The 53998-nt window shown below is 68.0% G+C and carries 63 protein-coding genes and 1 tRNA gene (2 of these 64 cut by a window edge); 44 read left to right on the top strand and 20 right to left on the bottom strand.

Annotated features, from left to right (window positions below; genetic code table 11):
* The 3 genes in view from ACSQ1L_RS01475 to ACSQ1L_RS01465 are tightly spaced (at most 9 nt apart) and all read left to right on the top strand, a layout consistent with a single transcriptional unit that may run on beyond the window.
* On the top strand, positions 1-600 hold the 3' portion of the coding sequence (locus ACSQ1L_RS01475) for a hypothetical protein (RefSeq protein ID WP_435991255.1). 207 nt of this gene lie to the left of the window's left edge; 600 of the gene's 807 nt are visible here — the last part of the coding sequence; its start codon lies off the left edge, out of view; its stop codon occupies positions 598-600.
* Positions 601-609: 9 nt separating this feature from the next.
* Positions 610-945, top strand: a complete 336-nt coding sequence (locus ACSQ1L_RS01470) for a hypothetical protein (protein WP_435991254.1) — start codon at positions 610-612, stop codon at positions 943-945.
* A complete protein-coding gene (locus tag ACSQ1L_RS01465) occupies positions 945-1232 on the top strand; it encodes a hypothetical protein (RefSeq protein WP_435991252.1) in 288 nt (95 codons plus the stop codon). The genes ACSQ1L_RS01470 and ACSQ1L_RS01465 overlap by 1 nt, the downstream gene beginning before the upstream one ends.
* Positions 1233-1372: 140 nt before the next feature.
* On the opposite strand, the gene ACSQ1L_RS01460 is transcribed toward ACSQ1L_RS01465, so the two are convergent.
* Together ACSQ1L_RS01460 and ACSQ1L_RS01455 are read right to left on the bottom strand one after the other, a co-directional pair.
* The gene (locus ACSQ1L_RS01460; RefSeq protein ID WP_435991250.1) at positions 1373-1585 is read right to left on the bottom strand and encodes a YegP family protein; all 213 of its coding nucleotides are present in this window, start codon (positions 1583-1585) and stop codon (positions 1373-1375) included.
* A 143-nt stretch (positions 1586-1728) separates the two neighbouring features.
* On the bottom strand, positions 1729-2001 hold the full coding sequence (locus ACSQ1L_RS01455) for a hypothetical protein (protein WP_435991249.1): 273 nt from the start codon (positions 1999-2001) through the stop codon (positions 1729-1731).
* 50 nt (positions 2002-2051) lie between these two features.
* Between ACSQ1L_RS01455 and ACSQ1L_RS01450 the strand changes: the two genes are divergently transcribed.
* From ACSQ1L_RS01450 to ACSQ1L_RS01305, 30 genes are all read left to right on the top strand, one after another.
* Positions 2052-2513 (top strand): hypothetical protein, encoded by a 462-nt coding sequence (locus ACSQ1L_RS01450; protein WP_435991247.1) that lies wholly within the window; start codon positions 2052-2054, stop codon positions 2511-2513.
* A complete protein-coding gene (gene terL, locus ACSQ1L_RS01445; RefSeq protein WP_435991245.1) occupies positions 2449-3999 on the top strand; it encodes a phage terminase large subunit in 1551 nt (516 codons plus the stop codon). Before ACSQ1L_RS01450 ends, terL begins: the two co-directional genes overlap by 65 nt.
* Positions 3999-5828, top strand: a complete 1830-nt coding sequence (locus tag ACSQ1L_RS01440; RefSeq protein WP_435991243.1) for an anti-CBASS protein Acb1 family protein — start codon at positions 3999-4001, stop codon at positions 5826-5828. Before terL ends, ACSQ1L_RS01440 begins: the two co-directional genes overlap by 1 nt.
* 26 nt (positions 5829-5854) lie before the next feature.
* A complete protein-coding gene (locus tag ACSQ1L_RS01435; RefSeq protein ID WP_435991241.1) occupies positions 5855-6937 on the top strand; it encodes a DUF2213 domain-containing protein in 1083 nt (360 codons plus the stop codon).
* A gap of 13 nt (positions 6938-6950) precedes the next feature.
* Entirely contained in the window at positions 6951-7424 is a 474-nt protein-coding gene (locus tag ACSQ1L_RS01430) for a structural cement protein Gp24 (RefSeq protein WP_435991239.1), read from the top strand.
* 13 nt (positions 7425-7437) lie between these two features.
* A complete protein-coding gene (locus ACSQ1L_RS01425) occupies positions 7438-8529 on the top strand; it encodes a major capsid family protein (protein ID WP_435991237.1) in 1092 nt (363 codons plus the stop codon).
* Positions 8530-8587: 58 nt separating this feature from the next.
* A complete protein-coding gene (locus tag ACSQ1L_RS01420) occupies positions 8588-8899 on the top strand; it encodes a hypothetical protein (protein ID WP_435991235.1) in 312 nt (103 codons plus the stop codon).
* Positions 8900-8902: 3 nt separating this feature from the next.
* Positions 8903-9379: a DnaT-like ssDNA-binding protein gene (locus ACSQ1L_RS01415; protein WP_435991233.1), complete on the top strand. Its 477-nt coding sequence runs from the start codon at positions 8903-8905 to the stop codon at positions 9377-9379.
* Positions 9380-9423: 44 nt separating this feature from the next.
* On the top strand, positions 9424-9744 hold the full coding sequence (locus tag ACSQ1L_RS01410) for a hypothetical protein (RefSeq protein ID WP_435991232.1): 321 nt from the start codon (positions 9424-9426) through the stop codon (positions 9742-9744).
* A complete protein-coding gene (locus ACSQ1L_RS01405; protein ID WP_435991230.1) occupies positions 9741-9950 on the top strand; it encodes a hypothetical protein in 210 nt (69 codons plus the stop codon). Before ACSQ1L_RS01410 ends, ACSQ1L_RS01405 begins: the two co-directional genes overlap by 4 nt.
* Before the next feature lie 4 nt (positions 9951-9954).
* Positions 9955-10995, top strand: coding sequence for a phage minor head protein (locus tag ACSQ1L_RS01400; RefSeq protein WP_435991229.1), 1041 nt, complete (start codon positions 9955-9957; stop codon positions 10993-10995).
* A gap of 139 nt (positions 10996-11134) precedes the next feature.
* Positions 11135-11578, top strand: a complete 444-nt coding sequence (locus tag ACSQ1L_RS01395; protein WP_435991227.1) for a hypothetical protein — start codon at positions 11135-11137, stop codon at positions 11576-11578.
* A 2-nt stretch (positions 11579-11580) separates the two neighbouring features.
* On the top strand, positions 11581-11985 hold the full coding sequence (locus ACSQ1L_RS01390) for a phage tail terminator-like protein (protein WP_435991226.1): 405 nt from the start codon (positions 11581-11583) through the stop codon (positions 11983-11985).
* A gap of 57 nt (positions 11986-12042) precedes the next feature.
* Positions 12043-12513, top strand: coding sequence for a hypothetical protein (locus ACSQ1L_RS01385; protein ID WP_435991224.1), 471 nt, complete (start codon positions 12043-12045; stop codon positions 12511-12513).
* A 64-nt stretch (positions 12514-12577) separates the two neighbouring features.
* Positions 12578-12982, top strand: coding sequence for a hypothetical protein (locus ACSQ1L_RS01380; RefSeq protein ID WP_435991222.1), 405 nt, complete (start codon positions 12578-12580; stop codon positions 12980-12982).
* A complete protein-coding gene (locus tag ACSQ1L_RS01375; RefSeq protein ID WP_435992483.1) occupies positions 12979-13344 on the top strand; it encodes a phage tail assembly chaperone in 366 nt (121 codons plus the stop codon). The genes ACSQ1L_RS01380 and ACSQ1L_RS01375 overlap by 4 nt, the downstream gene beginning before the upstream one ends.
* Positions 13345-13421: 77 nt before the next feature.
* A complete protein-coding gene (locus ACSQ1L_RS01370; RefSeq protein WP_435991220.1) occupies positions 13422-15458 on the top strand; it encodes a phage tail length tape measure family protein in 2037 nt (678 codons plus the stop codon).
* On the top strand, positions 15458-16051 hold the full coding sequence (locus tag ACSQ1L_RS01365) for a hypothetical protein (protein WP_435991218.1): 594 nt from the start codon (positions 15458-15460) through the stop codon (positions 16049-16051). The genes ACSQ1L_RS01370 and ACSQ1L_RS01365 overlap by 1 nt, the downstream gene beginning before the upstream one ends.
* Complete coding sequence (locus ACSQ1L_RS01360) at positions 16051-16626, top strand: hypothetical protein (RefSeq protein ID WP_435991216.1); 576 nt, start codon at positions 16051-16053, stop codon at positions 16624-16626. The genes ACSQ1L_RS01365 and ACSQ1L_RS01360 overlap by 1 nt, the downstream gene beginning before the upstream one ends.
* Positions 16623-17051, top strand: a complete 429-nt coding sequence (locus ACSQ1L_RS01355) for a DUF6950 family protein (RefSeq protein WP_435991214.1) — start codon at positions 16623-16625, stop codon at positions 17049-17051. The genes ACSQ1L_RS01360 and ACSQ1L_RS01355 overlap by 4 nt, the downstream gene beginning before the upstream one ends.
* Positions 17051-19432 carry a phage tail protein gene (locus ACSQ1L_RS01350; RefSeq protein ID WP_435991212.1) on the top strand — a complete coding sequence of 794 codons (2382 nt, stop codon included), beginning with the start codon at positions 17051-17053 and terminating at the stop codon, positions 19430-19432. Before ACSQ1L_RS01355 ends, ACSQ1L_RS01350 begins: the two co-directional genes overlap by 1 nt.
* Entirely contained in the window at positions 19429-19677 is a 249-nt protein-coding gene (locus ACSQ1L_RS01345; RefSeq protein WP_435991210.1) for a hypothetical protein, read from the top strand. The genes ACSQ1L_RS01350 and ACSQ1L_RS01345 overlap by 4 nt, the downstream gene beginning before the upstream one ends.
* A gap of 39 nt (positions 19678-19716) precedes the next feature.
* Positions 19717-20130: a hypothetical protein gene (locus ACSQ1L_RS01340; RefSeq protein ID WP_435991208.1), complete on the top strand. Its 414-nt coding sequence runs from the start codon at positions 19717-19719 to the stop codon at positions 20128-20130.
* Positions 20130-22655 (top strand): hypothetical protein, encoded by a 2526-nt coding sequence (locus tag ACSQ1L_RS01335; protein ID WP_435991206.1) that lies wholly within the window; start codon positions 20130-20132, stop codon positions 22653-22655. Before ACSQ1L_RS01340 ends, ACSQ1L_RS01335 begins: the two co-directional genes overlap by 1 nt.
* A gap of 62 nt (positions 22656-22717) precedes the next feature.
* Entirely contained in the window at positions 22718-23044 is a 327-nt protein-coding gene (locus tag ACSQ1L_RS01330) for a hypothetical protein (protein WP_435991204.1), read from the top strand.
* The gene (locus ACSQ1L_RS01325) at positions 23041-23331 is read left to right on the top strand and encodes a hypothetical protein (protein ID WP_435991202.1); all 291 of its coding nucleotides are present in this window, start codon (positions 23041-23043) and stop codon (positions 23329-23331) included. The genes ACSQ1L_RS01330 and ACSQ1L_RS01325 overlap by 4 nt, the downstream gene beginning before the upstream one ends.
* A gap of 32 nt (positions 23332-23363) precedes the next feature.
* Complete coding sequence (locus ACSQ1L_RS01320; RefSeq protein ID WP_435991200.1) at positions 23364-23945, top strand: glycoside hydrolase family 19 protein; 582 nt, start codon at positions 23364-23366, stop codon at positions 23943-23945.
* Positions 23942-24415: a hypothetical protein gene (locus tag ACSQ1L_RS01315; RefSeq protein WP_435991198.1), complete on the top strand. Its 474-nt coding sequence runs from the start codon at positions 23942-23944 to the stop codon at positions 24413-24415. Before ACSQ1L_RS01320 ends, ACSQ1L_RS01315 begins: the two co-directional genes overlap by 4 nt.
* Complete coding sequence (locus ACSQ1L_RS01310; protein WP_435991196.1) at positions 24412-24789, top strand: hypothetical protein; 378 nt, start codon at positions 24412-24414, stop codon at positions 24787-24789. Before ACSQ1L_RS01315 ends, ACSQ1L_RS01310 begins: the two co-directional genes overlap by 4 nt.
* The gene (locus ACSQ1L_RS01305; RefSeq protein ID WP_435991194.1) at positions 24761-24976 is read left to right on the top strand and encodes a hypothetical protein; all 216 of its coding nucleotides are present in this window, start codon (positions 24761-24763) and stop codon (positions 24974-24976) included. Before ACSQ1L_RS01310 ends, ACSQ1L_RS01305 begins: the two co-directional genes overlap by 29 nt.
* Positions 24977-25076: 100 nt before the next feature.
* Here ACSQ1L_RS01305 and ACSQ1L_RS01300 read toward each other — a convergent pair whose 3' ends face one another.
* The 9 genes from ACSQ1L_RS01300 to ACSQ1L_RS01260 form a co-directional block, all read right to left on the bottom strand.
* Entirely contained in the window at positions 25077-25310 is a 234-nt protein-coding gene (locus ACSQ1L_RS01300) for a hypothetical protein (protein WP_435991192.1), read from the bottom strand.
* Between the two features lie 8 nt (positions 25311-25318).
* Positions 25319-25918, bottom strand: coding sequence for a hypothetical protein (locus ACSQ1L_RS01295; RefSeq protein ID WP_435991190.1), 600 nt, complete (start codon positions 25916-25918; stop codon positions 25319-25321).
* Positions 25875-26189: a hypothetical protein gene (locus ACSQ1L_RS01290; protein WP_435991188.1), complete on the bottom strand. Its 315-nt coding sequence runs from the start codon at positions 26187-26189 to the stop codon at positions 25875-25877. Before ACSQ1L_RS01290 ends, ACSQ1L_RS01295 begins: the two co-directional genes overlap by 44 nt.
* A 49-nt stretch (positions 26190-26238) precedes the next feature.
* Positions 26239-27060, bottom strand: a complete 822-nt coding sequence (locus tag ACSQ1L_RS01285; protein WP_435991186.1) for an SOS response-associated peptidase — start codon at positions 27058-27060, stop codon at positions 26239-26241.
* The gene (locus ACSQ1L_RS01280) at positions 27053-27328 is read right to left on the bottom strand and encodes a hypothetical protein (protein ID WP_435991184.1); all 276 of its coding nucleotides are present in this window, start codon (positions 27326-27328) and stop codon (positions 27053-27055) included. The genes ACSQ1L_RS01285 and ACSQ1L_RS01280 overlap by 8 nt, the downstream gene beginning before the upstream one ends.
* A gap of 78 nt (positions 27329-27406) precedes the next feature.
* Positions 27407-27853 carry a response regulator gene (locus ACSQ1L_RS01275; RefSeq protein ID WP_435991182.1) on the bottom strand — a complete coding sequence of 149 codons (447 nt, stop codon included), beginning with the start codon at positions 27851-27853 and terminating at the stop codon, positions 27407-27409.
* Between the two features lie 724 nt (positions 27854-28577).
* Positions 28578-28769, bottom strand: a complete 192-nt coding sequence (locus ACSQ1L_RS01270; RefSeq protein WP_435991180.1) for a hypothetical protein — start codon at positions 28767-28769, stop codon at positions 28578-28580.
* On the bottom strand, positions 28766-30004 hold the full coding sequence (locus ACSQ1L_RS01265; RefSeq protein WP_435991178.1) for a tyrosine-type recombinase/integrase: 1239 nt from the start codon (positions 30002-30004) through the stop codon (positions 28766-28768). The genes ACSQ1L_RS01270 and ACSQ1L_RS01265 overlap by 4 nt, the downstream gene beginning before the upstream one ends.
* 156 nt (positions 30005-30160) lie before the next feature.
* Positions 30161-30252, bottom strand: a tRNA-Ser gene (locus tag ACSQ1L_RS01260).
* Between the two features lie 135 nt (positions 30253-30387).
* Here ACSQ1L_RS01260 and ACSQ1L_RS01255 point away from each other — a divergent pair.
* From ACSQ1L_RS01255 to ACSQ1L_RS01240, 4 genes are read left to right on the top strand one after another with little or no spacing between them, the layout of a single operon-like run.
* Positions 30388-31968 (top strand): exopolysaccharide biosynthesis polyprenyl glycosylphosphotransferase, encoded by a 1581-nt coding sequence (locus ACSQ1L_RS01255; RefSeq protein WP_435991176.1) that lies wholly within the window; start codon positions 30388-30390, stop codon positions 31966-31968.
* 14 nt (positions 31969-31982) lie between these two features.
* Positions 31983-33434 (top strand): lipopolysaccharide biosynthesis protein, encoded by a 1452-nt coding sequence (locus ACSQ1L_RS01250; protein ID WP_435991174.1) that lies wholly within the window; start codon positions 31983-31985, stop codon positions 33432-33434.
* Positions 33431-34369: a glycosyltransferase family 2 protein gene (locus ACSQ1L_RS01245; protein ID WP_435991172.1), complete on the top strand. Its 939-nt coding sequence runs from the start codon at positions 33431-33433 to the stop codon at positions 34367-34369. The genes ACSQ1L_RS01250 and ACSQ1L_RS01245 overlap by 4 nt, the downstream gene beginning before the upstream one ends.
* Entirely contained in the window at positions 34369-35310 is a 942-nt protein-coding gene (locus ACSQ1L_RS01240; RefSeq protein WP_435991170.1) for a glycosyltransferase family 2 protein, read from the top strand. The genes ACSQ1L_RS01245 and ACSQ1L_RS01240 overlap by 1 nt, the downstream gene beginning before the upstream one ends.
* On the opposite strand, the gene ACSQ1L_RS01235 is transcribed toward ACSQ1L_RS01240, so the two are convergent.
* Both ACSQ1L_RS01235 and ACSQ1L_RS01230 read right to left on the bottom strand, forming a co-directional pair.
* Positions 35307-36008, bottom strand: coding sequence for a hfsB (locus ACSQ1L_RS01235; RefSeq protein ID WP_435991168.1), 702 nt, complete (start codon positions 36006-36008; stop codon positions 35307-35309). The two genes, ACSQ1L_RS01240 and ACSQ1L_RS01235, sit on opposite strands and share 4 nt — an antisense overlap.
* 67 nt (positions 36009-36075) lie before the next feature.
* Positions 36076-37518: a GumC family protein gene (locus ACSQ1L_RS01230; RefSeq protein WP_435991166.1), complete on the bottom strand. Its 1443-nt coding sequence runs from the start codon at positions 37516-37518 to the stop codon at positions 36076-36078.
* 123 nt (positions 37519-37641) lie between these two features.
* On the opposite strand from ACSQ1L_RS01230, the gene ACSQ1L_RS01225 reads away from it, so the two are divergent.
* A complete protein-coding gene (locus ACSQ1L_RS01225) occupies positions 37642-38400 on the top strand; it encodes a polysaccharide biosynthesis/export family protein (RefSeq protein ID WP_435991164.1) in 759 nt (252 codons plus the stop codon).
* Positions 38401-38453: 53 nt separating this feature from the next.
* Here the strand turns inward: ACSQ1L_RS01225 and ACSQ1L_RS01220 are convergent, their stop codons facing one another.
* Entirely contained in the window at positions 38454-39530 is a 1077-nt protein-coding gene (locus ACSQ1L_RS01220; protein WP_435991162.1) for an SPASM domain-containing protein, read from the bottom strand.
* A gap of 147 nt (positions 39531-39677) precedes the next feature.
* Between ACSQ1L_RS01220 and ACSQ1L_RS01215 the strand changes: the two genes are divergently transcribed.
* Positions 39678-40766, top strand: a complete 1089-nt coding sequence (locus ACSQ1L_RS01215; protein WP_435991160.1) for a hypothetical protein — start codon at positions 39678-39680, stop codon at positions 40764-40766.
* A 59-nt stretch (positions 40767-40825) separates the two neighbouring features.
* Here the strand turns inward: ACSQ1L_RS01215 and ACSQ1L_RS01210 are convergent, their stop codons facing one another.
* Complete coding sequence (locus ACSQ1L_RS01210; RefSeq protein WP_435991159.1) at positions 40826-41128, bottom strand: sel1 repeat family protein; 303 nt, start codon at positions 41126-41128, stop codon at positions 40826-40828.
* Positions 41129-41501: 373 nt separating this feature from the next.
* Between ACSQ1L_RS01210 and ACSQ1L_RS01205 the strand changes: the two genes are divergently transcribed.
* The 4 genes from ACSQ1L_RS01205 to ACSQ1L_RS01190 all read left to right on the top strand — a co-directional run bounded on the left by ACSQ1L_RS01205 (position 41502) and on the right by ACSQ1L_RS01190 (position 46993).
* Positions 41502-42113, top strand: a complete 612-nt coding sequence (locus ACSQ1L_RS01205; RefSeq protein WP_435991157.1) for an RcnB family protein — start codon at positions 41502-41504, stop codon at positions 42111-42113.
* 167 nt (positions 42114-42280) lie between these two features.
* Positions 42281-43156: an RcnB family protein gene (locus ACSQ1L_RS01200; RefSeq protein ID WP_435991155.1), complete on the top strand. Its 876-nt coding sequence runs from the start codon at positions 42281-42283 to the stop codon at positions 43154-43156.
* Between the two features lie 106 nt (positions 43157-43262).
* A complete protein-coding gene (locus ACSQ1L_RS01195) occupies positions 43263-45485 on the top strand; it encodes an RNA degradosome polyphosphate kinase (protein WP_435991153.1) in 2223 nt (740 codons plus the stop codon).
* Positions 45485-46993 carry a Ppx/GppA phosphatase family protein gene (locus ACSQ1L_RS01190; protein WP_435991151.1) on the top strand — a complete coding sequence of 503 codons (1509 nt, stop codon included), beginning with the start codon at positions 45485-45487 and terminating at the stop codon, positions 46991-46993. The genes ACSQ1L_RS01195 and ACSQ1L_RS01190 overlap by 1 nt, the downstream gene beginning before the upstream one ends.
* A gap of 3 nt (positions 46994-46996) precedes the next feature.
* Here ACSQ1L_RS01190 and ACSQ1L_RS01185 read toward each other — a convergent pair whose 3' ends face one another.
* Together ACSQ1L_RS01185 and ACSQ1L_RS01180 are read right to left on the bottom strand one after the other, a co-directional pair.
* On the bottom strand, positions 46997-47548 hold the full coding sequence (locus tag ACSQ1L_RS01185; protein ID WP_435991149.1) for a hypothetical protein: 552 nt from the start codon (positions 47546-47548) through the stop codon (positions 46997-46999).
* Between the two features lie 35 nt (positions 47549-47583).
* Positions 47584-48543, bottom strand: coding sequence for a M28 family peptidase (locus tag ACSQ1L_RS01180; RefSeq protein WP_435991147.1), 960 nt, complete (start codon positions 48541-48543; stop codon positions 47584-47586).
* A 160-nt stretch (positions 48544-48703) separates the two neighbouring features.
* On the opposite strand from ACSQ1L_RS01180, the gene ligA reads away from it, so the two are divergent.
* Positions 48704-51043: an NAD-dependent DNA ligase LigA gene (gene ligA / locus ACSQ1L_RS01175; RefSeq protein ID WP_435991145.1), complete on the top strand. Its 2340-nt coding sequence runs from the start codon at positions 48704-48706 to the stop codon at positions 51041-51043.
* Positions 51044-51046: 3 nt separating this feature from the next.
* Here the strand turns inward: ligA and ACSQ1L_RS01170 are convergent, their stop codons facing one another.
* From ACSQ1L_RS01170 to ACSQ1L_RS01160, 3 genes are all read right to left on the bottom strand, one after another.
* Positions 51047-52042 (bottom strand): aldo/keto reductase, encoded by a 996-nt coding sequence (locus ACSQ1L_RS01170; RefSeq protein ID WP_435991143.1) that lies wholly within the window; start codon positions 52040-52042, stop codon positions 51047-51049.
* Between the two features lie 72 nt (positions 52043-52114).
* Positions 52115-53929, bottom strand: a complete 1815-nt coding sequence (locus tag ACSQ1L_RS01165) for an aminopeptidase P family protein (protein ID WP_435991141.1) — start codon at positions 53927-53929, stop codon at positions 52115-52117.
* A 59-nt stretch (positions 53930-53988) separates the two neighbouring features.
* Positions 53989-53998, bottom strand: partial view of a hypothetical protein gene (locus ACSQ1L_RS01160; RefSeq protein ID WP_435991139.1) — the end only. Its footprint extends 443 nt past the window's final position; only the last 10 of its 453 coding nucleotides appear in the window; its start codon lies off the right edge, out of view; it ends in the stop codon at positions 53989-53991.

Genomic DNA, 53998 nt, shown 5'->3' with positions numbered 1-53998 from the left:
GAGGTCCGCCGCGAAGGCCACCGGATCATGGACGCGCTGGACCGGGAGATCGACGCCCTCCTCCGGTCGCGTGAGGCGGAAGCGAACCTGGCCGAACTCAAGGGGCTGGAGGCGCTCCGCGGGCTTGAGATCGGCGTGTCGAAGCAGACGGGCAGTGCCGGCGCCCCGCGGGCCAACCGGGACGGATTAGAAACCCTGCTCACGGCCGGGTCGATCACCCGGAACCAGCATGCCGCCGGCGTCCGCTACCGGGCCGATTACGAACTGCTGGATCCTGCCAAAGGCCTGACCCCTCCCCCGATCGACCAGTCCCGCACCATCAGCCGCGGCGGCGAGGGCTTCGCAGAGAAGCGGGCGGAGCGAGAGCTCTTCGTCCGCGACCTCGAGGCGATGATCCAGGAGGAGGACCCGTCATTCCGCGGCGCTCTCGGCCGGAGCGAGGTCGAGAAGGTCGGCCGGGCGGTCTGGGCACTTCGGGAGATCGCGGGAAAGGGGTCGAACCTGCGGAACCTCAGCAACAGCGGGTCGGTGATCGTCCGAACCAGCCAAGCCTTGATCATAGCGCTGGACTGTGCAGCTATCGCGTACGGGTTGGAGTAGGAGCTGAAGATGCCTCTAACGGTTGCTGGGCGACAAATCGTGGAGAGCGGATCGGCTGTCCTCGGCACGGACGAACATGTAGTCACGATCTCGTTGGATAACCTCAAGTTCGAGATCCAATGGATCAACGACGGCGGAGAGCAAAAGGTAGTGGCCGAAGACATCGCGCCCGGTGCCATACGCCTCAAACTCATGAACGCCGAACTATCCTTGGGCGCTACATATGTTGCCCCCAATGCGGGTACCTATGCTGGTAAGCAGCTTGGATTTTCCATCTTCTGGCAGTCCATGCATGGCGACCTCGGGGTGAGCCGCTTCTTCTCATACATGCTGACGGTGCGGTAATGGCTGACACGCTTAGGTCCGCAAGCGATCTGACGCAGGGCGCGTCCCTGGCAGCGGAGGCGCGTGAGGCAAGGAAATTGGAATTAGGCCTAGTCGGAAAGATGTTCGGCGGGGGGGAGGAAAAGGCCGGAAACTTTGGAGCGGTCGCCTTCGCACTATCTCTCATCGGGTTGGTCGCAGTTCTGTTCTTGATGCCCGGAAGCGATGAGGCCAAGCCTCAGGCGGTAACGATTTTGGGCAGTGTGGTCAGCGGCGCCCTTGGCTTCGTCATCGGCAAAAAGACCTAGCAGTTGACACCGGAACGGTAATCCCTGACACAAGCCATAGTGCAGCAATGCGCCGGAAGGCCCCAGACCTCGTGTCCGGGGCCTTTTTCGTACCCGCCCTGACCATGTTCGGCGCTACGGCAATGGCTGGCGTTCGCGGGCTATCGACGCTTCTTCGTCACGTCGTCGTTTTCCCAGATGTCGTACTGCGCGCTCTTCTGCACTAGCGAGATCGCGTGTTCGCAATCGGCCAGGTTATTGTAGCCTTCGCCGCTGTCGGCGATCGTCTTGTAGTTCGAGGCCTCCAGCTTCCACCTGAACTCGTTCAGGGCGTCGATGTAGATCAGGAACGACGGGTACGGTCTCTCGGCCATTCTGGCCTCCAATGTGCGCCGCACGAATCGGCGGCAAGCACATGGTGCCTGAGTCGCTCAAGTGCCTGTGCCGGAAAAACTGCGTTGTCCCCACGAAGAACAAGTCCATCCCCCGCCACCGCGCCGCCTACCAAGCGCTCTAGCTATTCGCCTTCGAATCCGCCCGCCATCCGAAAGGCGGCGACATTCGAGCCGGCGCCCCAGCGCGTGATGATAAGCGGAAACACCCGACCGTCGCTCATTCGGCACCGGGTCTTCTGCTTGTTGAAGGCGTCCCAGAGAACCTGAGGTTCAGCGGACACCGTGCCCTCTCCGGTCTTCATCCGCCGGTCGACGTAGATGTCGAGATGGTACCGGCAGGGATGTTCCTCCCCGTCCACGATCAACGTGCCTTCGCCTTTGTGCGTCTGGTCCATGGTCGAAGACCATAGCAACGCACCTTGTGGCCGCAATGACCGGAGCCCGCATGGCCCGCCCCACCCTCTTCAACGAGAGCCTGGCCGAGGCCATCTGCCTCGCCATAGCGGACGGTCGTAGCCTGCGCTCGATCTGCGCCGATGGTGAATACCCGGACCGATCGACCGTTTTCCGATGGCTCGCCGATCCCGCTAACGTCGCCTTCCGCGACCAATACGCGCTCGCGCGCGAAGCCTCGGCGGACGCTGACGACGACGACATCCGGGACATCGCCGCGCGGGTCGAAGCCGGCAAGATCGAGCCCCAGGCCGCTCGGGTCGCCATCGACGCCAAGAAGTGGTCGGCCGGGAAGCGCAAGCCGAAGGTCTACGGGGACGCATCGGTCCTTCGCCACACCGGCCCCGACGGCGGCCCGGTCCAGTTCGCCAACATGACGGAGGCCGAGATTGACGCTCGCCTCGCCGCTCTCGCCGGAGGTTCTGAGCCGGCTGCCCCTTCAGAAGAAGGCTGAGGCCCTCGCTCTTCTGGAGCGCAAGGCCGAGATCGTCAGACAGCGGGAGACGGAGGAGCGGAAGGAGGCAGAGCGACGCCGGCTTGAGCGCGACTTCTTCGCCATCCGGGAACGGTGCGAGAGCCTAGCCGGGTTCGTCCGCGAGGCCTGGCACGTTCTGGAGCCGAACACGCCGCTGGTCTGGAGCTGGCACCTCGACGCGCTGTGCAGCCACCTCGAGGCCATCACCGACGGCCGGATCAACCGGCTCCTGATCAATGTCCCGCCCGGGTCGTCCAAGTCGATGATCGTGTCGGTGCTCTGGCCGGCGTGGGAGTGGGGTCCAGGCGCTCGCCGGTCCCTCCGCTACCTGACCACTTCGTTCGCAGAGGACAGCGTCAAGCGGGATACCCGGAAGCACCGGGACCTGACCCTGTCGGAGTGGTACCGATCGCTCTGGCCAGAGGTCGTCCTGGTCCGCACCGGTGAGATGAGTTTCGCCAACAGGGACACAGGAACCCGCGAAGGAACGCCCTTCGGATCGCTGACCGCCAAGCGTGGCGACCGCCTCATCATCGACGACCCGCACTCCACGAAGACCGCCGAGAGCGAGGCTGAACGAGCCGCCACCGTCAGGCAGTTCCGGGAAGGCGCGCTGAACCGCCTGAACGACCAGGAGCGCTCCGCCATCGTGGTGGTGATGCAGCGCCTGCACGAGCAGGACGTCTCCGGGGCCATCCTGAAGCTCGGCATGGGTTTCGAGCACCTGATGCTGCCGATGGAGTTCGAACCCGGCCGGTCTTTGGTGACCAAGATCGGGTTTCGCGATCCCCGCACCGAAGACGGCGAGCTTCTCGACCCGGTCCGCTTTCCCCGCAAGGTGGTGGACGACCTGAAGAAGGGCCTCGGCTCCTACGCCTACGCCGGCCAGTATCAGCAGCGTCCGGCGCCGCGCGAAGGCGGCCTGTTCAAGCGCCAGTGGCTCCCTGTCGTGGATGCGCTGCCGAACGATCTGGAGCGAACCTGCAGGGCCTGGGACATCGGGGCTACGAAGGGCGGCGGTGACCCGACGGCCGGCGTGAAAGTCGCCAGAGGCCGGGACGGGGTCTTCTACGTCCTCGATGTCGTTCGCGGTCAGGAAGGCCCGGCTGAGGTCGAGCGCACTATCCTTGCCACGGCCACGCAGGACGGGACAAACACGACGCTGCGGCTCCCGCAGGATCCGGGCGCCGCCGGCAAGGCCTACGCCCAGACGCTGACCCGCCTGCTCGCTGGCTACCCGGTCAAGGTCGTCGCGCCTACCGGCGACAAGACCACCCGGGCCACCCCCGCCGCCGCCCAGGCCGAAGCCGGAAACGTCCGCCTACTCCGCGGCGAATGGAATGAGGCCTTCATGGACGAGCTCTGCACTTTCCCGGCCGGCGCCCATGACGACCAGGTCGACGCCTTCGCCGACGCGCTGAACGAACTCGCGCTGAGCTCACGCTACACCTTGGCCAACGTCTGATGGGCGTTCCGTTCGCCGATCGCCTCGTGAACCTCGTCTCCGCCATGGGGACGGCCAAGGACAAGGCGACCCGCTCGACCTGGTATGTGAACGAGCTCACGCCCGATCAGGCCATCGCCGCCTATCGGTCGGACTGGATCGCCCGCAAGGTGGTGGACATCCCCGCCTTCGACATGATCCGCGAGGGCCGGAACTGGCAGGCCGACGCGCCGCTGATCGAAAAGCTGGAGGCTGAGGAAGCCCGACTGCAGGTCTGGCCGAAGCTGGCGAGGGCGATCAAACTTGCGAGGCTCTACGGCGGCTCGGCCCTGATCCTCGGAACCGGAGACACCAACCCGTCGGAGCCCCTGCGCCCCGACAGCACCAGGGACGGCGGTCTGGAATACATCCACGTCGCCAGCCGCTACGAGATCACCGCCGGTCAGCTGGACACGGACCCAGCCTCCCCGCGCTGGGGGGAACCGGTCGACTACACCATGAGCCGGTCGGGCGGCCTACTGAAGCTCCACCCCTCGCGCGTCATCCCCTTCATCGGGGCCGAGGTGCCGGACCTGACCTTCTCGCACGGTTGGGGGGATTCGGTTCTTCAAGCCCTCGATGACGCGGTGAAGAACGCGGGCCTCGCCGCCGGCGGCATCGCCCAGCTGCTGCAGGAAGCCAAGGTCGACGTCTTCAAGATCCCGAACTTCATGGCGAACGTCGGGGACGAGGCCTATCGCCAGAAGGTCATCGACCGGATCAGCCTGGCCAATCAGGCGAAGTCGATCACCAACGGCCTGCTGATGGACGCCGAAGAGGACTATCTGCAGAAGCAGATCAGCTTCGCCCAGCTGCCCGAGGTGCTGCGGCTGTACCTGCAGATCGCAGCCGGCGCTGCGGACATCCCGGCGACCCGGCTGCTGGGCCAGTCTCCGTCCGGCATGAACGCCACCGGCGAGAGCGACCTCCGCAACTACTACGACCGTCTGGCCGCCGAGCAGGAGGTCTATCTCCGGCCGCGTCTGGAGCGCCTGGACGAGGTCATGATCCGTTCGGCCCTCGGCTCCCGACCTCCCGAGGTCCACTTCGCCTTCGCCCCGCTGTGGCAGATCAGCGAGAAGGAGAAGGCCGACATCTTCAAGACCAAGGCGGACGCGGCTCGTGTGATTGCGGGCAACGGCGGAACCTCCGAGCCCCTGATGCCGATCGAGGCGCTGTCGGATGCGCTGGTGAACGCGATGGTGGAAGACGGCCACCTGCCCGGCCTTGAGGCGGCCATCGAAGAATACGGCCGGCTGAGCGAGCAGGAGGACGTCGGGGAGGACGAAGCCGCCGCTCTCGCGCCTCGCGCCCCGCCCGTGCCCGCCAACGACGCCGCTCCCCGGACCCTCTACGTTCAGCGAAAACTCCTCAACGCCGCGGAGTTCATCGCCTGGGCCAAGGATCAGGGCTTCGAGACCACCACGCCGGCCGACGACCTGCATGTGACCATCGCCTTCAGCCGCGCCCCCGTCGATTGGATGAAGGCCGGCCAGACCTGGGGCAACGAGAAGGATGGCAAGCTGACCGTCGAGCCCGGCGGCCCGCGCCTCGTCGAGAAGCTGGGCGATAAGGGCGCGGTCGTTCTGCTGTTCGGATCGTCGGAGCTGTCGTGGCGACACGAGACCATCCGCCGGGAAGCCGGGGCGTCCTGGGACTTCCCGGAATATCAGCCCCACGTAACGATCACCTACGCCGGCGCCGACGTCGATCTGTCCAAGGTTGAGCCGTACCGCGGCAAGCTCGTGTTCGGGCCCGAGATCTTCCAAGAGGTCGATGAGGATTGGTCCTCTCGGCTGAAAGAGGCCTGAGCCTCCCCTCCCTGCCGGAGACCATCATGCAGTTCACGGACTCCGCGCCGATCGCGGGCGTGCGCCTGACCCGTGACGGTTACGCCGTCGCCGAGGTCCGCGCCGCCCGCACCGGCATCCAGCAATACTCCGGCTCAGAGGTCGGACGACCGGACCTTGCCGTCGTCAACGTCTACCGCCCGCCGGAGAGCGTATTCTCCGCGGACAGCATGGCCAGCTACGGCTTCAAGCCGGTGACCATCAACCACCCCGCCGAGGGCGTGACCGCCGACAGCTGGAAAGACCTGGCCGTTGGCGTGGTCGGCGGGGACGTCGTGCGCGACGGCGGCTTCGTGAAGGTCCCGCTGGCCCTCATGGACGCCGCAGCGATCAAGGCGGTGCAGGACGGAACCCGCGAGATCAGCATGGGCTACGTCTGCGACCTGGCCTTTGAGGACGGGGTGACGCCGGAGGGCGAAGCCTATCAGGCCGTCCAGCGCGACATCCGCATCAACCATCTGGCGCTCGTGCCCAAAGGCCGCGCCGGCCCCCATTGCCGTGTCGGAGACAAGGGCGCTCCCGAGACCGGCCACGAACCTGCGCCCATCAACCATGGAGACCGTCACATGACGCTCAAGACCATCACCGTGGACGGCCTCCCGGTCGAAACCACGGACGCCGGCATCGCCGCGATCGACAAGCTGCGCGGCCTGCTCGCCACCTCCGACGCTGCTCTGGCCACGGCCAACAGCACCCACACCGCCGCCCTCGCTGCCAAGGACGCCGAACTGGCGAAGAGGGACGCCGAGATCGACGACCTGAAGAAGAAGGTCGTGGACGGCGCAGCACTCGACGCCCTGGTCGCCGAACGCGCCGGCATCGTCACCAAGGCCAAGGCGCTGGACGCCAAGGTCGTGATCGACGGCAAGTCCAACGCCGAGATCAAGCGCGCCGTGCTCGGCGACGCCGCCAAGGACAAGTCGGACGCCTACGTCGACGCCGCCTTCGACCTGAAGACGGCCGACCTGAAGCCGGCCGATCCACTGCGGCAGACCATCACCGACCATCAGCCGGGCGGCTCCAACGCCGCCTCCATCCGGGACGCCGCGCGTCTCGCCAGCCTGAACTAAGGGAGCCAGGACAATGGCAGTTCTTCAGGACACCTACGCCGACACTCTGGCGACTGGCTATGCCGGCATGGTCGCCAACGGCGAAACCAGCAACCGCATCTCGCGCACCTGCGAAGACGCGGGCGGCATCGCCTTCGGGGCCCCGGTCTACCGCGGTTCCGGCGACCACGGCTGCACCGCGACCGTCGGCACCGCCGCCACCTTCCTCGGCTTCGCCATCGCCCACGAGGCCCTCGGCCTTCTCTCGGGTCAGACGGCGGACGAGTACGCACAGTACGACGACGTCGCGATCCTGACCGAGGGCGTGATCTGGGTCACCGCGACTGGCGCCAACGCGGACGGCGCTGCCGTCACGATCGGCACCGGGGCGGGCGCTGCGGACGCCATCGGCGACACCGCTGCGGACGCGACCCACATCGCCGCCACCGGATGGGTCTTCGACGACACCACCTCCGCGACGGGCCTCGCCCGCATCGCCAAGCGCTAAGGGGCACAGGACCATGATCATCAACTTCGCTGACGCGACCGGTGGCCTGTTCACCGATGCCGCGTCCTTCCTCGCCGCTGACGCAAATCAGCGCGAGCTCGCGTTCCAGCGCTGGGCCGCCCACGACGCTCAACTGGCCGCCACCTTCGGCGACAAGGCCAACGAGTTCTTCGTCGACGCCCAGGTCGGTCGGGCCTTCCTGACCCCGCAACTCTACCGGATCGAGACGCAGGTCTACCTGCGCCGCTATCCGAACGCCGACCTGACCGGGATCCTCCCGATCAACACGGACGGCGACATGTGGGACGTCGGGACCGTGTTCTACAGCATGGACGAGGTCGGCAAGGCCGAGTTCCTGAGCGGCAAGGGCTTCGACATGCCCTACGCCTCCACGCTGATGAACCAGGCCAGCCGCGGCTTCTACCTGGCCGGCATCGGCTATGAGTGGTCGACGCAGGAACTGCAGCGCGCCGCCAAACTCGGCCGCTCGCTGTCCGCCGACAAGGCCGCCGCGGCCCGTAAGGCGGCGCAGTTCTTCAAGCGGTCGGTGGCCATGACGGGCCGCGCGCCCGGCACCGCCGCCTCCGAGAAGGGCTGGACCGGCTTCGTGAACGACGCGAACGTCCCTGCTGCGAACGTGGCGGCTGACGGCACGGGTTCGGCCACGACCTGGGCGACCAAGACGCCGGACCTGATCAGCCGCGACATCTGGGCGGCTGTGAACGCGGTCGAGACGCAGACCGGGGAAACCCACACCGCGACCACGGTGGCCCTGCCGACGGAGAAGCTGCGCTACATCGAGCAGACCCGCATGTCGGACACCGGCTCGACGATCCTCGCCTACATCCGCGGCAACCGGGACGGAGGCGATAACATCAACTTCGTGCCGATCCGCGAACTGGCCGGCGCCGGTGCTTCCGACACCGATCGCATGGTCGCCTACGACGCCTCGTCGGAGGTCGTGCAGTTCCACCTCCCCGGCGATCACGAGTTCCTCCCGGCGTTCCAGAAGTCGTCCATGACCTACGAGGTCGGCGGCATCATGAACGTCGGCGGGACCGAGGTCCGCCTGCCGAAGGCCATGACCTACCGCGACGGCATCTGAGGCAATCCCGGCCCTGCGCTTCGGTGTGGGGCCGGTCCTCTTTCAGGGAAACATGCACATGAAGTTCACCAATCGCACCGCGGGCCCCAAGGGCGTGCACACGAAAAAGGGTCTGGTCTACATCGAGGCCGGCAAGTCGGCGGACCTCGATGTCAGCGAAGCCGAAGCCGCCGCCGCCAAGGCGACCGGCTGGTTCAGCAAGCCGAAGGTCGAGGATGACGATGACGGTCCGAAGGAGCTCGGCGACATGACCGTCAACGAACTGAAGGCCCTGGCCGAAGCCGAGACGATCGACCTCGGCGACGCCACCAAGAAGGCCGACATCGTCGCGGCCATCGAACTGGCGCGCGAAGCCAAGGCCGAGGCCTGATCCATGGCCGGTTACGGGGACGACAGCGGCTTCACGGACTGGCTGGCCGACAATGGCCACACCCTGCCCGATGGAGCCCTGTCGTCCGCCGTGCTGCGCCAGAGGGGCAGCGTCTACGTCGACGGACTGTATGGCGCTCGCTTCACCGGCGTTCCGACTGACGGGGTCATGCAAGAGCGGGCCTGGCCGCGCACGGGGGCGACCGCCTACGGGTCGGACATCGCCTCGGACGCCATCCCGTCGGCGGTCGTGCAGGCCAGCTATGCGGCGGCCCTGTATGAGGCTGAGAACCCGGGCGGCCTGAGCGTCGCAGTCACCGCCGCCGGCGCCGTGAAGCGCGAGAAGGTTGGCCCGCTCGAGACGGAGTATTTCGAGGGGACGGGCGATGTCGCAGCGGACGCGACCCCGGCGCTGTCGATCGTCCAAGGGCTGTTGACGCCGTTCCTGCGCCAGCCTGAACCCGCCATCTTCATCGTCTGATGTCGACCTTCGACTATTCCCGGCCCCTCGCCACGGCGAACCGCTTGATCGAGAAGTTCGGCCAGCTGGGCGCCATCCGCCGCGAGGGAGCGCCGACCGGCCCAGCCTACGATCCAACGCCCGGCGCTCCGGTCGACCACCCTGCCCGCTTCGCCGTGATGTCCTACGGCTCCAATGAGATCGACGGCTCCCGGATCCTGACGACGGACAAGAAGGTTCTGCTGGCCCCTGGCAGCCTCGCCGTCGAGCCGACCACCTCCGACTTGCTGGTCGAAGCCGACGGGTCCACACTCACGATCATCGACGTCGACCCGCTGAAGCCCGCGGAGACGACCCTCCTCTGGACTGTGCAGGCTCGCCGTTGACCGAACACAAGGCCGACATCGCGAAGGCTACGGCCACCCTGGTCGAGATGATCGCCGTCGGTCGGTCCTATCAATCGGCCGTCATGCGCTCGGCGCCCGAAGCCGAAACCGAAGCCCTGCGAGGCAAGGCCCACGACCTGCTCGACGCCTACCTCGACCGCCAGAGTGACGCGGCCCGCGCCGTGCTGGACATCCTGAAGGGATAAGCCCTTGGCCAGAACCCGGGTGCAACGGCAGGTCTATGCCGACCTGCTGGAGCGCTATGGGCGTCAGGTCGCCGATGCGTTCATGCGCGCGGTTGCCGACCTGAGGGCGGGGGCTGAGCTTCAACGGGTCATCGCGGCCATGGAGGCCGGAGACATCGAAGGGGCGCTGGATGCGCTCCACATCGAGCCGGAAGCCTTCAACGAAATAGCCGACCGGATCAGGGACGCCCACGAAGCCGGCGGCAAGGCCTCGGTCGAAGGGATGCCGAAGCGCGGCCCTGACGGAACGGCCCTCTCGGTCCGGTTCGACGGACGCAATCCCGAGGCCGAGCGCTGGCTCTCTCGCCATTCGTCGGACCTCATTACCCGCCTGACGGAGGAACAGCGACAGATCGTGCGGGAGCGGCTCGCCGAGGCCATGCGTCAGGGCCAGAACCCCCGCGTCGCTGCTCTGGAGATCATCGGGCGCATCAACCGGGTGACCGGCAAGCGCGAAGGCGGCGTCCTTGGCCTCTCGGCGCCACAGGAAGCCTATGTCAGTGGCGCGCGGGAGCAGTTGGCCTCCGACGATCCGGCTGCCCTCAGGGCCTATTTGACGCGGACCCGGCGGGATAAGCGCTTCGACCGATCGGTGGCGAAGGCCATTCGGGAGGGGAAGGCGCCGGACGCGGCCATCGCAGCGAAGGCCCTCACCGCTTACGAACGCCGCCTCCTCCAGCTGCGAGGCGAGACCATCGGCCGGGTTGAGGCCATGTCCTCGCTCCAGCAGGCCAAGTTCGAAGCATTCCGCCAGGCTGTTGCGTCCGGGAAGGTCGCGGAGAACACCGTCACGAAGGTCTGGCGCTCGGCCTCGGACCTTCGCGTCCGTCACACCCATCGGAGCCTGAACGGCGACAGCGCCCGGCTCAACGAACCCTTCCGCAGCCCGTCCGGCGCCCTGCTCCGCTTCCCCATGGACACCAGCCTTGGAGCCGGCACGGACGAGATCGTGAACTGCAGATGCGACTGCGACTACCGGATCGACTTCCTCGCCAACATCAGGTGACGCCATGACGACCCTTTTTGCAGTCATTGTTCCATGGGTATTGGCCGGGGCCTCCGGCGCGAATGTTGAGAGGAGGCGGTACGGATGGGCGGTCTTCTATGCCCTCACCGCCCTCGGCTGTTTCATCCGACTTTGATCGATGGCCCAAGGCTCCTTCTCCGCCAAGATCAGCGATTGGGTTCGGGAGACGAAGGAGCGCCGCGACGCCGTCCACAAGGAGAGCGCCCAGCGGGTCGTTGAGATCATGCAGACCCCACGAGGTGCCGGCGGCCACATGAGGGTCGACACCGGCTTCCTCCGGGCCTCGCTGATCGCGACAACGGGCCAGTCCCTGCCCGCCACGACCGACAAGCCCGACGTGCCGACCGCCTTCTCGTACGACGCCGGCCAGATCAACCTCACCATCGCCGGCGCCGAGATCAGCCAGCCCCTGACGTTCGTCTATACGGCCAGCTACGCCCGCCCCCGTGAGTATGGGGCCCATGGCCAGCCCGGCGACCGCTTCGTCGCTCTGGCCGCCCAGCGTTGGCCTCAGGTCGTCACCCAGGTCTGTGAAGAGGCCAAAGCCCGCACCGGAGGCTGAGCATGGCCCTTGCCGCTGATGTCGCGAAAGCCCTGCTGGACCGGGCCACGTCCCTGACCCACGGTTCACCGGTCATGAAGAAGGCGATGCCGGACGTGACCTTCACGCCGGAGACCGGCCAACCCTACTTCCGCGTCGACCACTTCCCCAACGCTCCTTTCTGGGCCGGGCTCGCAAACGGCCGGATCGATCAAGGTCTGCTGCAGATCACGGTCGTCTGGCCCAAGGGCCTCGGCATCATCAAGGCCAGCGCCGCCGTCGACGCAGTCAAGGCACACTTTCCGAAGGCGCTGCTGCTCACCGAAGGCACGGCCCGCGTCAAGATCGGTGAGGCGTGGCACTCCAGCCCTCTCCCTGGCGACGCCTGGACCGACACGCCCGTCACCATCCCCTGGAAGGCTTCCTAGCCTTCAGGTCGCCCTATCCCGCGTGGGCTGCGGATCCGTCACAAAAAGGAGGCCTCTATGGCCATTGGAACCAGTGAGGGTTCGACCGTCTATATCGGCCCCGTCACCGACGGCGACGACATCGCCACCCTTGGACTGCTGACCTACGTCGAGATCGGCAGCGTCGAGAGCATCGGCGAGTTCGGCCCGCAAAAGCAGGACGTCACCTTCGTCCCGCTGAAGGGGCCCAGCGTCCAGCACCTCGGCGGCGCCGTCGACAACGGAATGCTCCCGATCGTCTACGCCCACGACCCGCTGGACCCCGGCCAGATCGCCCTTCGCGCGGCCGCGGCGACCAAGTTCGAATACGCCGTCAAGATCGTGCTCAGCGACGAAGCCGACGACAACGACACCCCGACCACCTTCTACGCGCGTGGCCCGGTCTTCGGGAACCGCATGAACGTCGGCGGCGCCAATGACGTCCGCAAGCGGACCTCGAACGTGGGCCTCAATGCCTTCTTCGAAGATGCCGGCGCCGCCGTCGCCTGATCTGCATCCCTCCAAACTCTAACGCCGCGGGTCGCGCCCCGGCGTCCTTTTGACAGGACATCCCATGGACTTCGCCGATCTCGACACAGCCGGGCTTGCCAACGAAGGGGCCGTAATGCCCGTGCACAGCCCCTCCGGCCAGCCTGTGACCCAGGACGATGGGTCGCCCGTCACACTCACCCTCTTGGGCGACGACAGCGACGCTCTGGTGAAGTTCGACCGCATCACCACCAACCAGCACCTAAGGGGCGGCCAGACCATCACCGCCGAGCTGTCGGAGGCGAAGCACATCAACCGCCTTGCCCGGGCCTGCGTCGGCTGGTCCGGCGTCATCCTCGACGGCAAGCCGCTCGACCACTCGGAGGAGAACGCCAAGATCCTCTTCAAGCGGTTCCGTTGGCTCCGGCAACAGGCGTCGCTCTTCATCTCCGATAGGGCAAATTTCTTGAAGGCCTCGCCGCAGACCTGATCGTCTACGCCGAGGCCGTCGCCGCAGAGGTCCCGGACAGGAAACTGCCGCCGTTCCCGGAAGCCTTGATCCACATCTGGCAAGACTTCCGGGAGCTCCGCCCGACCAAGCTCGTGGGCATGTCGGCCCAGCAAATCACTTGGGCCGAGATCGAAGCTTTTGACGCCGCCACCTTCGCCGGATTGTCGGCGTGGGAGAAGCGCCTGATCCGCCGGCTGGATGACGCCTTCGAGGCAGCCCGGCCGGGGAACGCTCCGAAGAAGCCCGCCAGCATCGCCGACACGAGGGCTGCGCTTAGGGCGCAGATCGCTGCCCGGACGGCCAAGGCACAAGCCAAGGGAGGCCAACCATCACCGACCTAGCCACCCTCGGCATCCGCATTGAAGGCCAAGAGGTCGTCACCGCCGACGCCCAACTGGACGGGTTCGCCGCCGCCGCGGTGAAGGCCGAAACCGCGACCGAGAAGCTGGCCGCCGCGGCGCGCGGAAACGGCGCGGCGATGATGACGATGAACACGGCCATGCGCCAGCAGCGCCGGGCGTTAGATGCCGTGAGGGGCGCGACCGGCCTCACCAGCCATGAGACCCTAAATCTCGGGCGCCAGTTTGCCGATGTCGGAGTTAGCCTCGCCTCCGGGCAAGCGATCTGGATGGTCGCCATTCAGCAGGGCGCGCAGATCGGAGAAGTATTCGCGGAGGCGCGCAATCGCGGCATCGGCCTGTCGGCTGCTCTCCAAAGCCTTCGGGCGACCGCCGTCTCGACCGGCGCCGCCGTCTGGACCGCCCTCGCTCCCTTGCTGCCCATTATTGCCGCCATCGCTGCAGCCGCGGGAACGGTGGCCATCGGCTGGGGGCTGGCCACCCGCTCGCTCCGAAACGACATCGGCGACCTGACCGACGGCATGAACCTGACCGAGGCGCAGATGAAGCGGCTCAAGGAAGAGGGCGTTAGCACCTCCGTCACGGCCGGGGACGCCTTCCGGGGCCTCGGCACTACCATCAAGGAAGTGCTGGTCGAGAACTTCGGCACCCAGATCGACTGGATGACCAACGCCTGGACGACGGCCATGGACTTCCTCACGGAGGTGGGGAGCATCGCGGTCGCCGGCATCGGCGCCGCTTTCGTCGGCACCTACCGCGCGATCATCAACACTTGGCAGAGGATGCCGGCCGCTCTTGGCGACATCGCTATTCAGGTGGTCAACGGCGTCGCGAAGGGTCTGGACTGGATTGTCCAGAAATCGGTTGGCGCCATCAACGACCTGATCGGCGGTGTCCGCTTCCTCGCTGCGATCAACCCGTCGTTCGCTTGGGCCAGAGGGCTGGGCGACATCTCCGCCGGCCGGATCGGGGGCATGGACAACCCATACGCTGGATCGGCGGCCGCCTTGGACCGGACCAACGCCGCCGGGTATGTCGACGCCTACCGGGACGTGCGGAGCGGTCTAGCGGCAGGCATGGACCGTTGGCGTGAAAACACAGCCGCCAGCGGCCGTGCCCGGGTCAGAGCAGCGGCCGGAGAGGCGGACACCGATGGAGGCGGTCGGGCCGCTCGCAACGCCCGGGCAGCGCGGGAGGAACTCACCCGCATTGCAGCTATCGATTTCGCCCCCTTGACCACCAGGATGGAGCATCTGGTGGACCCTCTGCAGATCATCGCCGATGAACTGCGCCTGATCGACGACCTGGCCAAGGACACCGCCCAGGGCCTTGCGTCGGCGTTCGGTGAGAGCGGGCGGGCGCTCGGCGACCTGCTAACCGCCATGTCCGGCTATCAGTCCCGCCTCGCGGAGATCGACCTGGCGGAGCGGGAATACCGGCTGAACGCGGTACAGGCCGACCGCGAACGCGCCCAAGCCCAGATGCAGAACTACGGCGACATGGCCTCCGCTGCGCGCGGGTTCTTCGCCGAGGGGTCGGACGGCTACCGGGTACTTCTGGCCATCGAGCAAGCCTACCGGCTCCAGCAGATGATGGGGATGGTTCAGGCCATGGCCATGGGCCAGACCGAAACCGCTTCGTCAGTCGCCAACTCGGCCGCCCGGGGCGCGGCATCCATGGCCGCCGGCGCTGCGAAGATGTTCGAAGCACTCGGCCCGTGGGCGTTCCCGGCTGTCGCGGCCATGATCGGCCTACTGGCGGGCCTTGGTCTCAGGGGTGGCGGCGGCGGCAGCCGTGGGGCGTCGACCGCGGCAACAACCGACAATGCGCCCGAAGCCACGACAGCCGCTGTACGGGCCCAGAGTGCGGTGCAAGGCCAGGCGCAGTCCGCCGCCCTGTCGGGGATGGCTCGGACGATCGACGTCAGGGTCACGGCCGACAAGGACGGCATTCACGCCTACATCGCCGGAACTGCCCGGAAAGAGGCTGTCGGCGTCGCCATCCCGTTGGCCGCAGCCACCGCCGCCGGGACCAAGCGCGACACCTTGGCCACACTCAGTGACCAGCAGGCCGGCAACCGCAGGATCACCAGCTGATGCCCATCGTCCTGCCGACCAGCCCGGAGCCGTGCGCGCCCTACGGGGGGCCCAGGATTGTAAGCCTGCGGAACGACGTCACCTCGCTGATCGGAGGCAACCGCCAGAGAAATCAGCGGAAGGGCGATCACTACCGGGTCCGGTTCCAGATGCCGCCCCTGTCCTATGGCGAGGCTTTGGAGTGGCGCTCGCTCCTCTCGGCTGGCGACACCGTCGTCATGACCCTGCCGCAGCCGGGGGTGGACCCAGACCCGGTCGGAACCCCATTGGTCAACGGGGCTGATCAGCTCGGCACCACTCTCGTGGTCGACGGCCTCACCCCCCAGCTGGCCATCCGCAAGGGCCAGATGCTGTCGATCTTCACGAACGGCCGGTACTGGACCTATGGGATCGACGCCGATGTGATCGCGGACGCGGCCGGGGCGGCCACCCTCACGCTTGAGGTGATGATCCGGACCCTTCACGCCGACAACGACCCGATCGAGCTGGCCGAGCCGAAGATCGAAGGGTTCGCCAGTGTCGATGACGACTCCTGGACCTTGGACGAGAACGGCTACATCCGGCTGGCCTTCGAGATCGAAGAGCGCGGGTAGTGGACGCCCTTCTGATCGCCGAGCGGCGCAAGGCCGTATCGGTTCGCTGCATCCTCGTCCGGATCGATGCTCCTGACGGCCCGATCTGCTGGACGGACGGCGGCATCGTTGCCTTCGACGCCGGGGCCGGGAGTGAATGGTATTGGGGCGAGCATCCGACCTACGGCCTGTTGTCCTCGGTCTCCGGGGTCGCCAACGGCGCCGGCGATCAGACGACCCGGCCGAGTCTCAGCATTCTGCCGAGGGATGACACGGCCGCCGAAGTGCTCGGCTCGCCTCTGATCCAAGGCTCTGCGGTCGGCATCTGGTCCGGTGCGATCGCACGGACGACCGGCCTTCTCGTCGGAGCCCCGAAGCTCGAGTTCACAGGCCAGGTCGATCAGCCCGCCGTGAGCGCCGGCCAGTCCCTCGACATGACGATGCAGTTGATCACTGACGGGGCACTGCAGAAGGAAGCGAACGCCGACTACCGCCAGAACCATGTGGCCCACACCCGGGCCTGGCCGGGGGAGATGGGCTACGCGAACGTCACCCTTGCCCCGCAGGCGACCCGCACGATGGAGTGGCGGACGTGAGGACCAAGGGGGAGCGTCGCCGGGACGCCGTAGAGGCATGCAGGAAGCGGTTCGTCGGCAAGTCCTACGACCCGAAGGCGAACCGGGACTGCGTGCGTCTGGCCAGCCACGCCGCGCGCCAGATGGGCCACCGCATCAGCATCCTGAAGGGGCTCAAGTACTCGACCGAAGCCGGCGCTCTGAAGGTGCTACGCAAGCTCGGGTTCAAGGATCTGATCGAAGCCGTCGACGCGAGCGGCCTTGAGCGAATCGCCCCCGCCATGGCCATGCAGGCCGACATCCTCGCCTTCCCGTCTGAGGATGCCTTCGGCTGCTGCCTCTACGTCTACGCCGGGAACGGCAAGGCGCACGGCTACATGGACGGGCATGGGGTCGGAGTGACCGTCACCCTTCATCAGCCCGCAATCGCCGCCTGGAGGCTCTGATGGGCAAGGCGATCAAGACCATCGGCACCGCGATCCTGATCGTCGGGGCCGCCGTCGCCACCGGCGGCGCGAGCTTGGCCCTCAGCGCCGGCGTCGGCCTGGGTGGCGCGGCCTCGCTGGCCGGAGGGACCCTCCTGACCGTCGGCGGGTTCAGCGTCTCCGCAACGACCCTGATCGCCACCGGCGCGCTGCTGCAGGCGACCTCCGCCGTCCAGCCCGACGTCAAACCGTCCAGCAGCAACGTCGAATGGACGGCCGACCCGAATGCCCCGAACCGCTTCCCCTTCGGCCGGGTCGGCGGGGCCGGGAACATCATCCACAACGCCACCTACGGCCCGGACAAGATGTACGTCGGCTTCGTCGGGGTCATGGCCGCATCGGGGCCTATCAACGGATGGGTCGGGTTCAAGGCAGACGGGCTGTCACCATCGTTCGACGCCAACGGCAAGGCGATCACGACCGACTACGCCAACGAGATGTGGCTCGACCGCCTGAACGGTGACCAGCCAGCGAGCCGCGCCCTCGCCTCGCCTACTGGCCTGAAGAACAGCGCCACGATGCCCCGCTGGGGGAGCAGCTATAAGCTCTCCGGCAAGGCGGCGTACATGTACACGCTGTCGGAGAACTCGAAGTTCACGGCCTACGAAGGCAAGGTCCCGACCGGCGTCCACACGATCGAAGGGCTGTTCTGCTACGACCCTCGGCTCGACAGCACCTATCCCGGTGGGTCCGGCGCCTGCCGGCTCGATGATCCGACGACCTGGCCCTACACGACGAACGCGTACATCCACGCCCTGAGTTGGGCGATCGGTCGATGGGAAGGTCTGACGGCGGGCGCGGCCGGGGCGCCCTACGCCTCGATGAAGGTCGGCGGCATCGGGGCCCGGGCTGACAGCATCGACATGGCCTCCTACGTCGAAGCCGCCAACATCTTCGACGACAATGGCTGGGCCTGCTCTGCCTATCCAGACGCTGACCAGTCCAAGGCCGCCGTCCTCGACAGCTTCCTGCAAGCCGGCGGCGGCATCTACGCGGAGCGCCAGGGCCGGATCAGCTGCCTGCATCGTGCGGCGCCGAGGTCCAGCGTTGTCACAGTCACCGCCGACGATACCGCGGGCACGGTCGAGTACGACTGCACGACCTCGCTGCTGGATCGCATCAACACGATCCGGCCGGAGTTCTGGTCGGAGGCCAACGACTGGCAGATGGCCCCGACGGCGGAAGTCACCTCGTCCGTCTGGCGCGAGGAAGACGGCCAAGGGGTAGAGGTCACCCGGTCGAAGGGCATCACCTACAACTACGTCCCCGGGTCGAAGCAGGCACGGGAACTGGCGGCCCTTCAGATCGCGCACACCCGCGAGGGCATCCGGGGCACGGCCCCGCTGCGCCACTATCTCGACCTGGAGGTCGGTGACTGCTTCGAATGGGACGTGCCGGAAGCCGTCCTGAACGGGCTGAAGTGCATCGTCCTCAACGTCGACCCCGACCTCGAGAACGACATCCTCAACGTCACCTTCGTGTCCGAGACGGACGGCAAATACCCGTTCGCGTTCGGCCAGACCGATGACCCTCCTCCGGCGCCCGCCATCGACGCACTCGATCTCACCGTCGCTCCACCGGAGACCGGCGACTGGATCGCCGTCGCTGGAACCATCACCGGGGATGACGGGTCCGAGGCGCCGGCCATCGTGATAACCGGCGCAGTGGCCAACGACACGGCCGACCAGGCGCTGTTCTGGTACCGTCGGTCGGGCGCCACCGACTGGCTTCCCGCCGGCGTCGAGAGCCCCGAGATCATCGCCAAGCAAATCGCTGGCCTGACCAATGGGGACTGGGAAACGGGCGTTTCGTATCGCCGGGGACGGCGGTCCTCAACGATCACCGTGCTGGCGCCGGTAGCAATAGGCGGAGCCAAGGCCTCGACCTTCGTGGACCAGGGCGCTCTGGCGGTCCTGGACCAAACCGACACGCCCCAGATCAGCCCGAACGCCGTCACCAACTATGCGGCCTCGTACACCGACGGGACGCTAGCCCTGAGCGGGACCAGCTTCGTCACGATCCAGACTGTGACCTTCACGACGACGGGCGGGCCGCTGGAGATCAAAGCGAACTTCTTCCTGAACATCCACCACCCGACGGTGGGGGGCATTTCCGCGCGGGTCCGCATCGTTCAGTCCCTGCCCTTCGGCGGGAACCTGTTCGATCAGACCTTCGCCGCCATCGCGGATGACTTCCTTCAGGGTTGGCAGACACCGACGATCCATGTGACGCCAGCGGCCGGCACCTACACCTATGACGTGATCGTCTCGCTGAGCGTCGCTGGCGCGGCGGTCGAGACCGTGCAGTCGCGGCTCCTGAGCGTGCAGGAGTTCAAGCGGTGACGGCCAGCGCGATCATCATCGACCCCACGACCGGCGTCATCAAGCGCAAGGTCATGTCCAGCCCGACCATGCTGGCGGTTCAGGTTGGAGCGGGCGAGGCCCTGTTCGCCCTCGTCGAGGACGACGGGCAGGTCATCGCTGACGACTATCTCGGCATCACCGAAGCGGGCGAGTGGGCTGCGAAGCCTGGGGCGCCCGAGGGCCTGACGGTCCCCGCCGCAGAACTCCAGTACGTCGCCGTCTGAGCGGACGCCTCACCGCCTGACCAGCACAGAGAGACTTCAATGATCCAAACAGGAACGCGGCCGCTCGTGGCCCTGCGCTGGCAGGCGTTCAAGCACACCATCGACCTGGTCGGCTACGACCTCACAGGGGGGACGTTCGCCGCCCAGATGCGGCTCTACCGTGACGCGCCCGGCGCCCCGCTGATCTCGCTGGCCAACTCGGTCTCCCCGGCCGAGGGCATCTCGGTCACCGTCGCGACTACGGACGGCATCCCGACGTCGACGATTGAGATGCGCATCAACGAAGTGACCATCGAGGGGGTCTTGCCCTTCACGGTGGCCGCCGGGGTTCCGAACCGTAAGGCCGGAAGCGATGTCGAGCTGGTTTGGGACATCCACGTCACTGCGACCGGCCTGCCCAAGACCCGGCTCCTCGAGGGGCCCTTCACGATCCGAGCCGGGAGCACGCAGTAATGGCCGACACCATCGTTCAGGTCGTTGACGGCCGGACCGTCGTCACGATCGAAGGCTCGGACCTGCTGGCTCCGCTGGTCACGGCCGCCGACGCCGCCAAGACAGCCGCCGAAAACGCCCGCGACATCGCCGTCTCCTCGGTCGCCAATGTCTACCCCTATCGGACGTTGCCGATGGCGAGCAGTCCGCTCCTCAAGGTTCTGCGGACCGAGATCTACGACTCGCTCAATGGGGTGGCGATCACCCTGCCGGCGAACTTCCAGGTGCGCGAGATCGCCCGCGATGCGACCAGCGGCGGTCGGTTCCGTCTGCGCTACGCCAGCTATGACGGCGTCAGCACCTACACGCCGATCCTGCGCGAACAGGGGAACGGCACCTACCTTCCGATGAACGTCGGGACCTGGACGGGTCTGGTCTGGATCAACCTCTACACCCTCGACACCTCGCTCGGGGTGCCTGCGGGTACGATCGTCGGCCGGGCGCTTGTGGACTTCGGGACCGGCGCCACCTTCGGCACATACACCAGCACGTACACCTACGCGCAGGGCGGGCTCTACGCCGACCGCTCGCAGATCAGCCCGATCCTTGAGAACGACATCGGGGAGGTGATCCGCACCAAGGCTCTGCTCGCGCCAGGCGCGCTGAAACCCTTCGCCGATGGGACCGTGCTGACGGACGCCCTTCGTCTCCGGGTCCGGGAGATTTTCGTCTTCAACACGATTGAGGGGAATGAAATCTCCCTCCCCACTGTCGTGATTGACGTCAACGGCCTGAAGAAGCGTCTGCGCCTTGAGGTGCGAGATAACGTCCTGGGCAAGGTCATCTGTTCGGACACTCGATCGTCGGCGGACGGCGCGACCGTTGCCGAGTTCGTCGCCGCCCTGCCGGAATGGATCGTCCTGACAGACTTCCAAGTGGCGAGCGCCGATAAACGATCAGCGACGGCGCATATCCGGTTGGACCTGACGGGCATCACAGACGTCCTCTCCAACATCGGCGCGACCACAGCCGTCATCCACCAGGACAACATCTTCACGGCGGATCGGCAGGGCGATTACCTCAGCGATCACCGCGCGGAAACCGTCGTCAAGGTGGGCGTCGGTCAGGCGTACACCACTGTCGATGCCGCCCAGGCCGCAATCTACTCCAGCGCCTTGGCCGATACGAACGTCAACGGGCTGCCCGTCAGTGATGCCGCCAGCTATCAACGTCGGGTCCGCATCTTCCTGACCGACGAGGCGGAATACCTCGTATCTGGCGACAAAACTAAGCTGGCCGACTTCGTCGAGCTCGACGGCGTACCGGGGGCCACCCTGAAGTGTCTCGCGCCTGCCACCTCCGGCGCCATCGACGCCATCGGGACGCACAAGCTCAGGAACGTGAAGATCAAGTCCGGCTCGCCGCTGAAATACGCCCTCCATATGGACGAGTCCCAACAGTCGGTTCGCGACGCCGGGCAGTTCGCCCGCCGGCGCAAGCTCATTGACGGGTTGTCGTTGGAGAACCCGGAGGGCAGCACGACGCAGGTCTTGGGCGGGGGCATCTCCTCCTGGGAGGAGTGGATCATCAACGGCCTCTCGGCCGTCAACCTGAACCCGGCAGCGACGGCCGCGGCGATCGGCATCCACAACAGCGGCATCCGGGCTGTCGTTCCCACCTCGCGGGCGAGCCTCTACGGCGCCTCGGTGCTGTTTATGGGGGCGTCTTCGCCCAACATTCTGGGCCTGGACCTCTACTCCATCGCTGAGGGGCCGATTAATACCGCGAACCTAGTCGGCTGCGGTTTCCGGTCCATCCGGATCGGCTGCAACATCGCGGACGCCGATGCGCCGGCGAGAGCCGCCGACCGTTACGTCTGGAATGCGGTCGGCCGCCATGACGCGCCGATCTACTTCAGCGACGACCAGACCCAACCCGTGCTCCAGACCACGGCGGGCCAGACCCCCTCGGGCGACGCCGCTGCGCTCATCTTCGGCGTCGTCGACGAGCTGGGCCGAGGCGATCAGTGGATCAAGACCGGAACCATCCGCAGTCTCGGCGCGAGGCTGGGCGATTGTTCCAGCGTCAGCAAAACCCTGACCATCGGAGCGCAGTCGCACGTCTTCAACACGAACCTGACGGCGGTGGCGAACACGACGATCATCGCCGCCATCAACGCTTCGATCACGACCCATCCGGTGAGCGAGGTCGACATCCAGAGCGAATACATCGCGCCCTGCACCCCGCAAGCCCGGATGACGAACGGCAGCGGTGTGACCATCCCGAAGGGTCGCTTCGTTAAGCGCACGGGCGCCAGCACCGTCGCGCTCGCCCAGCCAGGAGACGCGATCTACGGCTGGACGTGGCGCGATATCCTGAACGGCAATGTCGGCGTGATCGCCACCACCCGATCGATCCACCAGTCGTACATCGAGAATGCGGCCTCGGCCTCCGGGCAATGGGGCCTGGCCGCGGACGGCGAGCTCGACTTCGCGGCCGTCAGCAAGGTCGGCGTGGTCGCGGGCAGCATCGTCGACGTCTGGTAGCGCCGGCCTCGGGCACCGACCGGATCCAACCTCTCGCCCTGTTTCCAGCTTCAGGAGCCGCCATGTCAGCAGGCGACGAGATCAACATGCTTCCGTGGCTCTCGCTCGGACTGGCCATTCTGGTCCAGACCGGGGTTGTGGCCTTCTTCGGCGGCAAGCTGGCCCAGCGCATGACCTCCGCTGAAAAGCGCCTGACGGAACAGGACTCGAAGATCGAGAAGAAGATCGGCGACCAAACCGCGTTGCTTATCACCGTTGCTGAGATGGGCGCCGAACAGAAACACACCACCAAGGCGCTTGAGAAGCTCGCTCGCGAGATGGAGGGCGCTCACCGGCAACTGGCCAATATCGCTACCGACCGCATCGGTGTCGGGGGAGAGCTTAGATGACCTGGCCCATCGTGATCCGCATCCCACCCCTTCCGCAGACCACCACCCTGTTGGCGCTCGGCTTCCTGGCCGGCTGTCTGCTGTTCACCCCGATGATCGCCCTCGTCGGACCTCACATCCCGCCGGACTTCCGCGACGCCGTGATGACCATGGCGGGCCTGTTCAAGGACGGCATGCTGCTGATCCTCGGCTTCTACTTCGCCAAGGTCGTGAACGCCGGCCAGCAGGACATGGCGAACAAGGCGATCGAAGCCGCCGCCGCTTCGCCCGCGAAGCCTGACGCCTAGGCGTCCACCACCCCTGACAATCCGGAGGCCCCATGCTCGACGCCCGTCGACTGCAAACGAACCTGGCTGTCGCAGTGGACGGCGACATCGGCCCGAACACGCTACGAGCCCTCTTCGCTAGGTTCGGCGCCAGCCCTTCCATCGCTGGGGAGCTCGGCATGGCGGCCAACGTCCACTTCCGCACCTACGGGATCCTCGACAGTGGATTGCGTCTCGCTCACTTCATGGGGCAGTGCGCCCATGAGAGCGGCTCCTTCCGGTACATGGAGGAGATCGCCAGCGGCGCGGCCTACGAGGGCCGGCTCAACCTCGGCAACACCCAGCCGGGTGACGGGAAGCGGTACAAGGGCCGGGGCCCGATCCAGCTGACCGGCCGCACGAATTATCGCCGTTTCGGTCGGCAGATCGGCATAGACCTCGAGGCGCACCCGGAGATCGTCGCCTTCCCGTCCGTCGGCCTACTCTGCGCCTGCATCTACTGGGACAGCCGGGCCCTGAACGAGCGAGCAGACCGAGACGATCTGCTGGCCATCACCAAGGCGATCAACGGTGGGACCAATGGCCTTGAAGACCGAAAGGTCCAGACCGCGAAAGCCAAGGGGATCATCCTTTGACGCCCCAGCGCCAGCTGATCGTGAACCACGACGAAGCGCGTGGACAGTACGGCGACTGTTTCCGGGCTGGCGTCGCCAGCATCCTCGACGTGCCGATCACCGAGGTTCCGCATCGCTACCCCGACCGCGAGTCGTGGGAACGCTACAACAACGGCGAGCAGCACGAATGGCGCCCCGGCGATCCGATTGTGGACTGGCTGGCGACGCGCGGTCAGCGGCTTCTCATGCGCCGGATCAACGGTGAATGGACGTTGGCCGAGGTGCTGGCCGAGATCGCCTATTACAGCCCCGGCGTCCACTGGATCATCGGCGGCAATAGCCGTTCCGGCCACGGCCACGTCTGCGTTGCCCGCGACCATGAAATCGTCTGGGACCCGCACCCCTCGAACGGCAAGCACCTGACGCCATCGCGGATGGTGGAGTGCGATCACCCATACTGGTTCGGCTACTTCATCGGAGCGCTCGTATGAACTTCCGCATCTTCGACCCATCCCGCTGGGCCATCCTTGGGGCCGTCGTCCTGCTGCTGATCCTGGCCGTGTTCGTCATCGGCCGGTGCACCCGGGGGGATGACCTGAAGCAGGCCAAGGGCGACGCCGCGCTCGCCGACGGCCGCACCACCTCAGCCGTCGAGGCCATCACCCAGATCGGCGAACTCGGGCAACGCGCCGACGCCACAGACGCCCAAGTGAAGGAGGCTCAAGATGCCATTCGCCAAGCCGACCCTGCTGACCGCGATCGCGTGTTCCGTCATCGCGTCTGCCTCATGCAGCACCGTCCCGGCTGTGACCGGCTGCTCGGAGTTGGCGCGGGGAGTGCTGCTGACCCCGACGCCTCACGCTGAGATCGGCAATAGCGGCGACCCGGCGCTCGACGCCCAGACATACGCCGTGGCGGAGACGGGCCAGCTGAACAAGGCGAACGACGACAAGGCGACCGGCTTCGCGATCATCAACGGCTGCGAGGCGAGGGACGCACAGATCAGGGCGCACCTCGACCGGCCTTGGTATCGACGATTACTGCCTGGCTAGACCGGGAAGGGTGCGATTTCGCACCCATATTGCACCCATCCAGCGCCCTTTGAGGCGTTCGAGGCCCCTCGTCGCGTCGGCGGCGGGGGCCTTTCTGCTGTCAGGAGGGCTGGACACTCGCCGGCCGCAACGCGAGTTCTCCGCGCTCGATCAGCGCCTTGCCGATCTCGATAGCCGCGGCCGGCGTCATGACCGTCGCGACGACAGATCCTTCGCGCTTCTCGTAGTCTTCGCGGTCGGTGGCGATCTCCAGCTCCAGGGCTACGGCGCCGTCGACGATGCCGGCGGTGAAGCCGATCAGCGGATGGAGCGGCGCACCTTCCTCGTCGGTCACGTGATTTGCTAGGTCGTCCGTACGAATTTGGGCAAGTGCGACCAGTACTCGTCTACGCCTTCGCTCGCACTGTCGCGGTCAAGGGCGCTCTCATCGAACCGCTTGCTGAGCAGCAGAAACGGAACAGCCATAACGATCGACAAGGAAACGATAAGCTCAGCGATGGGAGACATGATCGGGTGGCTCGCGAGCCCGATTTTCCGGGTCAGCGCCCGGATTTCGAGATACGCGCCACGGACCTCGTGCCCCGCATGGCGAAGCTCGTCGAAGCGCTCATCGTTCTTCCCGGTGCCGAGATCGATCCATACTAGGAACGGGAGCAGCGGCAGCACAACGAACATGAGGGAGCAGTTGCAGGGGAAGGGGTTCGCGAGCTTGCGCTCGACATCAGCCCGCAGGCCAGCCGGCACATCAATACGCGCGAGGAATCGTTCCCCCTTTTCGGCAAGAACCAGACGTGAACGTTGAACGGCGCGCGAGGCGCTGCGCTGGACGAAAGCAGCGCCGACGAGGCCTGAGAGAATGCCGAGAGGAATAAGGTCGACGAACGTCATGACTTCCACATCATTTCCGAGCGCGCCCTTTTTGAGGCGCGGGGGGTCGCGCATTCTGGCGCGCCTGTTCGTACTCTGCTTTTTGACGGGCCAATTCGACCTTGGTCAAGTGTGCCTGCCATCTCCAGACCGTGAACGCGAACACCATCAGGCCAAAGAGAATGGGGTTTGCTGCGACCCATTCCAAGGTGAAGCGGTAACACCGCTCCCACCACAAGAACAGCTTGTCCCAGACGTCGGCGGTCCCTTCGACTCTGATCTCGCCGGCCTTGCTTTTGGCCTCGACGGACAGGTGTCCGGGCTCCGCCACGGTAGCGGTAGTCAAATCGGCCCCCTCCCACAGCGGCGATACTGACCCCCTGATAGAACATGGTTCAGTCCTTTGGCGAGTCGGTTAAGCGGTTCCTACCCGAGATTGTTCCTAAAGGCAGCGCCAGGCCGCGATGAAGGGGCATTCCACCCCGCTCCTCAGCCTCGTCGGGCGGGTCTTGCTTGCCGCCGCGCTGGACGATCGTCAGGGCCCCGTCCGGCAGCGGCCGCTGCAGCGCCTTCGCCTCGTCCCACGGAGCCCGCATCCAGACGTCGCGCTCTTCCTCCGTCGTAAGGGTCACCGGCATGGCCTTGGGGTGGAACTGGCGCACCTCGGCGTTGGCGTCCGTCGTCAAAAAGCCGAACGTCTCCATCTCCTCCCAGCCCTTGCTGATCTTCCTGACGCAGGCGTGGGGTGTCCAGACGCCAGCGAAGAACGCCAGCGGCCGATCTGCGGCCAAGGCGAACCATACCGATGGCCCGCGCTCGACCTGATCCGGTTCGTTGAAGGCGGTGAAGGGAACCAGGCAGCGGTTCCCCGGGCCCAGCCATGGGAACCAGTGACGGCTCTCGGTCCGGCGGATATTGGTCGTTCCGCCGTCCGGCTCCATGCGCAGCAGTTCGGCGAAGTCCACTTCCTTGCCCTTGGCCCGCAGCTTGTCTGCCCGCTTCGTGGCCGCGTCCATCACGGCCTTGCGGCTACTCGGCATGCCCCATCGAGCCATCGCCAATTCCCGGTCGCCGGCAGCGTTGGTCCGGATGATCGGCGCCGAGTAGTCGGGGAATATCCCCGGCAGCGGGGGGAAGTTGCCGAAGTCGGAGGTCATGGCCCGGACCATCTCGCGTATGCCGGCCTGATGCTTCGACAGGGAGTAGAGGTTACACATCGCCGGCGCGCCATCCGATCAGCTGGTTGGTCAGATCGGAAGCCCGCTCGCGTACGGGGCCGGCAACCTCCGCCTCGCCGACATCGGCCAGCCAGCGCCCGAAGGCCTCTTCGTCCATGACCGCAAGCCGCGGCGCAAGTTCATCCCAAGCCGCATTGAGGGCCGCGAGGTCATCGCTCCCGACACCGGAACGGCCGCCGGCGCGAAGCAACAGGGAGACCGCCTCGCGGTCTGTCGGGGTGTCCTGAAATTCGGGCGCTCGGATCATGACAGGACCCTACACAGGCCCTCGCGAAAGTGGAGTCAGCAACGAGGCCCGAGGAGCGGTAGGCTGAACAGCATTTCGCTAGGAGCGGTCTTGGCTAGACGTTTCCATGGGGCGGTTAAGGCCTCCGTCGCTCCCGTCGAGCAGCTTTCGGACCGCTTCGAGGACCTGGTCCGCCCGAAAGGGCTTGGCCAACACAGCGTCCGCGCCCAAACGGCGCGCGAGGTCGAGAACGCTAGCGGCGCCCAGCAGCCCGCCTCCAGAGATTGCGAGAATTTTCACCGCGGGTGAACGCTCCCGCATCTTCATGATGGTTTCCAAGCCTTCCCGATTGGGCATGAGGATATCCGTCACGACAACGGCGGGAGTTGATTGGTCGAACTTGGTGAGGGCTACCTCGCCGTCCTTAGCGACAGTCACTCGACAGCCCGCGAAATGGAACCGTCGAGCCAGCGCCCGGAGCAGATCGTCGTCGTCGTCAACAATAAGTACAGCCGCGTCGACGAGCGGGTCAGGGATCAGTTTCATAAGTGCTTCTTCGTGAGGTGCGGGTGCCCTTAGACAGCTCTGTGTGAACGGCTCATATACGACCAAGGTTAAACGTGGCTGCGAGCAGTTCGGCTCGGGCGGCGGGTCTCACATTTTCGGAACTGGTCCGGGCGCAGACCTTCCCTCCTACCGCTTCGCCGTCATCGCAATGACCGTCTGGGCCCCGGGTGGGTCCAGATAGAAGGTGACCCGACCGATGCACCCAACCCGCCGGCAACGGGGCTTCGCGCCCCACAGGCAATATCGGGGCCCCGCCGTCTGGGCGATGCGCTCCAGGTCCGCCTTAAGCCGAAGACCGCATACATCGCAGTCGGCATAGACGGGCCAGCCGTTCGACAGAACCTGCCGCACGGTCAGGCTACCCTGTCGCCAGTCGTCGTCGGTGAAGCGGTCGCGATTGCGGGAGCCCATCTCAGGTGCCTGGCTTCAGGACGGGGATGCTCTCGTGCATCCCGTCAGCGTCGCGCTCAACGGGGGCGTAGATGTAGAGCTTTGCCCGGCCGCCGCAGACCGGCTGACGTCCGTTCAGGCCTCGGCTGGCGCAGCGAAGGCGCCGCTCTGTGTCGCGCAGGGGCAGATCGCCGGCAGCCCCCAAGGCCGCCAGATCGAGGCCGCTGATATGCCGACATCGCTGGCATTGAGCAGATACGCGGACGCCGTCGTTTACCTGCGACGGCCGGAACCAGAATCGTTCGGGCATAGGTCAGTGGGCGACAGAGGTCCGCAGGCCGAGACGACGCAGCTGCAGGCTGGCCGACATCCGTTCAACCGATCCCGGCGCGGCCGCTTCGATCTCCCGCAGGATCGCCATCACCCCTGCCCGGCCGTCTGCGCTGTCGAGCTCCAGGCCCTCAAGAAGTCGGGCCAGGCTGGCTGCTTTTTCGGCATCTCTCATGGGCGTGCTCGCTCAGGGAAGTTGATCAGCTGGCCGGTGGCGCCAGTGCAGAAATCGGCCCAGGCCGCCATCAGGGCCCGGCGCTTCTCCAGCGCGGTCGACCTCCGATAGGCCCGCTCGGCCTTGTCTCCGATTTGGTGGGACAGAGCCTCTTCGATCGTCTCCCGGGCGTAGGTTGTGCAGTCGCCGGCCCAGTCCCGGAACGATGACCGAAAGCCGTGGACGGTGGCCCCCTCGATGCCGTTGGTTCGGAGCACCTTGGACAGGCTCATGTCGCTCAGCTGGCCGTTCCAGCCGGCGAAGATGATCCCCTTGCGCGCCTCTGATGGTATGCGCTCGAGCACTGCCAGAGCCGCGGCGGAAAGCGGCTCCTGGTGCTCGCGCCCGCCCTTCATCCGCTCGGCCGGAATGGTCCAGACGCCGCCCTTGATCTCATCCCATGTGGCGCCGCGGACTTCGCCCGAACGCTTGGCGGTCAGGATCAGGAAGCGAAGGGCCAAGGCCGAGATGCTCTGCCGGCCGGCAAGTAGCGTTATGAGCGCCGGCACCTCCGCATAGGGCATCGCATCGAAGTGGCCTTTGTTCCGGTCGGCCTTGGGGAGCAGCGCCGACAGATGGCCCTTCCAGCGGGCCGGGTTCTCCCCTGCCCTCAGACCGCGGACCTTGGCCGCGTCCAGCACTCGTTCAATCCGCGACCGGACCCGTGTGGCTGTCTCCGCCTTGGCTGACCAGATCGGCTTGAGCGCTTCCAGCACCATCTCGGTGTCGACCGTCGCGACGTCGGCATTCCAGATCGCCGGAGCATGCTGTTGAAGGGACGCCTCCCACTGGCCCCGCTGCTTCTCGGATCGCCAGCTGGGCTCCAGCGTGTCCATCAGGTCAGCCGCGACGGCAGAGAACAGACGCGAGACCGGGGGTATGGCGTCAGCCTTCCTCTTGGCTATCGGGTCCAGTCCGTCGCGCAGCAAAACCCGAGCATCGTCGGCGGCCTTGCGCGCCTCCCCCAGGCCAACATCCTCCAGAGAACCGAGGCCCATTTCCCGGCGCCGGCCCTGCAGATGGAAGATGAAAACCCATCGCCGGGCGCCAGTCTGATCGATGCGCGCGTACAGTCCCTGACCGTCGGCATGAAGCCCCGGTTCGCGCAGGGCGGCGACGCCCCGGCTGGTCAGTCTGTTGATCGCTCGCGCCACTCTGGCCTCCGTGAACGGAAGGAGAACATAGAGCAACGTCATAATCGGTCGCCACCCTAAGCCCGCCCTAAGTTCCGCCCTAAGATCGAGCGTCGGCTTCCGGCGAACCGGTGCGAACTGTGGCGCACGGAAAGGCCCGCTGTCAGGGCTCTGGCTGGATTGTCTGTGGACTGTGGCGAACCCCAGCGAAGGGGCATCTGGCGGAGACGGAGGGATTCGAACCCTCGGTACCCCTTACAGGGTACGACGATTTAGCAAACCGTTGCCTTCAGCCACTCGGCCACGTCTCCGGCAGGCGGCGTGGATAGCGGAGCGCGCGGGCGGGCGCAACGGGTCTTGGCGAGAGGTCCGGGGCGGACCAACGTTAACGTGGCAGTGAGGGGGGCCGTGCATGGTGGCGGCGAACCCGCCGAAGCGAGCCGAGATTGACCGACGCCGTCACCCGCCTTTCGTTCGACGTCGATCCGGCTCCGGCCGGCGGACAAGACGCGTCCGGGCTGCGGCGGATGGCGGCGGAGACATCCCTCGGCCGGCGCGGCGAAGCGAGGACCACCGGGACGCCGCGGCGCGGCCCCTTCCGGCCCGAGGTCTGGCTGAACGCGCGGGAGCGGCACGCCTCGCGGCTGGCGGCCCACTATTTCCGGGCTTTCGACGTACTGACCGTGACGGCCGTAACGCTGCTGTGCGCCTGGGCCACGACGCCGGGACCGCTGCTGCATGCCGACGCGGCGCAGTTGGCCCCGTTCGGCCTCGGGGCGCTGACGGTGCTGGGGCTGATGCGGTCGTTGGGCCGTTACCGGTTCGCGCGCGGGCAGAAGACGTCGCTGCATCTGGCCTCGGTGGCCGGCGTGGTGGCGGCCGGCGCCGGCGCGGCCATGGCGTCCGGCTGGGCCCTTCAGGGCGCCGATGCGCAGTGGTCGGCGTGGCTGGTGTGGAGCGGGCTCGTGCTGGTCAGCCTCTACGCCCTGCACATGGGCTGGAGCGACATGGTGGGGCGCTGGCGGGCGTCGGGCGCGCTGACCCCGAACATCGTGCTGGTCGGGGCGACCCGGCGGGCCGAGGCGTTGATCCGCGACGCGCTGAAGCGGCGCGACCTCAATGTGCTGGGAATCTTCGACGACCGGCTGGCGCGCTCGCCCGGGGCCGTCGAGGGCGTTCCCGTGCTGGGCACGGCGGACGACCTGCTGACCCACAGGATGACGCCCTATGTCGACCGGGTGGTGCTGGCCATCGATCCAAGGGCCGAGACGCGGGTGCGCGAGCTGACCGCCCGGCTGCGGACCCTGCCCAACGAGGTGACCCTGTTGGTCGAGCCCAACGGCGAGGCCGAGACACGGTCGGCGCTGGACCGGCTGGCGGCGGCGCCGCTCGCCGACGTGCAGGGGCCGGTCGATCGCGACCGCCGCGCCTTCAACAAGCGGCTGCAGGACATGGTCATCGGCCTGATCGCCCTGGTCTTGCTGGCCCCGGTCATGGCGCTGATCGCGCTGGTTATCCGCATCGACAGCCCGGGGCCGATCTTCTTCCGTCAGCGTCGCCACGGCTTCAACCACGAGGAGATCGTGGTGTGGAAATTCCGCTCGATGAAGCAGGAGGCGGCCGACGCGACGGCCAGCCGTCAGGTGACGCACGACGACGACCGGGTTACCCGGGTCGGGCGCTTTATCCGCAAGACCAGCCTCGACGAACTGCCGCAGCTGCTCAACGTGATCACCGGCGAGATGTCTCTGGTCGGGCCCCGGCCGCACGCCATCGGCATGAAGACCGGCCACGTCGAGAGCGCACGCCTCGTCGCCGAATACGCCCATCGCCACCGTATCAAGCCGGGCATGACCGGCTGGGCGGCCGTCAATGGGTCGCGCGGGCCGCTGCATACCGCCCAGGACGTGCGCACCCGGGTGCGGCTGGACATCGAATACGTCGAGCGTCAGTCGCTGTGGATGGATCTGTGGATCATGGCCATCACCGTGCCGGTCCTGCTCGGCGACCGGGCCGCGGTGCGATGACCGGGAGCGCCTGAATGTTCTGGCGGGGGGTCTGGGGATATCTGCCGGCCAACATCGTCCAGGGGGTGGTCGGCTTCCTGGCGATCGTGCTGTTCACGCGCCTGCTGAGTCCCGAGGACTTCGGCCGCTACGCCCTCGCCTTCTCGGTCATGACTCTGGCGCATGTGGCGGTGTTCAGCTGGCTGGAAGCGGCGATGGCGCGGTTCTGGGCCGCGCAGGAGCCCGGCGCCGCGACGCAGGGGCATTTCGCCTCGCTCTACCGGACGGCCTTCGCCCTGAGCGCCCTCTTCCTCTTGATCACCGGCCTGTCGATATGGATCTGGCCGGGCGATCCGCTGTTCCGCATCGCGCTGGCGGCCGGTCTGGCCGGGGTGCCGGCTCGCAGCCTGGTCAAGCTGGCCCAGGAGCGCTACCGCGCCGCCGGCGAGGTGGGCAAGGCGGCGGGACTGGACATCGCCGTGACCATCGGCGGCCTCGCCATTGGCGTCGGTTTCGCCCTCGCCGGATGGGGCGGCGCGGCGCCGCTGCTGGGCATCGGGCTGGCCCCGCTGGCCGCCCTCCCCTTCGTGCTGCCGGGCGAGCTCGCGCAGGCGCGCGGCGGCGGCTTCGAGCGGGCCCGGGTCCGCGGCTACGCCCTGTACGGCTATCCCATCGCGGCGTCGCTGGCGCTGACCGTGGTCCTGTCGTCGACCGACCGGTTCCTGCTGGCGGCCTTCATGGACGAGGCGGCGGTGGGCGCCTATCACGCCGGCTATTCGATCGCCAACCGGACCCTGGACGTGCTGTTCCTGTGGCTGGGATCGGCGGGACAGCCGGCGTTGATCATGGCTTTGGAGCGCGGCGGGCTGGACCGGCTGAAGGCCGCCGCCCGCGAGCAGCTGTCGACCTTCCTGCTGATCGGCCTGCCGGCGGCGGCGGGCGTGGCGCTGGTGGCGCGGCCGCTGTCCGAGGTGCTGATCGGCGAGGAGCTGCGGGTCGCGGCGGCCAGCGTGACGCCGTGGATCGCCCTGTCGGCCCTGCTCTACGGGCTGACCGCCTATTATTTCGGACAGGCCTTCACGCTCGGGAAGAAGACGAAACATCTGCTGGCGGCCATGGCCATTCCGGCGGGGATGAACGTCGTGCTGAACCTGGTGCTGGTGCCCCGCTTCGGCCTGATGGGCGCGGCCTGGGCGACGGCGGCGAGCTTCGGCCTCGGGCTCGTGGCGACGCAGGTGATCGGACGCCGGGTCATGGCCCTGCCGATCCCATGGGACAGCCTGGCCCGCTGCGGCGTGGCGACGGGGGCGATGGCCTTGGCGGTGGCGCGGCTGCCGGCCATCGGCGGGTTCGCCGAACTGATGCTGGACGCCTCGGTCGGCGGGGCGGTCTATGCGGCGGCGGCCCTGACCCTGAACGCGGCGGGCGTGCGCGACGTAGCGATGCGGCTGCTGGGGCAGATTCGCGACCGGAGGGCGACGGCATGAAGGCGCGGGCGAAAGTCATCGACAACGCCGCATGGAAGACCGCCAGGCCGGCCCTGTCGGTCCTGACCCCCTTCCTGCGCGACGATCCCGGCGACCTGCTGGCCCTGCTCGACGAAGAGGCAGCCTCGGTCGGCGGCGCGGTCGAGGTCATCGTGCTCGACGACGGCACCGGCGATGCGGCGCTGACGGCGCGGCTGACGACGCAGATCAAGGGCATGGCCCTGCCCGCCCGGCTGATCACCCTGCCCGCCAATGAGGGTCGCTCGATCGGCCGCAACCGGCTGGCGGCGGCCGCGCGTGGCGGCAGCCTGCTGTTCCTCGACAGCGACATGCGCCCGGATCACCGACGGTTCCTGCGCGACTGGGCCGAGCTGGTGGCGCGCGAGGATCCGGCCGTGGCGTTCGGCGGCTTTTCGCTGCTGCAGGCTCCGACCGACGCCCGCTTCGCCGTGCACCGGGCGATGGCGGCGAAATCCGAGTGCGTGCCCTATGACGAGCGGGCCAGGCAGCCCGAGAAATACGTCTACACCTCAAACCTGCTGGTCCGCCGCGATGTGTTCGAGGCCGAGGCCTTCGACGCCGGATTCACCGGCTGGGGCTGGGAGGACGTGGAGTGGGCCATGCGCGTGTCGCGCCGGTTCCGCGTCGTGCACCTCGACAACGCCGCCACCCACATGGGCTTGGACACGGTCGCCTCCCTGGCCGGCAAGTACGAGCAATCAGCGCCCAATTTCGCCCGCATGGCGCATCGCCACCCCGAGATCGTCGCGGCCTATCCGAGCTACAAGGCGGCGAAGCTGCTCAAGCGCCTGCCCGGCCTGTCGTGGCTGCGCGGCGGGATGCGCGGAGCGGCGGAGGCGGGCTGGCTGCCGGTGGCGGCGCGGGCCTTCTCGCTGCGCCTGTATCGCGCCGCCCTCTATGCGGAGGCGGTGTGATGGCGGACGTGGCGATCATCGTACCGACCCTGCGGCGGCCGGACAGTCTCGAGCGGGCCCTGCGCTCGCTGTTCGCCCAGGAGCGCGTCGGCGACCGGGTGTCGGAGATCGTCGTCGTCGACAACGATCCGGCCGGGTCGGCCCGGGAAGGCGTCGAGGCGCTGCGGCCGTTCGCGCCATGGCCGCTGGTCTATGTGCACGCGCGCCGACCCGGCGTGGCCACCGCGCGCAACGCCGGACTGGCCGCGACCCGGGCGCCGCTGATCGCCTTCCTCGATGACGACGAAGCGGCGGCGCCCGCCTGGCTGGCCGCCTTGCTGAAGGCGCAGGAAGCCACGGGCGCGGACGCCGTGTTCGGGCCCATCACCGGCCGCGCGCCGGAAGCCAGGCCCTGGTTGAAACCCTATCTGGAGCGGTTCTTCGGCCGCGACGGCCCTGAGCGGACGGGTCTGATCGAGACTCCCTTCGGCTGTGGCAACTCGCTGATGCTGCGGGCCACCGCCCTGCCCGGCGCCGCGCCGTTCGACGCCGCGTCGGACCAGGCCGGCGGTGAGGACGACGCCCTGTTCGCGGCGCTTCGAGCCCGCGGCGGTCAGTTCGGCTGGGCGGCGGAGGCCATGGTCGAGGAGTTCGCGCCGGCACACCGGGCGACGCTGAGATACGCGCTCGCCCGCGCCTTCGCCTATGGACAGGGGCCGAGCCAGACGGCGGCGGCGAGCCGTGACTGGCCGGCGGTGCTGCGTTGGATGGTCATCGGCGCGGGACAGGCCGTGGTGTGGGGGGCCGGCGCGGCCTTCTTCACCCTGATCCGCAGCCCCAGGCGGGCGGAGCTATACGACCGCACCGCCCGCGGCGTCGGCAAACTGTTCTGGATGAAGGGCTTCGAACCGCACTTCTATGGCGCGCGCGAACTGGCGCGGCTGGAGGCGGTGAAGGTCTAGCCCGTCAGGCGTTTCAGGAAGGATGGAGGCTTGTAGGTCGAGCGGTTGACCACGACGCCGGCGATCTTGCCGCCGGCCGCCTCTATCTCGTCACGCAGGATCAGCGGATCGCCCGCCTCCGTGCTCTCGGCGGCGACCACCAGCACGGTGGCGTCGACGAACGGCGCGAGCGTGATGGCCATGGAGTTGCGGTCCGCGGCGGGGCTGTCGATCACCACCGTGTCGGCGTGCTTGCGCAGAACGTCCCAGTAGCGGGGGTCGGCGAGCGCCTCGGCCCGCTGACCCGAGCGCAGGTGCTCGGCCGCGAACCGGGTCACCCACAGCCGGCCGCCGAGGCACGGCCGGGCCGTCATCAACCGGGCCGGGTGCACCGGCTTGCCCGCCCGATCGGTGATCCGCGGCGTGACGGCGAAGAAGATGGAGCCGTCGGGCGTGGCCATCGCGGCCCTGCCGAGGGCGCCGAAGCGGTCGGGCGCGGCGGCCACCCCCTCCAGCTGACCTTGCTGCGCCAGGTCGGCGTCGATCAGCCAGACCGGGCGGCGGGCGCGGACGGCGGCGAGGCGGGCGTATTCGCGCGCCACGGTCGAAACCCCTTCGCCCGAATTGGCGGCGGCGATCTGGACCACGCGGCCGCGATGGCCCGGCGCTGGACCCAGCGCCGCCCACAGGGCCGCCATTTCGGATGTCAGATCGACCATCGAATCGTTTACGCGCCCCCCGGCCACGGCCCCCAAGCTAGCATGTCACGCGACGCGGAAGAGGCATTCAGTGCGCCTTCATCGGAGCGACGGCCAGCACGGGCAGCTCCAGCGTCCGGCCCGTCGAGGCGGGCGTGACATAGCCGCGCCGGGTGAACACCCGCAGCAGGCCCACGCACAGGGCGGTGAAGCCGGCGAACAGGAAGACCACGGCCAGCAGCGGCGCCTTCAGGCTGGAACCCTTCGTCGGGGCCTCGGCGCGCTCGATGACGGTGACGTTGTCGGCCCCGGCGGCGACCAGGGCGTTGTCGGCCCGCGCCTGCACCTCGCGCTGCTGGAACTCGCGGATGTTGGCGGTCAGGACCTCACGGTTGCCGGCCAGGTTGGCGTTGGTCGATTCCAGTCGCGTCATCTCGGCCAGGCGCGAACGCAGCCGGGACAGTTGCTCCTCGGCGATGGCCAGGCGGGCGGCGAGACCGTCGCGGTCGGCGGCGGCGGTGATGCGGGCGGTCTCGATGGCGGTGAAGATGGTGCTGGGCCCGGTGCGGACCTCCTTGGCGCCGACGGTCGTGCCCGTGGCCACATAGGCCTGAAGGTCGGTGATCTGCTGCTCGATGTCCTTCACCGGCTGGGCGTCGGGCGTGTAGCGCGACAACAGCGCCTCGCGCTGCGTACGCAGTTGCAGAATCTGGTCCTGGGCCGAGACGTTCAGGTCCTGCTGCAGCACCACCTCGGCCGGCTGCTGGGCCAGTTGCGATTCCAGCGTCGACAGCCGGCGGCTGGCCTGGTTCAGCTGGGCCCGAAGCGACAGGGCCTCGGCGTAGGTGGCCTGGTAGCTCGCCGCCAGCGTCGCCTTGGCGGTGGCGAAGTCGCCGATATTGTTGGAGGTCATGAAGGCGTTGTAGGCCGCGTCGGCCCGGGCCAGTTCGTCCTCGAAGGCCTCGCGCTGGGCGGCGATGGCCGGTGTCGTCCGGTCGCGGAATACGGCGCGGCGCTGGATCAGATACTGGTCGATGATCCCGTTCAGGATGGTCGCGGCGCGCGCGGGATCGTTGGCGGCATAGGAGGCCGAGATGATGGCGCTGCCGGCGGTGACGCCGACGCCGAGGCCGCTGTCCAGCGCCTTCAGCGCGGCGGACGCCTTCTCGGCGGGCGTGCCCTTGGCGCCGGGGCCGAGGATGGCGTCTGGGCCGAGCGCCTCGACCGTCTTCTGCTTGACCGCGAGGCTGCCGAGGATTTGCGCCTCCGACTGGGCGACGGCGTCGGCTTCCAGCGGCTGGCCGCGTTCGGTGGTCCCGACGCGCGGCTGATAGACGTATTCCTGGCCGACCCCGGCGTAGACGCTCGCCGTGGCGGTGTAGGATTTCTTCAGGGTCAGGACCGCCGCCGTGCCGAGCGCGAACACCAGCAGGAAGACGATGATCATCAGCAACAGCTCGCGGAACAGCAGGCCGACGACATCGACGAAGCCGTAGCGCGGGCGGACTGTCGTGTAGGCCGTCGTACGCATGCGGGCGGGCTGATTCCATCAAACAAGGGTGGCGCGCTCAGCCTTGAGCTAACGGCGTTAACCATCGGTTACGCATAAGCGGCGACCCTCACTCCAGACGACGCTTTCCGGGAACGAACCGCCATGTCCATCGACCGCCGCCTGCTGCTTCTGGGCCTCGCCGGGGTCGGCGGAGCGCTGGTCTCGGGATGCGGCGGCGGGGAGTATGGGTCGCGCATGCCCCGGCCCATGGCGTCGGGTGACGACCGGGTCCGCCCCGTCGGTTCCGCCGCCTTCCCCGAGGTCGCATTCGCCGACTGGTCCGAGATGGAGCCGGAATACGTCCTCTACCCCGGCGACGAGATCGAGGTCGCCACGCCGACGGCCGTCGAGCTGACGCGGACGCAGAAGATAGGCCCCGACGGCCGCATCTCGCTGCCGCTGGTCGGGCAGATCATGGCGGCGGACCGCACGGTCGCCGAGGTCGAGGCCGACGCCTCCGCCGCCTTCGCCAGCCAGCTGCGCCGCCCGGTGGTCGAGATCACGCTGAAGACGGCGGGTCCGATCCGGGTCTGGGTCGACGGCGAGGTCCGGACGCCGGGGGTGATCGAGATGACCGGGGATCTGGACGCCTATCAGGCGGTGGTGCAGGCCGGCGGCTACCTGCCCACCGCGCGTCAGGACGAGGTAGCGCTGATCCGGCGTGGCCCCGGCGGCGTGCGGATGATGCGGGCGCTCGACCTGCGGCCCCGCCGCGGCGAGGTGGTGGCGCTCCGGCGCGGCGACATCATCTTCGTGCCGCGATCGAACCTGGGCGAGGTCGCCAACTTCGTCTCGCTGTTCCGCAACGCCCTGCCGATCGGCTTCAGCTACGCCATCGGCGGGCAGTATCAGAATTTCTAGGGCGGCGATCGAGCGGGCTGACCGCGACCGACCGTCGCTCGTCGATCTGTTCTTCAGTCCGGTTGCCAGTCGCCGAGAGGCGCCGGCGTTGCGTACAGCTTGGGGCAGCCCTCGCAGAAGCTGTGCGTTGGTCCGGCGCTGGTCACCCGGGCGGGATTGGAGACCTCGCGGCGAACGGCCCGATAGGCGGGTCCATTCCAGATATCCTCGAGCGGCGTGTCGAAGACGTTGCCCAAGGCCCGCGGCTCGCCTCCCTCGCTGTACTGTTGGCCTTCCCGCCATTTGCAGCATGGGATGACGTCGCCATCGTACTTGATCACTGCGCCGCTGTACGGCCAGTGGCATCTGGGCAGGAGCGACCGGGAACGAGGAGCTCCGGGCTCCTCCGCGCCGAGGTCGGTGTCCACCGCGTTGTACAGGTCGCCGTGAACATCATGGTAGGCGCCGGAAAAGGTCGAGAAGGCATCGACTCCGAGCGCGCGTACAAGCGCTTCGACACGGTCGGCCTCGCCCGGCGGGTGATGAGCGAAGGACAGATGCTGCACTTCGATCAACGGAGCCGAAAGGCCCCGCCGGTCCCGCTCCTCCAGCAGGCGCCGGAGGTTGTCGAGAACGAGGTCGAGGCGGCCCCGCACCCGCGTCGCTCCGTAGCTTTCCTGGGTCGCGCCATCGACGTCGACAGTAAGATGGGTGAGCCCCGAGGCGAGGATCGCTCCGATCCGGTCATCCGACAGATTATAGCTGAGATGGGTCGAGGCATGCGTCGCCAGCCCCGCGTCGGCCGCTGTTCGCACGAACTGGGCGAACTGCCGGTGCATCAGGGGGTCGCCGTAATAATAGAGGCTCACCGCCAGTGTCCGCCCCTTGATCTGGCTGACGATTTTCTGGAATTGCGCCAATTCCATCCGGTCTGACGGCTTGAAGGACTGACGGTCGAGCAGCGGCCGATTGCGCCCCGCCGGATCGGCATGGAGGCAAGCGGGACAGGCCAGGGCGCACAGCGGAGATATATCGATCTTGACGATCGGGGGCAGCGGCGCGGCGCGGTCGTGGTGCATCGCGTAGCGGGCGCCGCTGGCCGCAAGATTGAAGAGCGCGAGAACGGATGGCTTGCCGAGCAGCCAGGACATCCTTCGGCGCAATTGCATTGCGGTCGCCAACCTGGGCACCGGACTCTCCACAGCGTGGGTCGCTAGTCATGACAGTCGCCGATGGCGATTTCCAGCACGTCCGGCGGGAGTCGGCCGCACCTATTCTCGCATCTGAATATCTGGCCTATGTCCGATCTCCATAGTTGCGCGAAGTCGGGAGAAACCGTGGTCGTGGCGAGCGTGGGTGAGGCATCGGGTACGGAAGGCCGCGCCAGACCGACGTGCCTGCTACTTATGCCGCTGACCTTCTACAGCTTTCCCAAGGCATTCTGCCGCGCTCTTGAAGCCCTTGGTTATAACGTCGTGCTGGCCAACGACGAGTATCCCGCAAACCCTTTGGGCAAGGCCTTGAACAAGCTGGATCTGGCCGTAGGGCGACGCTGGACCCGCCGCGTCGTCAACCGCCGCTTCCTGTCCGGCCGCCACTACAATCTGGTCGTCATCATCAAGGGGCGTGGCGTCGGACCCGAACTGGTGGCGGACATGCGCCGATGCTCGGACAGGATTGTCGGCTATCATTATGACTCGCTGGCCTACGAGCCGGCGTCCGCGCACTGGGGTTCCGAGGTCGACCGTGTCTCGACGTTCGACTACCGCGACGCGGCGGCGAACGGCTGGCCGGTCGTGGAGTTGTTTTCCGCCACCCGTCCCCCGGACCCGCGCCCCCCCGTTCGATATCGCGTATCGGCGATCCTGAGAAATCACTCGCATCGTCTGGTGTTCGTCGATCGGGTGCTGTCGCGGATGGGACGGGAAGGCGCCCTGATCTATCTCTACGAGAAGGACGTGCTGAGCTTTGCGTTCAACGCGCTACGCCACCCGCTGCTCTACTGGAGGTGGCGACGACAGATCCATTTCACACCGATGGACTACGAGGCCTATGCGCAGGTGCTGGCCCAGTCGCGGTTCACCCTCGACTACGCGCACCCGAAACAGACCGGAGCCACGATGCGCTCGATCGAGGCCCGCAGTCTCGGAATCGTACTGATCACCAACAATACGGCGATCCTCGACAGCCCGACATTCGACCGGCGCGGGGTGGTGGTGTGGCGGGACGGCGAAGGGGATCCGACGGTCGACATGGCGCTCGAACGTCCCGCGCCCCGGCCGCGGTCGCCGGAAGCGTTCATGGCGGAGGTGATCGGCGCGCCCCCGCCCCTCGAAAGGTCTGGCGGGGAAAGTCGATGCGTCGCCCCGATAGGCGCCGCGCCCTGAAAAGCGGCCAAGCCGGACGGACTACATTCTGGGCCGCCCCCTGCCTGCGCTCCGCCGCCTCAGGCCGCGAGGGAGACTACGCCGGCGTCGATCCAGCGGCGGGCCGCCTTCTGGGCTTCGGCGATCTCTTCCTGCTCCATTTCCTGGCTCATCTCGCGGCGATAGACGCGCGCCTCGATCGAGCCCTTCATGGCCGCCAGGTTGAAGATCATGTGGGCCGACACGCGATCCATCGGGCAACCGCCCTGGCCGCTCGAATACATCATGCCCAGACGGAACAGGTCATCCCCGCTCATGTCGGCGGTCGGCAGGGGCAGGCCCTGCTCTTCCCTGGTCGTGGGCGCCGTTTCTTGCGCGATCATCACCGTATCTCCCGAACCGGAGCCTTTCTGGCCCCGTCCTGTGAAACACGATCAAATACCCGCGGTTTGAAGTTAAAGTTAACAGCGAACAGGCCCTTGCGGACTTTTCAGTAAAGGTTGGATGAATACTCCACGGCCCGTTCAGACCTATGAAATATTTCGGCAATCCCCGATTCACACAGCCTAACGAGACATGTTCCGCGGCTTGGAAGGTAGCCGCCCGAGCGCCTGTCGTGGTCGCCCGATTGCGCCGCCCTCGCCCCCGAACCTGACAGAGACGTTCAGGCGCAGTTCATCGGCTGCGGTGGAGCTTGGGACCATGATTAACGGGCCGGCGCCGCTCTTCCGTCCCGCCGTGTGGATGGAGAACCCAATGAACCGCTTGACGAAGGCCGCGATCATCGGCCTGGCGCTGGCGACCACCGCCGCCCCGCTGGCGGCCGAGGCCCAGAACCGCGGCGACCGCCGTGAACGCCGCGAGGATCGCCGCGAATATCGCCAGGACCGCCGCGAAGATCGCCGCGAACATCGGCAGGAGCGCCGCGAAGACCGCCGCGACTGGCGACGGGGCGAATACGACAGCCGCCGTGAATACCGGCAGGACCGTCGCGAGGACCGTCGCGAATACCGCCAGGAGCGCCGCGAGGATCGCCGCGACTTCCGTCAAGACCGCCGATGGGATCGCAGCAACCGCGACTGGTGGCGCGGCCGCGACGACTTCCGGGACTATCGCGGATCCCGCAGCGGCTACTGGTACGCGCCGAGCTACGGCTACTACCGGGTCGAGCCACGCTACTACGGCTACAGCTGGCGGCGCGGCGGCTACCTGCCGTCCTCCTACCGCGGTTATTATGTGCGCGACCCGTACGTCTACGGTCTGGGTCCGGCGCCGCGCGGCTACCGCTACGTCCACGCCGGCGACGATATCGTGATGATCGCCATCGCCACGGGCCTGATCGCCAGCGTGCTGAGCGACGTGTTCTAGCCCGACCCAGGGTGATCGTCAGGAAACGCCCCGCGGCATTCGCTCGCGGGGCGTTTCCATGTCGAACGTCGGCGTTGCGGCGCCATTATTCGTTCAGTCACGGTTCATGCGACAAGCGCGACGGTGTCTCCAAGCCGTCTGACAGGGGCGTGCAGGAAGAAACGAGAATGAAACGCTCACTGATGGTCGCCGCGGCGCTCGCGGCCTTCGTCGTTCCCGCGGCCACGCCGCTCACCGCACTGGCGCAGGACGCCCCGAGCCGGGAAGCGCGCGCCGAAGCCCGCGAACAGCGGCGCGAAGCCCGCGCCGAACGTCGGGCCGAGCGTCCGGCGGCGCAGCCCCGGGCTGAACGCCCAACCCCGCCGGTCCGGCGCGAAACCCCGGCGCCCCAGCCCCGGGCCGAACGACCGGATCGCCCCGCCGTCCGCCAGGATCGCCGCGAGGATCGCCAGGAGCGGCGCGCCGAGCGGCCCAGCCGTCCCGCTGCGCCCGAAATCCGGCAGGATCGCCGCGAAGACCGGCGCGAAAACCGCCAGGAGCGGCGCGAGGACCGGCCCAATCGTCCCGAGAACCGCGAGGAGCGGCGCGAGAACCGGCAGGAGCGTCGCGAAGATCGCCGCGAAAACCGCCAGGACCGGCGCGAGGATCGCCAGGAGCGCCGGCAGGACCGGCGCGAGTATCGCGAGTTCCGCCAGCGCTTTGACGGCGCCCGGTGGCGGCAGGACTGGAGTCGGCGCCACGGCCGCGACTGGTGGCGCAACGACCGGCGCTGGCGCGGCTACAGCGGCCTTCGCGTCGGCTTCTATTTTGCGCCGGGCTACGGCTACTACAATGTGCCGCGCAACTACTGGCACCAGCGCTGGAGCGTCGGCGAGTACCTGCCGTCGATCTTCTGGCGCTACCGGCTGGACGACTGGCGCACCTACGGCCTCGGCTATCCGCCCGAGGGCACGCGCTGGGTGCTGGTCGACAACCACATCTACCTGATCGACCAGTACGACGGCTACATCATCGACGTCATCTACGACGCCTGGCGCTGGTAAGCCGTCAGCGTACGGAAGGAACGCCGGCCGATCCCCCGATCGGCCGGCGTTTCGCTGTTCGAGACCGAGGTTGCAGCCGCCCTCGCACCGCGTCAGAACCGGACGCATGAGCGACGCGGCGATCAGCGACACGACCACGGGCGAGGAGGTCCCCTCCTCCCGCGCGCCCCAGCTGCGCCTGTCGGAGGAGCTGCTGGCCTCGCCGGCCCGCTTCTTCAATCGCGAAATCTCCTGGCTGAAGTTCAACGGGCGGGTGCTGGAGGAAGCGGCCAATCCGGCCCATCCGCTGCTGGAGCGGCTGCGCTTCCTGTCGATCTCGGCCAACAACCTCGACGAATTCTTCATGACCCGCGTCGCCGGCCTCAAGGGCCAGGTGCGCGAGCGGGTCCGGGTCCTGTCCGCCGACGGCCTGACCCCCGCCGAGCAGCTGGCCAAGGTCAACGTCGCCGCCGGCCTGCTGATGGATGAACAGCAGCGCCGCTGGCGCAAGCTGCGCAAGGAACTGACCGGCGTCGGCATCGAGGTGGTCGATCCGGCGAAGATCACCCGCACCGAGCGCGAGCGGCTGGAGCCGGAATTCCTCAGCCAGCTGTTCGCCATTCTGACGCCGATGGCCATCGATCCGGCTCACCCCTTCCCCTTCCTGCCCAACCTCGGCTTCTCGCTGGCGCTCAAGCTTCGGCGTCGGTCCGACAACCGGACCCTCTACGCCCTGGTGCCGGTGCCGACGCAGGTGAAGCGGTTCTGGCCGCTGGCCACCGACGGCCGCTCCACGCCGGGCCGCAAGCGTTACCTGACGCTGGAGAGCCTGCTGATGCTCTTCATCGATCACCTCTTCCCCGGCTGCGACGTGCTGGAGCGGGGCGTGTTCCGCCTGATCCGGGATTCCGACATCGAGATCGAGGAGGAGGCCGAGGACCTGGTCATGGAGTTCGAGGAGGCGCTGAAGCAGCGCCGGCTCGGCTCGGTGGTGCGCATCAAGATCGAGGCGTCGATGCCCGATGACCTGCGCACATTCATCACCAACGAACTCGACGCCGCGCCTCAGGATACCGTCATGGTCGACGGCATGCTCGGCCTCGCCCAGGTCTCGGACATCATCCCGACCGGCCATCCCGACCTGAAATTCCCCGGCTACGAGCCGCGCTATCCCGAACGCGTGCGTGACAACGGCGGCGACATCTTCGCGGCGGTCCGCGAGAAGGACATGCTGATCCACCACCCGTTCGAGAGCTTCGACGTGGTGGTGCAGTTCCTGCGCCAGGCGGCGCGCGATCCGCACGTCATCGCCATCAAGCAGACCCTGTACCGGACCTCGCGCGACAGCCCGATCGTCGCCGCCCTGATCGAGGCGGCGGAGAACGGCAAGAACGTCACCGCCCTGGTCGAGATCAAGGCGCGCTTCGACGAGGAGGCCAACCTCAAATGGGCCCGGGCCATGGAGCGGGCCGGCGTCCATGTCGTCTTCGGCTTCGTCGAGTACAAGACCCACGCCAAGCTCAGCGTGGTGGTGCGGCGCGAGGGCGAGGGCCTCAAGACCTACTGCCACTTCGGCACCGGCAACTATCACCCGGTGACGGCGCGGATTTACACCGACCTGAGCCTGTTCACCTGCGAGCCGGTGCTCGCCCGCGACGCCTCGCGGGTGTTCAACTACATCACCGGTTACGCCACCCCGGACGAGCTCGAGGCGCTGGTCGTCTCGCCGCTGAACATGAAGGCCACGCTGATCGACCTGATCGGCGCCGAAATGGCCGCGGCGGCCAAGGGCAAGCCGGCCGCCATCTGGGCCAAGCTGAACTCCCTGGTCGATCCCGCCGTCATCGACGCCCTCTATCGCGCCAGCCAGTGGGGCGTGCGCATCGAGCTGGTGGTGCGGGGCATCTGCTGCTTGAGGCCCGGCGTGCCGGGCCTGTCGGAGAACATCCGGGTCAAGTCGATCGTCGGCCGCTTCCTTGAGCACGCCCGCATCGTCGCCTTCGCCAACGGCCGCGACCTGCCGCACGACAAGGCGAAGGTGTTCATCTCGTCGGCCGACTGGATGACGCGCAACCTCGACCGCCGCGTGGAGTTGATGACGCCCGTGCTGAACGCCACCGTCCACGACCAGGTGCTCGACCAGATCATGGTCGCCAACCTGAAAGACGACGCCCAGAGCTGGGTGCTCGACGCCGACGGCGACTATCGTCGGGTCACGCCCGTCGACCCGGACCGCCCCTTCTCGGCCCACAGGTATTTCATGACCAATCCCAGCCTGTCGGGCCGCGGCCGCAAGGTGAAGACCTTGCCCGGCCATCTCAGCTACGAGCCGTCACGGAAGAAGCGCTGATGCCCGAGGCGCTTGTCTCGGCGTTCGCGACGCCCCGTGAATTCGCCGCCGTCGACATCGGCTCCAACTCGGTCCGGATGGTGCTGTACCGGCTGGAGGGGCGCGCCGTCTGGACGGTGTTCAACGAGAAGGTGCTGGCCGGCCTCGGCCGCGATCTCGCCTCGACGGGCCGCCTGTCGGAGCACGGGGCGGCGATGGCGCTGACGGCGCTGAAGCGGTTCGCGGCGGTGATCGACGGGGTCAAGCCGGCCCTGACCTTCGTCGCCGCCACGGCCGCGGTCCGCGAGGCCGCCGATGGCCAGGCCTTCTGCGAGCGGGTGGCGGCCGAGACGGGCCTGATCATCCGCGTCCTCTCCGGCGAGGAGGAGGCGCGCTACGCCGCGCTGGGCGTCATCGCCGGCATGCCCACAGCGCGGGGCGTCGCCGCCGACCTGGGCGGGGCCAGCCTCGAACTGATCCGCATCGGGGACCGGGGCGTCGAGCGGGGCGTCACCCTGCCGCTCGGCCCGTTCTCCCTGTCGAATGAGGGCCCCTTCGACGCCGGCCGGTTGCGGGAGAGCATCGCCAAACGGCTCAAGCCCGCCGACGATTTCAGAACCGACACCCTCTACGCCGTGGGCGGCGCGTGGCGGACCCTCGCGCAGGTCCACATGGGCCACGTCCGTTATCCGCTGCACATCGTGCACCAGTATGTGATGGACGCCGCAGACGCGCGCGACATCGCCCGGCTGATCGCCCGCTCCTCGCGCGCCTCGCTGGAGAGCTGGAAAGGCCTGTCGAAGAAGCGGGCCGAGACCCTGCCGCACGCCGCCCTGGTTCTGGAGGGGTTGATCGATCGCCTCGGCCTCAAGCGCATCGTGCTGTCGGCTTGGGGCGTGCGCGAAGGACTGCTCTACGAGGCGCTGGACGACGACGACCTCGGCTCGGATCCCCTGCTGGCCGGCTGCACCGCCCTTGGGGCGCGGCAGGGCATATCACCGGGCCTGCCGGGGGCGCTGTTCGGTTGGCTGCAGCCGATCATCAAGGCCCTGCCCGAGGCGTTCGGGACCGAGCGCGACCGGACCTTGGCCGATGCGGCCTGCCGTCTCGCTGACCTGGGCGCCCGGCTGCACCCCGACCACCGCGTCGAACTGGCCTTCGACCAGGTTCTGCGCGCGCCGATCCCCGGCCAGACCCACGCCGAGCGCGCCTATCTCGCCACCGCGGTCAACGCCCGCTACGGCGGGGGCGCGAATACGCCCGAGCCCGACACGGTCGCGCGCCTGCTGACCGAGAAACAACGCACCGCCGGCCGCGCGCTCGGTCTCGCCATCCGCCTGGCCTGCGACCTGTCCGGCCGGGCGCCGCAGCTGCTGGTCAACGCCCACGTCGCGGTCACCGACGGGGTGCTCGTGCTGAGCGCCTCCGAGGGCTACGCCGACGTGCTGCTGGGCGAGCAGACACGGCGACGCGGCAAGGCGCTGGCCGATTTGATGGGTCTGAAACTGGATATCCGCAACGGCGCCTGACGCTCAGTCGCCCATCCACCACGTCAGGCGAACCCCGCGGACCGTCTCTCCGGCCGCGGTCAGGTTTCCCGTCAGCACCACGCCGTCGCCGCCGAGATTGCGTCTGGCGGTGGCCAGCGCCCCTTGATCCAGCTGACCCTCGAACCACACCCGGCCGAGTTCGGGCGACTCCCCCTCGAACCGAACCATGGTGTCGGTGACTTCATAACGCGTCGGCAGCACGCGGGCCGTGACGCTGTGCGCCTCGCCCAGCTCGGTCTCCACCATCGGGCTGGCGGCGTCGTCGAACTGCAGCATCACCGGCGCGAAGGTCTCGCTGCGCGAACCGCCTTCCCAGCTCTCGAACTCCGGAGCTTGGCCGACGAAGAGGTGATCGAGGCTCCATTGGCCGATCCGGACCGGCGCCACGGGCATGTAATAGCCCGAGATGTCGGCGGTCGCGGCGTGGTTGAAGGCCGCCGCCGCCGCCCCCCCGGCGGGCGCGGGCGTTCGGTCGCAGGCCGCGACGGCGAGCGCCGCCAGAATCGCGGCGCCGGCTAGACATCTGATGTGCATGGGACCCTCCGGCCGCCAGATCAACATGCCGAGCCTCAGCGGTCCAGCCCTCGATCCAGCGCGCGGAAGCCGGCGATCGACAGTTCGGTGGCGCTGATGAACACCGACGGGGTGATCCGCTCGAAGTCGTCCGAGGGGCGGTGATAGTCGGGGTGATAGTTCACGCCGAAATACAGGAACGGCACCTGGGCCCGGTGGAAGGCGGCGTGGTCCGAGGAATTGACCCAGTTGTCCTCGCCGGTGTCCTGCGGCGTGTCCTTGCCGAAGGCCAGGGCCACGGCGCCGTTGACGGGGATGGTCTCGAGCAGCGGGCGGAAGGTCGGGTGCTGGTAGGTTCCCGTGACCCACAGCTTGCCGTCGGTTTCGGCCCGGGCGGTCATGTCGAAATTCAGGTTCATCGAGATGGAAGACAGCGGGACCGGCGGCGCCTCGACGAAGTGCTTCGCGCCCAGCAGACCCCGCTCCTCGCCATCGAGGGCCACAATGATCACGCTGTGGTCCGGGGCGTCGCGCTTCAGGTCCGCCGCCAGCGCCAGCATGGTCGCCACACCCGAGGCGTTGTCGTCGGCGCCGTTGTAGATCTGGCCCTCGTTGACCCCGACGTGATCGTAGTGGGCGGTGACGACGATGTAGCGGTCGGTGACGCGCGTGCCCGGGATCACCCCGAGGACGTTGACGCCATTGAAGGTCTTCGGGCCCTCGCGGGTGCGCCCCTGCATCTCCCACGGCTGCTCGCGGCCCATGGCCGGGGCGGCGACGCCGATCGCCTCCAGCCGGCCGACGATATAGGCGCGGGCCATGGCGCCGCCGGGCGCGCCGGTGTCGCGACCCTGCATGTCGTCGGCGGCCAGGATGCGGACATCCTCCAGCAGCTGGGCGTGCATGGCCGAGGGCTGCGGCGCGACCGGAGCTTCGGGCGGGACGGCGGTCCCGCAGGCGCTGAGCAGCAGAACCGCGGCCAGCGGCGAAAGGGCGGCGAGGCGGAGATGACGCATGGAGAGATTCCCTTGAGACTCCGCGACGCTAGCAGGCGAAACCGGCGGCGTCAGATTAACGTCCTGTCATGCCGCGAGCGGCTGGAAACGGACCACGCCCTCGCGGCGTTCGCTTCGGGTGCTAGAAGTCGGTCGAAGAGTTGGAGCGAACGCGATTCCCATGGCCGACACCGCCGTCGATCAGCTGACCGAGGCCCAGGCGCGGGAGGAATTCACCCGCCTGACGACCGAACTCGCCCGCCACGACGCCCTTTATCACGGCCACGATGCGCCCGAGATCTCCGACGCGGACTACGACGCCCTGAAGCGCCGGGCGCTGGAGATCGAGAGCCGTTTCCCCGAACTGACCATGGCCGATTCGCCGTCACAGGTGGTGGGCGCGGCCGTCTCCAGCCAGTTCGCCCCGGTCCGCCACGGCGTGCCGATGCTCTCGCTCGACAACGCCTTCGACCCCGGCGAGGTCGCCGACTTCGAGGCCCGCATCCGCCGCTTCCTGAAACTGCCCGCTGACGAGCACGTGGCCTTCGTCGCCGAGCCGAAGATCGACGGGCTGTCGGCCAGCCTGCGCTACGAGAACGGCGTACTGGTGCGCGGCGCGACGCGGGGCGACGGGCGAACCGGCGAGGACGTGACGGCCAACCTGCGCACGATCGCCGACATCCCCGAACGCCTGTCCGGCTCCGGCTGGCCCGAGGTGATCGAGGTTCGCGGCGAGGTCTATGCCCCCAACGACGCCTTCGACGCCTTCAACGCCGCGGCCGAGGCGGCCGGGACCCGGACCTACGCCAACCCGCGCAACTTCGCCGCCGGTTCGCTGCGCCAGAAGGATGCGGCGATCACCGCCCAGAGGCCGCTGCGCTTCTTCGCCTATGCCTGGGGCGAGGTCTCGTCGTCCTTCGCCGAGACCCAATGGGGCGCGCTGCAGGCCCTCCGGTCCTGGGGCTTCCCTGTCAACGACCGCTCGCAGCGGGTCGAGGACGCGGCCGGGCTGATGGCGCTGTACGACGGGCTGCAAACGGACCGGGCCGCGCTCGGCTATGACATCGACGGCGTGGTCTACAAGGTCGACCGGCTGGACTGGCAGGACCGTCTCGGCTTCGTCGCCCGCACCCCGCGCTGGGCCGTCGCCCACAAGTTTCCGGCCCAGCAGGCCCAGACGGTGCTGGAAGGCATCGACATCCAGGTCGGCCGCACCGGCTCGCACACGCCGGTGGCGCGGCTGCACCCGGTCACGGTCGGCGGCGTGGTGGTGCGCAACGCCACCCTGCACAACGCCGACGAGATCGCCCGGCTGGACGTCCGCCTCGGCGACACGGTCATCCTGCAGCGCGCGGGCGACGTCATCCCGCAGATTCTCGGCGTGGTGGACGCCGACCGGCCGGGGCGAGGCCAGCCGTATGAGTTTCCGCACATCTGCATCTGCCCGCTGAAGACGGCGCTGGTGAAGGAAACCAACGCCTCTGGCGTCGAGTCGGTGGTGCGCCGCTGCACCGGCGAACTGGCGTGCCCGTTCCAGCGCATCGAACACCTCAAGCATTTCGTCAGCCGTCGAGCCTTCGACATTGAAAGGCTTGGGGAAAAACAGCTGATCGCCTTCCACGAACGCGGCTGGATCAGCGAGCCCGCCGACATCTTCCGCCTGGCCCGCGACGAGGAAAAACTGAACGCCCTGCGCGCCGAGGACGGCTACGGCGAGACCAGCGTGCGCAACCTGGTCGCCGGCATCGACGCCCGCCGCACCATCGCCCTGGACCGCTTCATCTACGGCCTCGGGGTGCGCGACATCGGGGAGCAGACCTCGATCGTTCTGGCCCGGGCGTTCGAGACCTGGCCCGCCTTCGAGGCCGCCTGTCTCGCCGCCGCCGACGGCATCCCCAGCGAGGACTGGGTGCGGCTGAACGAGGCCCACGCGGTGTCGCCGCGCGTGGTCGCCGCGCTGGCCGAGGCGTCGCCCCCGGTCGAAGACCCGTGGCCGGACGCGCCCATCGACCAGAAGATCGCCCTCGCCTTCCCCGGCCTCGCCGCCCCCGCCCGGCGCGGTCTGGCGACCCTGGCCGACGACTGGGCCGGTCTGGTGCGGCTGGCCGGGGTGGCGCGCAAAGAGGGGCCGTCCGAGGGACTCGGTCAGATCGCCGGCGTCTCGGGCGTCGGGCCGGTGGCGGCGCGGGCGCTGGCGCTGTTCTTCCGCGAAACCCACAACCGCGCCATGGTCGAGGCTCTTGTGGCCGAGCTGGACCGGATCGAGGACGCCGAGAAACCGAAGTCCGACACCGCCGTCGCCGGCAAGACCGTGGTCTTCACCGGCGCCCTCGAACGCTTCACCCGCGATGAGGCCAAGGCCCGGGCGGAATCGCTCGGGGCCAAGGTCTCGGGCTCGGTGTCGAAGAAGACCGACTACCTCGTCGCCGGCCCCGGCGCCGGCTCCAAGCTGGCCGAGGCGCAGAAGCACGGCGTCGCGGTGCTGACCGAGGACGAGTGGCTGGCCCTGATCGGCGGCTGAGCGTCAGCGGTCGATGGCCGCCATGGTGGCCTCGGGATAGCGCTCCCCGGCCGCCGCGTCCTTCGGGAAGGCCGTGTCGATGCGGGCGAGGTCGTCCGGCGTCAGGACCACATCGACGGCGGCGACGTTCTCTTCCAGCGTCCGCACCCGCTTGGTGCCGGGGATGGGCACGAGGTCGTCGCCCTGGGCGAGCACCCAGGCGAGAGCCAGCTGGGCCGGCGTCACACCCTTGCCGGCGGCGATGGCCTTGACCTCGTCGACCAGCCGCAGGTTGCGCTGGAAATTCACGCCGATGAAGCGCGGGTTGGTCTTGCGCGAGTCGCCGTCCTCGAAGTCGTCGGGCGTGCGGATGGCGCCGGTGAGGAAGCCGCGGCCCAGCGGGCTGTAGGGCACGAGGCCGACGCCCAGCTCGCGACAGGTGGTCAGCACCCCGTCCTCGGGGTCCCGCGTCCACAGGGAGTATTCGCTCTGCAGGGCGGTGATCGGGTGCACCGCATGGCCCCGGCGCAGGGTGTCGGACGACGCCTCCGACAGGCCGAGGAACCGCACCTTGCCCTCGTCGACGAAGCGGGCCATGGCGCCGACCGTGTCCTCGATCGGCGTGTTCGGGTCGACGCGGTGCAGGTAGTAGAGGTCGATGGTCTCGACGCCGAGCCGCTTCAGGCTGCCCTCGACCGCGTCGCGGGCCCGCGCCGGCGAGCCGTCCAGCGCCATGCCGCCGCCGGGCGCGCCGCCCGGGGTGATGCCGAATTTGGTGGCGATGAAGGCCTTGTCGCGCTTGCCGGCCAAGGCCCGGCCGACCAGCTCCTCGTTGGTGTGCGGGCCGTAGATTTCGGCCGTGTCGAACAGGGTGACGTCCAGATCGAGCGCCCGGTGGAGGGTGGCGATGGACTCCGCCTCCGTCCCGGCGCGGCCGCCATAGAAGGCGCTCATGCCCATGCAGCCGAGGCCGATGGCCGAAACCTCAGGGCCCGAACGGCCCAGCCTGCGCGTCTTCATCAGCGCGTCTCCTGAAATGTGGGAAGCCGGCGACGCATTCGCCGACCCGCCGGAGATGGGCGCCGTTCGGCCTTATTTCAAGGGCGCGGCCTGCGCCTCCAGCCACGCCTTCGCCTCGCCGTCGAGCAGCGGACCGACCTTGGCCAGCACCTCGGCGTGATAGGCGTCGACATAGGCCCGCTCGTCCGCCGTCAGCAGGGCGACGTCGATCAGCTTGCGGTCCAGCGGCGCCAGGGTCAGTTGCTCGAAGCCATGCATCCGCCGTTCGCCGCCGGGAATCCGCTCGGGCGGCGTCACCACCTGCAGGGTCTCGATGCGGATGCCCCAGTGGCCCTCGCGGTAGTAGCCCGGCTCGTTGGACAGGATCATGCCGGTCAGCAGCGGCTGCGCATTCACCGCCTTGGCGATGCGCTGCGGCCCCTCGTGCACGCCCAGATAGCTGCCGACGCCGTGGCCGGTGCCGTGGTCGTAGTCGAGCCCGGCCATCCACATCGGCAGGCGGGCCAGCACGTCCAGCTGGTGCCCCGTCGTCCCCTCGGGGAAGCGCACCACAGCCATGGCGATATGGCCCTTGAGGACCAGGGTGAACATGCGGCGCTGCTCCGCCGTCGGCTCGCCCACGGCCATGGTGCGGGTGACGTCGGTGGTGCCGTCCAGGTACTGGCCGCCGCCGTCGACCAGCAGCAGGGAGCCCGTCTCGATGCGGCGGATCTTGTCGCCGACCGGCTTGTAGTGCGGCAGGGCGCCGTTGGGCCCGGCCCCGGCGATGGTGTCGAACGACAGGTCCTTCAGCGCGCCGGTCTCTTCGCGGAAGCCCTCCAGCGCCTCGGCGATCTCGCGCTCGCTCGGCAGGGTCCGCTGCGCCACCGTGTCGACCCAGTGAAGGAACCGTGTCAGGGCCGCGCCGTCGCGGATGTGGGCCTGACGGCTGCCCTCGATCTCGACCGGGTTCTTGCAGGCGCGCGGCAGGGCGCACGGATCGGCGCCGCGCACCACCGTTGCGCTGGCGGCCTTCAGACGATCGAAATACCAGGCCGACGACTGGCCCGGATCGATGAGCACCGACTGGCCTGACAGGCCGTCCAGCGCGGCCGGCAGCGCCTCGGGCGCCTCCAGCGTCACGGCGTCGCCGAGCCAGCCCGGCAGTTCGTTGGTGACCTTGCGCGGATCGAGGAACAGCCGCGCTGTCCCGTCAGCCCGCACCACCGCCTGGCCGAGCGGCAACGGCGTGCGGATCACGTCGCCGCCGCGGATGTTGAACAGCCAGGCGATCGACGCCGGCGCCGTCAGCACGGCGGCCCCGGCCCCGGCGTCGCGGATGGCCCCGCCGATGCGGGCGCGCTTCGCGGCGCTGCTCTCGCCGGCGTAGCGATCCTCGTGCGGGACCACGGGCGCGGCGGGCTGCTCGGGGCGCTCGTCGGCCCAGGCCAGGTCCAGCGGATTGGGATCGACAGGCTTCAGCTCGGCCCCGGCCTTCGCCGCCGCCCGCGCCAGGGTCGCCAGCGCGTCGGGGCTGTGCAGGCGGGGATCGTAGCCGATCACCGCGCCCTGCGGCGCCTGCTCCAGCCAGGCGGCCACGCCGCCGTTCTCGAGGCTCAGGATCTCGAACTGGGCCGGATCGACCTGGGCCCGGACCTGCACCGTGTAGCGGCCGTCGGCGAACACCGCAGCCCGGTCCGCCAGCACCGCCCCCGCCCCGGCCGAGCCGGTGAAGCCGGTCAGCCACGCCAGCCGCTCGTTGGCGGGCGGCAGGTATTCGTTCTGATGCTCGTCCTCGTGTGGGACCAGCAGGCCGTCGAGGCCTTGCTCGGCCATCCTGGCGCGGACGCGGGGCAGGTGTTTGGCCCCGAAGGACGGATCGGTGGTTTCATCGAAGGACTGGCGCATGGCCGACGGCATAGCACCGTCGCCCCGCGCTTTTCACCCCCGGCCGTTACCCGGGGGCGCTAATTCTGC

Origin of the sequence: Brevundimonas sp. LjRoot202 (assembly GCF_964253355.1) — a bacterium.
In the GTDB taxonomy this organism is placed as follows: Bacteria; Pseudomonadota; Alphaproteobacteria; order Caulobacterales; family Caulobacteraceae; genus Brevundimonas.
This window is presented reverse-complemented; position numbering and strand designations above follow the sequence as displayed.

Coding starts and splice junctions, on each gene's coding strand:
- ACSQ1L_RS01460 (WP_435991250.1), bottom strand. CDS start 1,585: ATGGCCGAGAGACCGTACCCGTCGTTCCTGATCTACATCGACGCCCTG.
- ACSQ1L_RS01380 (WP_435991222.1), top strand. CDS start 12,578: ATGGACTTCGCCGATCTCGACACAGCCGGGCTTGCCAACGAAGGGGCC.
- ACSQ1L_RS01415 (WP_435991233.1), top strand. CDS start 8,903: ATGGCCGGTTACGGGGACGACAGCGGCTTCACGGACTGGCTGGCCGAC.
- ACSQ1L_RS01210 (WP_435991159.1), bottom strand. CDS start 41,128: ATGATCGCGCAAGAAACGGCGCCCACGACCAGGGAAGAGCAGGGCCTG.
- ACSQ1L_RS01215 (WP_435991160.1), top strand. CDS start 39,678: ATGTCCGATCTCCATAGTTGCGCGAAGTCGGGAGAAACCGTGGTCGTG.
- ACSQ1L_RS01325 (WP_435991202.1), top strand. CDS start 23,041: ATGACCTGGCCCATCGTGATCCGCATCCCACCCCTTCCGCAGACCACC.
- ACSQ1L_RS01205 (WP_435991157.1), top strand. CDS start 41,502: ATGAACCGCTTGACGAAGGCCGCGATCATCGGCCTGGCGCTGGCGACC.
- ACSQ1L_RS01320 (WP_435991200.1), top strand. CDS start 23,364: ATGCTCGACGCCCGTCGACTGCAAACGAACCTGGCTGTCGCAGTGGAC.
- ACSQ1L_RS01310 (WP_435991196.1), top strand. CDS start 24,412: ATGAACTTCCGCATCTTCGACCCATCCCGCTGGGCCATCCTTGGGGCC.
- ACSQ1L_RS01385 (WP_435991224.1), top strand. CDS start 12,043: ATGGCCATTGGAACCAGTGAGGGTTCGACCGTCTATATCGGCCCCGTC.
- ACSQ1L_RS01225 (WP_435991164.1), top strand. CDS start 37,642: ATGTCCATCGACCGCCGCCTGCTGCTTCTGGGCCTCGCCGGGGTCGGC.
- ACSQ1L_RS01220 (WP_435991162.1), bottom strand. CDS start 39,530: ATGTCCTGGCTGCTCGGCAAGCCATCCGTTCTCGCGCTCTTCAATCTT.
- ACSQ1L_RS01180 (WP_435991147.1), bottom strand. CDS start 48,543: ATGCGTCATCTCCGCCTCGCCGCCCTTTCGCCGCTGGCCGCGGTTCTG.
- ACSQ1L_RS01390 (WP_435991226.1), top strand. CDS start 11,581: ATGGCCCTTGCCGCTGATGTCGCGAAAGCCCTGCTGGACCGGGCCACG.
- ACSQ1L_RS01295 (WP_435991190.1), bottom strand. CDS start 25,918: ATGCGCGACCCCCCGCGCCTCAAAAAGGGCGCGCTCGGAAATGATGTG.
- ACSQ1L_RS01240 (WP_435991170.1), top strand. CDS start 34,369: ATGGCGGACGTGGCGATCATCGTACCGACCCTGCGGCGGCCGGACAGT.
- ACSQ1L_RS01430 (WP_435991239.1), top strand. CDS start 6,951: ATGGCAGTTCTTCAGGACACCTACGCCGACACTCTGGCGACTGGCTAT.
- ACSQ1L_RS01270 (WP_435991180.1), bottom strand. CDS start 28,769: ATGAGAGATGCCGAAAAAGCAGCCAGCCTGGCCCGACTTCTTGAGGGC.
- ACSQ1L_RS01195 (WP_435991153.1), top strand. CDS start 43,263: ATGAGCGACGCGGCGATCAGCGACACGACCACGGGCGAGGAGGTCCCC.
- ACSQ1L_RS01470 (WP_435991254.1), top strand. CDS start 610: ATGCCTCTAACGGTTGCTGGGCGACAAATCGTGGAGAGCGGATCGGCT.
- ACSQ1L_RS01455 (WP_435991249.1), bottom strand. CDS start 2,001: ATGGACCAGACGCACAAAGGCGAAGGCACGTTGATCGTGGACGGGGAG.
- ACSQ1L_RS01245 (WP_435991172.1), top strand. CDS start 33,431: ATGAAGGCGCGGGCGAAAGTCATCGACAACGCCGCATGGAAGACCGCC.
- ACSQ1L_RS01450 (WP_435991247.1), top strand. CDS start 2,052: ATGGCCCGCCCCACCCTCTTCAACGAGAGCCTGGCCGAGGCCATCTGC.
- ACSQ1L_RS01170 (WP_435991143.1), bottom strand. CDS start 52,042: ATGAAGACGCGCAGGCTGGGCCGTTCGGGCCCTGAGGTTTCGGCCATC.
- ACSQ1L_RS01275 (WP_435991182.1), bottom strand. CDS start 27,853: ATGAAACTGATCCCTGACCCGCTCGTCGACGCGGCTGTACTTATTGTT.
- ACSQ1L_RS01420 (WP_435991235.1), top strand. CDS start 8,588: ATGAAGTTCACCAATCGCACCGCGGGCCCCAAGGGCGTGCACACGAAA.
- ACSQ1L_RS01395 (WP_435991227.1), top strand. CDS start 11,135: ATGGCCCAAGGCTCCTTCTCCGCCAAGATCAGCGATTGGGTTCGGGAG.
- ACSQ1L_RS01365 (WP_435991218.1), top strand. CDS start 15,458: ATGCCCATCGTCCTGCCGACCAGCCCGGAGCCGTGCGCGCCCTACGGG.
- ACSQ1L_RS01440 (WP_435991243.1), top strand. CDS start 3,999: ATGGGCGTTCCGTTCGCCGATCGCCTCGTGAACCTCGTCTCCGCCATG.
- ACSQ1L_RS01285 (WP_435991186.1), bottom strand. CDS start 27,060: ATGTGTAACCTCTACTCCCTGTCGAAGCATCAGGCCGGCATACGCGAG.
- ACSQ1L_RS01185 (WP_435991149.1), bottom strand. CDS start 47,548: ATGCACATCAGATGTCTAGCCGGCGCCGCGATTCTGGCGGCGCTCGCC.
- ACSQ1L_RS01425 (WP_435991237.1), top strand. CDS start 7,438: ATGATCATCAACTTCGCTGACGCGACCGGTGGCCTGTTCACCGATGCC.
- ACSQ1L_RS01190 (WP_435991151.1), top strand. CDS start 45,485: ATGCCCGAGGCGCTTGTCTCGGCGTTCGCGACGCCCCGTGAATTCGCC.
- ligA (WP_435991145.1), top strand. CDS start 48,704: ATGGCCGACACCGCCGTCGATCAGCTGACCGAGGCCCAGGCGCGGGAG.
- ACSQ1L_RS01235 (WP_435991168.1), bottom strand. CDS start 36,008: ATGGTCGATCTGACATCCGAAATGGCGGCCCTGTGGGCGGCGCTGGGT.
- ACSQ1L_RS01465 (WP_435991252.1), top strand. CDS start 945: ATGGCTGACACGCTTAGGTCCGCAAGCGATCTGACGCAGGGCGCGTCC.
- ACSQ1L_RS01330 (WP_435991204.1), top strand. CDS start 22,718: ATGTCAGCAGGCGACGAGATCAACATGCTTCCGTGGCTCTCGCTCGGA.
- ACSQ1L_RS01230 (WP_435991166.1), bottom strand. CDS start 37,518: ATGCGTACGACGGCCTACACGACAGTCCGCCCGCGCTACGGCTTCGTC.
- ACSQ1L_RS01200 (WP_435991155.1), top strand. CDS start 42,281: ATGAAACGCTCACTGATGGTCGCCGCGGCGCTCGCGGCCTTCGTCGTT.
- ACSQ1L_RS01335 (WP_435991206.1), top strand. CDS start 20,130: ATGGCCGACACCATCGTTCAGGTCGTTGACGGCCGGACCGTCGTCACG.
- ACSQ1L_RS01265 (WP_435991178.1), bottom strand. CDS start 30,004: ATGACGTTGCTCTATGTTCTCCTTCCGTTCACGGAGGCCAGAGTGGCG.
- ACSQ1L_RS01340 (WP_435991208.1), top strand. CDS start 19,717: ATGATCCAAACAGGAACGCGGCCGCTCGTGGCCCTGCGCTGGCAGGCG.
- ACSQ1L_RS01250 (WP_435991174.1), top strand. CDS start 31,983: ATGTTCTGGCGGGGGGTCTGGGGATATCTGCCGGCCAACATCGTCCAG.
- ACSQ1L_RS01165 (WP_435991141.1), bottom strand. CDS start 53,929: ATGCGCCAGTCCTTCGATGAAACCACCGATCCGTCCTTCGGGGCCAAA.
- ACSQ1L_RS01350 (WP_435991212.1), top strand. CDS start 17,051: ATGGGCAAGGCGATCAAGACCATCGGCACCGCGATCCTGATCGTCGGG.
- ACSQ1L_RS01280 (WP_435991184.1), bottom strand. CDS start 27,328: ATGATCCGAGCGCCCGAATTTCAGGACACCCCGACAGACCGCGAGGCG.
- ACSQ1L_RS01435 (WP_435991241.1), top strand. CDS start 5,855: ATGCAGTTCACGGACTCCGCGCCGATCGCGGGCGTGCGCCTGACCCGT.